The organism is Lentzea cavernae (genome assembly GCF_014653695.1).
Classification (GTDB): Bacteria; Actinomycetota; Actinomycetes; order Mycobacteriales; family Pseudonocardiaceae; genus Lentzea; species Lentzea cavernae.
In genome coordinates, this window is sequence record NZ_BNAR01000027.1 from 1 (window position 1) to 56136 (window position 56136).

Annotated in this window: 59 protein-coding genes (1 of these 59 only partly in view); 32 read left to right on the plus strand and 27 right to left on the minus strand. The window is 69.5% G+C overall.

Annotated elements, in window-relative coordinates; translation table 11 throughout:
- Nucleotides 1–59 precede the first annotated feature (59 nt).
- On the minus strand, nt 60–203 hold the full coding sequence (locus IE307_RS43890) for a hypothetical protein (RefSeq protein ID WP_191305434.1): 144 nt from the start codon (nt 201–203) through the stop codon (nt 60–62).
- Between the two features lie 90 nt (nt 204–293).
- On the opposite strand from IE307_RS43890, the gene IE307_RS43895 reads away from it, so the two are divergent.
- The 5 genes from IE307_RS43895 to IE307_RS43915 all read left to right on the plus strand — a co-directional run bounded on the left by IE307_RS43895 (nt 294) and on the right by IE307_RS43915 (nt 5906).
- A complete protein-coding gene (locus IE307_RS43895; RefSeq protein ID WP_191305435.1) occupies nt 294–1823 on the plus strand; it encodes an ATP-dependent DNA ligase in 1530 nt (509 codons plus the stop codon).
- A 99-nt stretch (nt 1824–1922) separates the two neighbouring features.
- Nucleotides 1923–2717: a GNAT family N-acetyltransferase gene (locus tag IE307_RS43900; protein ID WP_191305436.1), complete on the plus strand. Its 795-nt coding sequence runs from the start codon at nt 1923–1925 to the stop codon at nt 2715–2717.
- 25 nt (nt 2718–2742) lie between these two features.
- Entirely contained in the window at nt 2743–4182 is a 1440-nt protein-coding gene (locus IE307_RS43905; protein ID WP_191305437.1) for a GuaB1 family IMP dehydrogenase-related protein, read from the plus strand.
- A gap of 3 nt (nt 4183–4185) precedes the next feature.
- Complete coding sequence (locus IE307_RS43910) at nt 4186–5139, plus strand: ABC transporter ATP-binding protein (protein ID WP_191305438.1); 954 nt, start codon at nt 4186–4188, stop codon at nt 5137–5139.
- Complete coding sequence (locus tag IE307_RS43915; RefSeq protein ID WP_191305439.1) at nt 5136–5906, plus strand: ABC transporter permease; 771 nt, start codon at nt 5136–5138, stop codon at nt 5904–5906. The genes IE307_RS43910 and IE307_RS43915 overlap by 4 nt, the downstream gene beginning before the upstream one ends.
- Nucleotides 5907–5968: 62 nt before the next feature.
- Here IE307_RS43915 and phoH2 read toward each other — a convergent pair whose 3' ends face one another.
- Both phoH2 and IE307_RS43925 read right to left on the minus strand, forming a co-directional pair.
- Nucleotides 5969–7264, minus strand: a complete 1296-nt coding sequence (gene phoH2, locus IE307_RS43920; RefSeq protein ID WP_373306092.1) for an RNA 5'-3' helicase PhoH2 — start codon at nt 7262–7264, stop codon at nt 5969–5971.
- A 400-nt stretch (nt 7265–7664) separates the two neighbouring features.
- Entirely contained in the window at nt 7665–8915 is a 1251-nt protein-coding gene (locus IE307_RS43925) for a DUF885 domain-containing protein (protein ID WP_191305441.1), read from the minus strand.
- 229 nt (nt 8916–9144) lie between these two features.
- Between IE307_RS43925 and IE307_RS43930 the strand changes: the two genes are divergently transcribed.
- Complete coding sequence (locus tag IE307_RS43930) at nt 9145–9417, plus strand: hypothetical protein (protein WP_191305442.1); 273 nt, start codon at nt 9145–9147, stop codon at nt 9415–9417.
- Between the two features lie 88 nt (nt 9418–9505).
- The gene (locus IE307_RS43935) at nt 9506–9778 is read left to right on the plus strand and encodes a hypothetical protein (protein WP_191305443.1); all 273 of its coding nucleotides are present in this window, start codon (nt 9506–9508) and stop codon (nt 9776–9778) included.
- 59 nt (nt 9779–9837) lie between these two features.
- Here IE307_RS43935 and IE307_RS43940 read toward each other — a convergent pair whose 3' ends face one another.
- Nucleotides 9838–10620, minus strand: coding sequence for an isoprenyl transferase (locus tag IE307_RS43940; protein WP_191305444.1), 783 nt, complete (start codon nt 10618–10620; stop codon nt 9838–9840).
- Nucleotides 10621–10697: 77 nt separating this feature from the next.
- Between IE307_RS43940 and trhA the strand changes: the two genes are divergently transcribed.
- On the plus strand, nt 10698–11369 hold the full coding sequence (trhA, locus tag IE307_RS43945; RefSeq protein ID WP_191305445.1) for a PAQR family membrane homeostasis protein TrhA: 672 nt from the start codon (nt 10698–10700) through the stop codon (nt 11367–11369).
- Nucleotides 11370–11427: 58 nt separating this feature from the next.
- Here the strand turns inward: trhA and IE307_RS43950 are convergent, their stop codons facing one another.
- Nucleotides 11428–12822 carry a class II fumarate hydratase gene (locus IE307_RS43950; RefSeq protein ID WP_191305446.1) on the minus strand — a complete coding sequence of 465 codons (1395 nt, stop codon included), beginning with the start codon at nt 12820–12822 and terminating at the stop codon, nt 11428–11430.
- A gap of 63 nt (nt 12823–12885) precedes the next feature.
- On the opposite strand from IE307_RS43950, the gene IE307_RS43955 reads away from it, so the two are divergent.
- On the plus strand, nt 12886–13854 hold the full coding sequence (locus IE307_RS43955; protein WP_191305447.1) for an NAD(P)/FAD-dependent oxidoreductase: 969 nt from the start codon (nt 12886–12888) through the stop codon (nt 13852–13854).
- A gap of 6 nt (nt 13855–13860) precedes the next feature.
- On the opposite strand, the gene IE307_RS43960 is transcribed toward IE307_RS43955, so the two are convergent.
- The gene (locus IE307_RS43960; RefSeq protein WP_191305448.1) at nt 13861–14316 is read right to left on the minus strand and encodes an Lrp/AsnC family transcriptional regulator; all 456 of its coding nucleotides are present in this window, start codon (nt 14314–14316) and stop codon (nt 13861–13863) included.
- A gap of 111 nt (nt 14317–14427) precedes the next feature.
- On the opposite strand from IE307_RS43960, the gene IE307_RS43965 reads away from it, so the two are divergent.
- Complete coding sequence (locus IE307_RS43965) at nt 14428–15414, plus strand: Glu/Leu/Phe/Val dehydrogenase dimerization domain-containing protein (protein ID WP_191305449.1); 987 nt, start codon at nt 14428–14430, stop codon at nt 15412–15414.
- Between the two features lie 15 nt (nt 15415–15429).
- Nucleotides 15430–16164 (plus strand): hypothetical protein, encoded by a 735-nt coding sequence (locus IE307_RS43970; RefSeq protein ID WP_191305450.1) that lies wholly within the window; start codon nt 15430–15432, stop codon nt 16162–16164.
- A 4-nt stretch (nt 16165–16168) separates the two neighbouring features.
- On the opposite strand, the gene IE307_RS43975 is transcribed toward IE307_RS43970, so the two are convergent.
- From IE307_RS43975 to IE307_RS44015, 9 genes are all read right to left on the minus strand, one after another.
- A complete protein-coding gene (locus IE307_RS43975; protein ID WP_191305451.1) occupies nt 16169–16579 on the minus strand; it encodes a L,D-transpeptidase in 411 nt (136 codons plus the stop codon).
- A 56-nt stretch (nt 16580–16635) separates the two neighbouring features.
- The gene (locus tag IE307_RS43980; protein ID WP_191305452.1) at nt 16636–17043 is read right to left on the minus strand and encodes a L,D-transpeptidase; all 408 of its coding nucleotides are present in this window, start codon (nt 17041–17043) and stop codon (nt 16636–16638) included.
- A 9-nt stretch (nt 17044–17052) separates the two neighbouring features.
- The gene (locus IE307_RS43985; protein ID WP_191305453.1) at nt 17053–17583 is read right to left on the minus strand and encodes a L,D-transpeptidase; all 531 of its coding nucleotides are present in this window, start codon (nt 17581–17583) and stop codon (nt 17053–17055) included.
- Between the two features lie 131 nt (nt 17584–17714).
- Nucleotides 17715–18485 (minus strand): S1 family peptidase, encoded by a 771-nt coding sequence (locus IE307_RS43990; RefSeq protein WP_191305454.1) that lies wholly within the window; start codon nt 18483–18485, stop codon nt 17715–17717.
- Between the two features lie 132 nt (nt 18486–18617).
- Nucleotides 18618–19658, minus strand: a complete 1041-nt coding sequence (gene glpX, locus IE307_RS43995) for a class II fructose-bisphosphatase (protein WP_191305455.1) — start codon at nt 19656–19658, stop codon at nt 18618–18620.
- A 67-nt stretch (nt 19659–19725) separates the two neighbouring features.
- On the minus strand, nt 19726–19941 hold the full coding sequence (locus IE307_RS44000; RefSeq protein WP_090099824.1) for an exodeoxyribonuclease VII small subunit: 216 nt from the start codon (nt 19939–19941) through the stop codon (nt 19726–19728).
- The gene (locus tag IE307_RS44005) at nt 19938–20279 is read right to left on the minus strand and encodes a sugar ABC transporter substrate-binding protein (protein WP_229905625.1); all 342 of its coding nucleotides are present in this window, start codon (nt 20277–20279) and stop codon (nt 19938–19940) included. Before IE307_RS44005 ends, IE307_RS44000 begins: the two co-directional genes overlap by 4 nt.
- Nucleotides 20272–21513, minus strand: a complete 1242-nt coding sequence (gene xseA / locus IE307_RS44010) for an exodeoxyribonuclease VII large subunit (protein ID WP_191305456.1) — start codon at nt 21511–21513, stop codon at nt 20272–20274. Before xseA ends, IE307_RS44005 begins: the two co-directional genes overlap by 8 nt.
- Nucleotides 21510–22004, minus strand: a complete 495-nt coding sequence (locus tag IE307_RS44015) for a lipid droplet-associated protein (RefSeq protein ID WP_191305457.1) — start codon at nt 22002–22004, stop codon at nt 21510–21512. The genes xseA and IE307_RS44015 overlap by 4 nt, the downstream gene beginning before the upstream one ends.
- Before the next feature lie 63 nt (nt 22005–22067).
- On the opposite strand from IE307_RS44015, the gene IE307_RS44020 reads away from it, so the two are divergent.
- Complete coding sequence (locus tag IE307_RS44020) at nt 22068–23012, plus strand: 4-hydroxy-3-methylbut-2-enyl diphosphate reductase (RefSeq protein ID WP_191305458.1); 945 nt, start codon at nt 22068–22070, stop codon at nt 23010–23012.
- Between the two features lie 57 nt (nt 23013–23069).
- On the opposite strand, the gene IE307_RS44025 is transcribed toward IE307_RS44020, so the two are convergent.
- Together IE307_RS44025 and IE307_RS44030 are read right to left on the minus strand one after the other, a co-directional pair.
- The gene (locus IE307_RS44025; RefSeq protein ID WP_229905626.1) at nt 23070–23801 is read right to left on the minus strand and encodes a DUF6542 domain-containing protein; all 732 of its coding nucleotides are present in this window, start codon (nt 23799–23801) and stop codon (nt 23070–23072) included.
- Nucleotides 23802–23890: 89 nt separating this feature from the next.
- On the minus strand, nt 23891–24802 hold the full coding sequence (locus tag IE307_RS44030; RefSeq protein WP_191305460.1) for a DNA recombination protein RmuC: 912 nt from the start codon (nt 24800–24802) through the stop codon (nt 23891–23893).
- A 99-nt stretch (nt 24803–24901) separates the two neighbouring features.
- Here IE307_RS44030 and IE307_RS44035 point away from each other — a divergent pair, with 99 nt between their 5' ends.
- From IE307_RS44035 to IE307_RS44045, 3 genes are read left to right on the plus strand one after another with little or no spacing between them, the layout of a single operon-like run.
- Nucleotides 24902–26041 carry an exonuclease SbcCD subunit D gene (locus IE307_RS44035; RefSeq protein WP_191305461.1) on the plus strand — a complete coding sequence of 380 codons (1140 nt, stop codon included), beginning with the start codon at nt 24902–24904 and terminating at the stop codon, nt 26039–26041.
- On the plus strand, nt 26038–28914 hold the full coding sequence (locus IE307_RS44040; RefSeq protein WP_191305462.1) for an AAA family ATPase: 2877 nt from the start codon (nt 26038–26040) through the stop codon (nt 28912–28914). The genes IE307_RS44035 and IE307_RS44040 overlap by 4 nt, the downstream gene beginning before the upstream one ends.
- Nucleotides 28915–28934: 20 nt before the next feature.
- Nucleotides 28935–29474 (plus strand): hypothetical protein, encoded by a 540-nt coding sequence (locus IE307_RS44045; RefSeq protein ID WP_191305463.1) that lies wholly within the window; start codon nt 28935–28937, stop codon nt 29472–29474.
- On the opposite strand, the gene IE307_RS44050 is transcribed toward IE307_RS44045, so the two are convergent.
- Nucleotides 29471–29968, minus strand: coding sequence for a methylated-DNA--[protein]-cysteine S-methyltransferase (locus IE307_RS44050; protein ID WP_191305464.1), 498 nt, complete (start codon nt 29966–29968; stop codon nt 29471–29473). The genes IE307_RS44045 and IE307_RS44050 overlap by 4 nt on opposite strands.
- Complete coding sequence (locus tag IE307_RS44055) at nt 29965–31251, minus strand: bifunctional transcriptional activator/DNA repair enzyme AdaA (RefSeq protein WP_191305465.1); 1287 nt, start codon at nt 31249–31251, stop codon at nt 29965–29967. The genes IE307_RS44050 and IE307_RS44055 overlap by 4 nt, the downstream gene beginning before the upstream one ends.
- Before the next feature lie 80 nt (nt 31252–31331).
- Here IE307_RS44055 and ychF point away from each other — a divergent pair, with 80 nt between their 5' ends.
- The 5 genes from ychF (at nt 31332) to IE307_RS44075 (ending at nt 35428) form a co-directional block, all read left to right on the plus strand.
- Nucleotides 31332–32411 (plus strand): redox-regulated ATPase YchF, encoded by a 1080-nt coding sequence (gene ychF / locus IE307_RS44060; protein WP_191305466.1) that lies wholly within the window; start codon nt 31332–31334, stop codon nt 32409–32411.
- 81 nt (nt 32412–32492) lie between these two features.
- A complete protein-coding gene (locus IE307_RS44065; RefSeq protein WP_191305467.1) occupies nt 32493–33053 on the plus strand; it encodes a hypothetical protein in 561 nt (186 codons plus the stop codon).
- A gap of 350 nt (nt 33054–33403) precedes the next feature.
- Nucleotides 33404–33628 (plus strand): hypothetical protein, encoded by a 225-nt coding sequence (locus IE307_RS47185; RefSeq protein WP_229905627.1) that lies wholly within the window; start codon nt 33404–33406, stop codon nt 33626–33628.
- A 154-nt stretch (nt 33629–33782) separates the two neighbouring features.
- Nucleotides 33783–33938, plus strand: a complete 156-nt coding sequence (locus IE307_RS44070) for a DUF6131 family protein (RefSeq protein WP_089909616.1) — start codon at nt 33783–33785, stop codon at nt 33936–33938.
- A 275-nt stretch (nt 33939–34213) separates the two neighbouring features.
- The gene (locus IE307_RS44075; protein ID WP_191305468.1) at nt 34214–35428 is read left to right on the plus strand and encodes a mannosyltransferase; all 1215 of its coding nucleotides are present in this window, start codon (nt 34214–34216) and stop codon (nt 35426–35428) included.
- On the opposite strand, the gene IE307_RS44080 is transcribed toward IE307_RS44075, so the two are convergent.
- Nucleotides 35345–36328 carry a glycoside hydrolase family 88 protein gene (locus IE307_RS44080; RefSeq protein ID WP_191305469.1) on the minus strand — a complete coding sequence of 328 codons (984 nt, stop codon included), beginning with the start codon at nt 36326–36328 and terminating at the stop codon, nt 35345–35347. The two genes, IE307_RS44075 and IE307_RS44080, sit on opposite strands and share 84 nt — an antisense overlap.
- A gap of 59 nt (nt 36329–36387) precedes the next feature.
- Complete coding sequence (locus tag IE307_RS44085) at nt 36388–36681, minus strand: 4a-hydroxytetrahydrobiopterin dehydratase (protein ID WP_191305470.1); 294 nt, start codon at nt 36679–36681, stop codon at nt 36388–36390.
- A 139-nt stretch (nt 36682–36820) separates the two neighbouring features.
- Here IE307_RS44085 and IE307_RS44090 point away from each other — a divergent pair, with 139 nt between their 5' ends.
- Genes IE307_RS44090 through IE307_RS44105 form a run of 4 tightly spaced genes read left to right on the plus strand, consistent with a single transcriptional unit; the run spans nt 36821 to nt 41120 of the window.
- Nucleotides 36821–37819, plus strand: a complete 999-nt coding sequence (locus tag IE307_RS44090; RefSeq protein WP_191305471.1) for a thiamine ABC transporter substrate-binding protein — start codon at nt 36821–36823, stop codon at nt 37817–37819.
- Nucleotides 37795–39402 (plus strand): ABC transporter permease, encoded by a 1608-nt coding sequence (locus IE307_RS44095; RefSeq protein WP_373306093.1) that lies wholly within the window; start codon nt 37795–37797, stop codon nt 39400–39402. Before IE307_RS44090 ends, IE307_RS44095 begins: the two co-directional genes overlap by 25 nt.
- Entirely contained in the window at nt 39402–40352 is a 951-nt protein-coding gene (locus IE307_RS44100) for an ABC transporter ATP-binding protein (RefSeq protein ID WP_191305472.1), read from the plus strand. Before IE307_RS44095 ends, IE307_RS44100 begins: the two co-directional genes overlap by 1 nt.
- A 12-nt stretch (nt 40353–40364) precedes the next feature.
- Nucleotides 40365–41120, plus strand: a complete 756-nt coding sequence (locus IE307_RS44105; RefSeq protein ID WP_191305473.1) for an SDR family oxidoreductase — start codon at nt 40365–40367, stop codon at nt 41118–41120.
- On the opposite strand, the gene IE307_RS44110 is transcribed toward IE307_RS44105, so the two are convergent.
- From IE307_RS44110 to IE307_RS44120, 3 genes are read right to left on the minus strand one after another with little or no spacing between them, the layout of a single operon-like run.
- Nucleotides 41117–41923, minus strand: a complete 807-nt coding sequence (locus IE307_RS44110) for an ABC transporter permease (RefSeq protein WP_191305474.1) — start codon at nt 41921–41923, stop codon at nt 41117–41119. The genes IE307_RS44105 and IE307_RS44110 overlap by 4 nt on opposite strands.
- On the minus strand, nt 41920–42924 hold the full coding sequence (locus tag IE307_RS44115; RefSeq protein ID WP_191305475.1) for an ABC transporter ATP-binding protein: 1005 nt from the start codon (nt 42922–42924) through the stop codon (nt 41920–41922). Before IE307_RS44115 ends, IE307_RS44110 begins: the two co-directional genes overlap by 4 nt.
- Nucleotides 42921–43994, minus strand: a complete 1074-nt coding sequence (locus IE307_RS44120) for a LolA family protein (protein WP_191305476.1) — start codon at nt 43992–43994, stop codon at nt 42921–42923. The genes IE307_RS44115 and IE307_RS44120 overlap by 4 nt, the downstream gene beginning before the upstream one ends.
- Before the next feature lie 156 nt (nt 43995–44150).
- Here IE307_RS44120 and IE307_RS44125 point away from each other — a divergent pair, with 156 nt between their 5' ends.
- From IE307_RS44125 to IE307_RS47190, 3 genes are read left to right on the plus strand one after another with little or no spacing between them, the layout of a single operon-like run.
- Nucleotides 44151–44864, plus strand: coding sequence for a response regulator transcription factor (locus IE307_RS44125; protein ID WP_191305477.1), 714 nt, complete (start codon nt 44151–44153; stop codon nt 44862–44864).
- Nucleotides 44861–46120 carry a sensor histidine kinase gene (locus tag IE307_RS44130; protein WP_191305478.1) on the plus strand — a complete coding sequence of 420 codons (1260 nt, stop codon included), beginning with the start codon at nt 44861–44863 and terminating at the stop codon, nt 46118–46120. The genes IE307_RS44125 and IE307_RS44130 overlap by 4 nt, the downstream gene beginning before the upstream one ends.
- Nucleotides 46121–46129: 9 nt before the next feature.
- On the plus strand, nt 46130–46903 hold the full coding sequence (locus IE307_RS47190) for a (deoxy)nucleoside triphosphate pyrophosphohydrolase (RefSeq protein ID WP_229905628.1): 774 nt from the start codon (nt 46130–46132) through the stop codon (nt 46901–46903).
- Here the strand turns inward: IE307_RS47190 and trpS are convergent.
- Complete coding sequence (gene trpS / locus IE307_RS44140) at nt 46896–47819, minus strand: tryptophan--tRNA ligase (RefSeq protein ID WP_191305479.1); 924 nt, start codon at nt 47817–47819, stop codon at nt 46896–46898. The two genes, IE307_RS47190 and trpS, sit on opposite strands and share 8 nt — an antisense overlap.
- Nucleotides 47820–47994: 175 nt before the next feature.
- On the opposite strand from trpS, the gene IE307_RS44145 reads away from it, so the two are divergent.
- Nucleotides 47995–48297: a YciI family protein gene (locus IE307_RS44145; protein WP_191305480.1), complete on the plus strand. Its 303-nt coding sequence runs from the start codon at nt 47995–47997 to the stop codon at nt 48295–48297.
- On the opposite strand, the gene IE307_RS47555 is transcribed toward IE307_RS44145, so the two are convergent.
- Complete coding sequence (locus tag IE307_RS47555; protein ID WP_308436452.1) at nt 48294–49457, minus strand: S41 family peptidase; 1164 nt, start codon at nt 49455–49457, stop codon at nt 48294–48296. The genes IE307_RS44145 and IE307_RS47555 overlap by 4 nt on opposite strands.
- A gap of 236 nt (nt 49458–49693) precedes the next feature.
- Nucleotides 49694–49849, minus strand: coding sequence for a hypothetical protein (locus IE307_RS44155; RefSeq protein ID WP_167974072.1), 156 nt, complete (start codon nt 49847–49849; stop codon nt 49694–49696).
- A 165-nt stretch (nt 49850–50014) separates the two neighbouring features.
- Here IE307_RS44155 and typA point away from each other — a divergent pair, with 165 nt between their 5' ends.
- The 4 genes from typA to IE307_RS44175 all read left to right on the plus strand — a co-directional run.
- Nucleotides 50015–51910 (plus strand): translational GTPase TypA, encoded by a 1896-nt coding sequence (gene typA, locus IE307_RS44160; RefSeq protein ID WP_191305482.1) that lies wholly within the window; start codon nt 50015–50017, stop codon nt 51908–51910.
- A gap of 270 nt (nt 51911–52180) precedes the next feature.
- Entirely contained in the window at nt 52181–53842 is a 1662-nt protein-coding gene (locus IE307_RS44165) for an ABC transporter family substrate-binding protein (protein WP_191305483.1), read from the plus strand.
- A 301-nt stretch (nt 53843–54143) separates the two neighbouring features.
- Complete coding sequence (locus IE307_RS44170) at nt 54144–55922, plus strand: ABC transporter family substrate-binding protein (protein WP_191305484.1); 1779 nt, start codon at nt 54144–54146, stop codon at nt 55920–55922.
- A gap of 93 nt (nt 55923–56015) precedes the next feature.
- Nucleotides 56016–56136 carry the 5' portion of an ABC transporter permease gene (locus IE307_RS44175; protein ID WP_191305485.1) on the plus strand. Its footprint extends 878 nt past the window's final position, so only the first 121 of its 999 coding nucleotides appear in the window; the start codon lies at nt 56016–56018; its stop codon lies beyond the right edge, outside the window.

Consider the following 56136-nt stretch of genomic DNA (forward strand, 5'->3'; position numbering starts at 1 on the left):
CACGGCAAAGAGACCAGATCCAGCAACCCGCGACCCCGCCGAACAGGTTAAAACTCAAGCTAGAGGATGTGCTCGCGGGCGGCGCCCAGGACGGGCTCGCCCAGGATGTGCTCGCGGTCGGTTCCGGCCCCGGCGCCGTTCGCCGCCGTCACCGCGACGGCGGCGAGCAGCAGGGAGGCCGCGACGATCTTGAATGCGTTCATGGTTCGGTAAACCCCCAGGTAGAACGGTTGGCGGGGGCAGCCTAACCCGCTCCTCAAGAAATTGTCAGTGCTCGGGTGCACCATGAACACGTGCTCCTTTCCGAACTGGTCGACACGTCAGCCGCCGTCGCGGCGACCCGGTCGCGCCTGGCCAAGGTCAAGGCGTTGTCCGCGTTGCTGCGCTCGGCGACGGCGGATGTGGTGGTCGCGGTGGTGTCGTTCCTCATAGGCACGCCGCGGCAGGGTCGCATCGGCACCGGCTGGCGCACGGTCCTCGACCTGGCCGTGCCGCCCGCCGCCCACGCCGAGCTGACGATCGCCGAGGTCGACGCCGCGCTCGCCGAGGTGGCCACGACGTCCGGCAAGGGCTCGGCGCAGCGCCGGGTCGCCCTGCTGACGGCGCTGTTCGAGCGCTCGACCGAGGCGGAGCAGGACTTCCTGCGCCGGTTGCTCACCGGTGAGCTCCGCCAGGGTGCCCTGGAGGGCGTCATGCTGGACGCCATCGCCTCCGCCGCGGACGTGCCGGGCGAGACGGTGCGGCGCGCGTTCATGCTCTCCGGCCGCTTACCGGAGACGGCGGTGACCGCGCTCGACGGCGGCGCGGAGGCGCTGGAGGCGTTCCGGCTGGAGGTCGGACGGCCCCTGCGGCCCATGCTGGCCTCACCGGCGGAGTCGCTGGACGAGGCGCTGACCGAGCTCGGCAGCTGCGTGGTGGAGCACAAGCTCGACGGCGCGCGCATCCAGGTGCACCGCTCCGACGACGAGGTCCACGTCTACACGCGCACGTTGCGCGAGATCACCAAGACGGTGCCGGAGCTCGTCGAGCTGGTGCGCGGCCTGCCGTGCACGTCCGTGGTGCTCGACGGCGAGACGCTGGCGCTGACCGACGAGGGCAGGCCCCGCCCGTTCCAGGAGACGATGAGCCGGTTCGGCGCGCAGGACGAACGCGAGCTGCTGCTGCACCCGTACTTCTTCGACTGCCTGCACCTCGACGGCAAGGACCTGCTCGACGAGCCGTTGCGCGACCGCCTCGCCGCGCTGCGGCAGGTGGCGGGCGAGCACGTCATCCCCGGTGTACTGGACCCGTCGCCGGAGGAGGCGGCGGGCGTCGTGACGGCGGCGCTGTCCGCGGGCCACGAGGGCGTGATGGTGAAGTCGCTGGCCTCGCCCTACGCGGCGGGCCGCCGCGGCCGCGCCTGGCAGAAGGTGAAGCCGGTGCACACGCTCGACCTGGTCGTGCTCGGCGTCGAATGGGGCAGCGGCCGCCGCCGCGGCTGGCTGTCGAACCTGCACCTGGGCGCCCGCGACCCCGACGGAGGCCCGCCCGTGATGGTCGGCAAGACCTTCAAGGGCCTCACCGACGAGCTGCTCAAGTGGCAGACCGATGCCCTGCAGGCCATCGCCACTGAACAGAGCGAGTGGGTCGTCGTGGTCCGCCCGGAGCTGGTGATCGAGATCGAGCTCGACGGCGTGCAGGTCTCGCCGCGCTACCCCGGTGGCGTCGCACTGCGGTTCGCCCGCGTCGTGCGCTACCGCCCGGACAAGGACCCGTCCGAAGCGACCACGATCGAGGAGGTGAGGGCACTCCTGCCCACCGCACAACATAATCCCCCGGCCTGACCGCCGGAGGGAGCCGGGCGTGCGCGATCGGGGCACGGACCGTGCTCAGCGGCGAAAATCGCGTGCGGCCGGTCGTGACCCCGCAATAGCGTGAGGCCAGTGACCGACGCCTCCGCGCTGCTCAGCGCCTTCGACGCCCAAGCCCGCCCGGCCGAGTGGACGATCCTCGACCCCGGAGCCGAGGTGCACCAGGACGGCCCGGTGTTCCGGGTGCACTGGCCGCGCCGGCGGGGTTTCGTCGGCGGTCCGCCCGACCTCGGTGTCACCGGCTCCGAGCTGGACGCGCTCATCGCCCGGCAACGCGACTTCTTCGAGGCCCGCGGCCAAGGTGTCGAGTGGAAGACCTGGAGCCACGACACCCCTGCCGACCTGCCCGAACGGCTGGTGGCGGCCGGGTTCGAGTCGGAGGGCCGCGAGACCGTGCTGATCGGCCTGGCCGAGGAGATGGCGGCGCAGGGCGAGGTCGACGGCGTCGTGATCCGGGAGGCCGACGGCGTGGCGGACGTGCACCGGCTCGCTCTCACCGCCACGACGGTGTTCGGCCGCGGCCACGACTGGCTGGTGGACCGCCTGCTCGACAAGAAGGACGACCCGAACGTCGTCGCGGTGCTCGCGGAGGCCGGCAGCACGATCGTGTCGTCCTCGCGCATCGAGATCGTGCCCGGCACCGAGTTCGCGGGCCTGTGGGGCGGCGGCACGCTGCCCGAGTGGCGCGGCAAGGGCATCTACCGCGCTCTCGTGGCGTACCGGGCCCGGCTGGCCGTCGAACGCGGCGTCAAGTACCTCCAGGTCGACGCCACCGAGGACAGCAGGCCGATCCTGGAGCGGCTCGGGTTCGTCGCGGTCACGACGACGACGGGGTACGCCTGGAACCCGAGCCGCATGCCCAGCTGAGACGCTGCGGGTATCGTGGAAGCACGTGCGGTTCATCGAAGGGCATCGACCCTCTTACGACCTGACCTACGACGACGTGTTCCTCGTTCCCGGCCGCAGTGCCGTGGAGTCCCGGTTCGGCGTCGACCTCTCCACTTCGGACGCCACCGGGGCCACGATCCCGATCGTCGTCGCGAACATGACGGCCGTCGCCGGACGCAGGATGGCCGAGACCATCGCGCGGCGCGGCGGGCTCGTCGTCATCCCGCAGGACGTGCCCACCGAGGCCGTCGCGGAGATCATCGCGTGGGTCAAGGAGCGGCATCCCGTGTGGGACACGCCGTTGACGCTCACCACGGGTGACGCGGTGGCGGACGCGTGGAACCTGCTGCACAAGCGGGCGCACGGGGCCGTTGTCGTGGTCGACGACGGTGGGCGGCCCCTCGGGGTCGTCGACGAGGCGGCGCTCACCGGCGTCGACCGGTTCGCGCGGCTCGGGGACGTCATGAACACCGACGTGCTGAAGCTGTCGCTCGACTCGCGGCCCCAGGACGTGTTCGACGAGCTGCACCACAGCGCGCACAAGGTCGCGTTGGGCGTGGACGAGGCGCACCGGCTCAGGGGCGTGCTGACCGAGCTCACGGCGCTGCGGGCCGAGGTCTACAAGCCGGCCACGGACGACGACGGCAAGTTGCGGGTCGCGGCGGCGGTCGGGGTCAACGGGGACGTCAGGGCCAAGGCCGAGGCGCTGGTCAAGGCCGGGGTGGACGTGCTGGTCGTCGACACCGCGCACGGCCACCAGGAGAAGATGCTCGCGGCGCTCAGGGCCGTGAAGGACGCGAACCCCGGTGTGCCGGTGGCGGCGGGCAACGTCGTGACCGCGGAGGGCGTGCGCGACCTGGTCGAGGCCGGCGCGGACATCATCAAGGTCGGTGTCGGGCCCGGCGCGATGTGCACGACGCGCATGCAGACCGGTGTCGGGCGGCCGCAGTTCTCCGCTGTGGCCGAGTGCTCCGCGGAGGCCCGCAAGCTCGGCAAGCACGTGTGGGCCGATGGTGGCGTGCGGCATCCACGCGACGTGGCTCTCGCCCTCGCGGCCGGCGCCAGCAGCGTGATGGTCGGCAGCTGGTTCGCGGGCACCTACGAGTCGCCCGGCGATCTGCAGCGGGACGAACGCGGGAACCTCTACAAAGAATCCTTCGGAATGGCGTCGAAGCGTGCCGTGACGGCGCGGACGCGAGGGGACAACGCGTTCGAGCGGGCCAAGAAGGGCCTGTTCGAAGAAGGCATCTCCACGTCGAAGATGCGGTTGGACCCGGTGCGTCCGAGCGTGGAGGACCTGCTCGATGCGATAGCGTCCGGCGTTCGCTCGGCCTGCACGTATGCCGGTGCGAACTCGCTGGAGGAATTCCACGACAAGGCTGTGCTCGGCATCCAGTCCGCCGCCGGTTTCGCGGAAGGAAGGCCGTTGCCAGGGGGATGGTGAGAAGTGGACGAAGCGGTCTCGGTAAGAGATCTCCGCAAAGTCTATAAAACGGGACAAAAGCCAGCGGTGGACGGATTGAGCTTCGACGTCCGCCGCGGCGAGGTCTTCGGACTGCTCGGGCCGAACGGCGCGGGCAAGACGACCACGGTCGGTGTCCTCACCACGCGCGTCCGCCCCACCTCGGGGCAGGCGCTCGTGGAGGGCGTCGACGTGGTGGCCGACTCCAAGCGCGCACGGCAGCTGCTCGCCGTCGTGCCGCAGCGCAACAACCTCGACCGGTCGCTCAACGCGCGGCAGAACCTGCTGTTCCACGCGGCCTACCACGGCATCGGGCCGAAGGAACGCCAGCGGCTCGCCGACGACATCATCGAGCGGATGGGTCTCAAGGACCACCAGAACGCGCTCGTCGACACGTTGTCCGGCGGGCAGGCGCAGCGGTTGATGATCGCCCGCGCGCTGATGCACCGGCCGAAGGTCCTGTTCCTCGACGAACCGAGCACCGGGCTCGACCCGCAGGCCAGGCTCTTCGTCCACGAGCGCGTCGCCGCACTGCACGCGGACGGCGTCACGGTCGTGCTCACCACGCACGACATGGACGAGGCCACCAAGCTCTGCGACCGCGTCGGCATCGTCGACCACGGCAAGCTGCTCACGCTCGACACCCCGGACGAGCTCACGAAGAACCTGCCCGGCAGCGACACGGTCAGCGTCTCGGTGAGCCCGAACGGCCACGACTCCGCCAAGATCGTCCAGGTGCTGTCCGAAGTGGACGGAGCCCAGCGCGTCGAGGAGGTCGGGAACATGTTCCGCGTCTACACCGACGCCGACACCGCGCTCACGCTGCCGGCCGTGCTCAACGCCCTGCGGGACCTCGACGTCACGGTCAGCGACGTCGCGATCGGCAAGCCCAGCCTGGAGGACGTCTTCATCCACCTGACGGGCAGGGAGCTCCGGTGAGCCAACTCAGGACCTTCCAGGCGATCCTGTGGCGCGACGTCTTCGTCACGGGCCGCGAGCTGCCGAGCTTCCTCGCGCAGGTGATCATCCAGCCGTTCTTCATCCTCTTCATCTTCGCGAAGGTGCTGGGGGACATCGGGTACGTGCAGGGCGACTTCGCGCAGGTGCTGTTACCGGGCATCATCGCGATGAACGGGTTCCTGGGCGCGTTGCAGAACACGACGCTGCCGCTGGTGCTCGACTTCTCGTGGACGCGGGAGATCGAGGACCGGCTGCTCGCGCCGATCTCCATCCCGCTCGTCGCGGTGGAGAAGATCGTGTTCGGCGCGATCCGCGGCTTCTTCGCGGCCGTGCTGATGGTGCCCGTCGGGTTCGTGATGCTCGACATCTCCTGGGCGTGGGAGGGCGTTCCGGGCGCGCTGCTGGTGATCGTGCTCGGATGTCTCGCCGGCGGCAGCGTCGGACTGGTCATCGGCACGTCCGTGCCCGCGCGCCGGGTCAACGTGATGTTCGCGGTGATCCTCACCCCGATCCTGTTCACGGGTTCCGCCCAGTTCCCGTGGCGGTCGCTCAGCGACGACCTGCTGTGGTTCAAGGTGGTCTGCGCGCTCAACCCGCTGACGTACGTGAGCGAGGGCATGCGCGCCGAGCTCGTGCCGGACGTGCCGCACATCCCGTTGCCGATCGTGCTGCTCGTGCTCGTCGTCGCGATCGCGGGCTTCGGCGGCCTCGGTCTGCGGGGCTTCATGAAACGGGCCCTGGACTAGACCCGCCAACGAAGAGCGGCCCCGCGCGACGAAGCGCGGGGCCGCTTTTCCGTGTCACGACACTAGGAGGCGTAGTCCTCCTCCAGCATCTCGGTGACGAGGGCCGCGATCGGCGAACGCTCCGAGCGCGTCAGCGTGATGTGGGCGAAGAGCGGGTGGCCCTTCAGCTTCTCGATCACCGCCGCCACGCCGTCGTGCCGGCCGACCCGCAGGTTGTCGCGCTGCGCCACGTCGTGCGTCAGCACCACCCGCGAGTTGCTGCCCAGACGCGACAGCACGGTCAGCAACACGTTGCGCTCCAACGACTGCGCCTCGTCGACGATCACGAAGGAGTCGTGCAGCGAGCGGCCGCGGATGTGGGTGAGGGGCAGGACCTCGAGCATCCCGCGGTCCATCACCTCTTCCACCACCGCCTGGCTCACCAGCGCGCCGAGGGTGTCGAACACCGCCTGCGCCCACGGCCCCATCTTCTCGTTCTCACTGCCCGGCAGGTAGCCGAGCTCCTGGCCGCCGACCGCGTACAACGGCCGGAAGACCACGACCTTGCGGTGCTGCCTGCGCTCCATCACGGCTTCGAGACCGGCGCACAGCGCCAGTGCCGACTTGCCGGTGCCCGCACGTCCGCCCAGCGAGACGATGCCGACGTCGGAGTCCAGCAACAGGTCCAGGGCGACCCGCTGTTCGGCGGACCTCCCGTGCAGTCCGAACGCCTCCCGATCTCCGCGCACCAGCTTGATCTGCTTGTCCGCGGTCACCCGGCCCAGAGCGCTCGACGTGCCCGACAGCAACCGGATCCCGGTGTGGCAGGGCAGTTCCGCGAGGTGCTCCAGGTCCTCGTACTGGGTGGGGTCGACGACGTTCTCCTTGAACAGGCCGTCCACGAGGGACTGCGGAACGTCCATGTCGGACATTCCCGTCCAGCCTGACAGGGTGACGTCGTGCGCCCGGTACTCCTCCGCCGGCAGGCCGACCGATCCGGCCTTGACCCGCAGCGGCATGTCCTTCGTCACCAGGGTGACGTTGCGCCCCTCAGCAGCGAGGTTGAGGGAGCACGCGAGGATTCGGGCGTCGTTGGAGTCCGTTCGGAAACCTGATGGCAACACCTCCTGGTCGGAGTGGTTGAGCTCGACGTGCAAGGTGCCTCCCAGATCCCCGATGGGGACCGGCGAATCGAGGCGACCATGCCGCAAGCGCAGGTCGTCGAGGAGGCGCAGGGCTTCCCTCGCGAACCAGCCCAGTTCGGGGTGGTGGCGCTTGCCCTCCAGCTCGCTGATCACCACGAGCGGGAGCACGACCTCGTGCTCCGCGAACCTGGTGGGGGCGAGGGGATCGGACAGCAGTACCGACGTGTCCAGCACGTATGTCGTGATGGCCGGTGCGGCGGACTTGCGCCGGGAGGAAGAACTGCGCGATGAGCCTGAGGAACGGCTCGCGGGACGTCGTGCGTTCACGGCAACTCCCTCACGAACGCGGCACCCGCGTCCGCTCCTCGCTGGGCCAGGCACCACCCTGATCGGTCGTCTCGCCTTCCGCCGGTGTGGCGTCAGGCAGGTCGACCACGAGGGCCGGGTGCCGGCCCCCTCGCGACTTTTTCTGCCACGATCAGAGCCTCCCTGCGCGGTCCGCAGTGGTCGCGTCCCGCCGCTTTCGAAGTTACCTGTGGAAGTGCCCCATCTGCACGAAGCCACACAGGTGAATCCGAATTTGTCATCTTCCGGACAACAACCCGAAACGTGACCGCATCCGTGTTCCAGCAGGTCAGATGGTGTTCTCGTGAGCGGTGCGCGCCAGCCACGAGAGGCCGTCCCTCACCTGGGATTCGAGTGATTTCGGGGTGAGGGGCTCGTCGAGAAGTCTCAGATAGCGGGAGTCGAGCGTTTCACCGGGCGCGCGGACGTCGAGCCAGGCCCGCACGAGACGCACTCCCTCGACGTAAGTCGTGGTGTACGCGCGCCACAGCGGATCGGCCAGAAAGCGCACCATCTGCCGTGCGCGGCGGTCGGGGACTAGCAGCCACCTGCGCAGATGCGCAACGACGTCATCCTGATCCGCGCCACGATCGTGTAGCAGCAGAGCGGCGTCCTGCCGCACCGTGAGCAGGCCCGATGCCGCCGCCTCGACCTTTTCGGACAGTTCGCCGTCCATTCGCAACCCCAGGTCGCGGAAGATCCCTTCCGTCCACGGCCCCCAGCCCGGCCCGACGGCGGCGTGCAGGCCCAGGTCCGCCATGCCCTCGGCCATCAGGCACTGCGGCGTGTTGATCAGGAAGATCGACTGCTCCGCGTGGCCGCGCTTGGCGACCAGGCCCGCGTCCTTGCGGCAGTGCTCGGTGTGGTGGCCGGGGTAGGACTCGTGCGCGACGAGGTGCGGCAGGTTCGACATGCGGTGGCCGAGGTCGGCGTTGATCGCGACGCGGGACCGGTAGCCGCCCAGGTAGTAGTTGAAGCCGCTCCACGGCTTGTTGGTGACGACCTGGTACTCGACGATCTCCTGCTCGGGCAGCTCGTACTTCTGGCGCACCCGGTCCCTCAGCGCGCTGGAGATGGCCTGCACGGCGCCCTGGAGCCTGCGCGCGGGCACCTCGTCGGCCGTGCGGAAGGCCGTGAGGCGGTCGGCGAGTGACCCCGGTCCTCCGAGGACCGCGTCGAGCTTGCGGTGGGCCTGCGCGTACGAGTCCTCGTCGCCGGGGCGGACGCGGACCTGGAAGTACTGCTGGACCTCGTCCACGAACGAGACGCGCTCGCCGCCGAGCTTGCGCGCGGTGCACTCCAACGCCCTGAGGTGCGCGTCGAGGAACTGCTTGCGCTGGTCGGCGAGGTCGGTGCCCGGAAGCTCCCTGAGCAGCAACCGGGCCTGGTCGCGCATCGCCCTGGGGTGCAGGCGCGGTTCGTTGTCGACTGCCCGGCTCAGCGCCGGGTCGCCGGTGAACGAGTCGACGAACCCGGACACCAGGCGCCCGAGCCGCAGCCCGAGCACCAGATATCCGCGAACCAGCTCGTCAGCGTCCATGATTCGGAGAGCTTAGGCCGTCTACCACAGGGGCTTGCTCGCGACCGAATCGCGAATGCACGACCACCTGATCGGGGAATGTTGTTGATCTTGCCGTCACACAATGGTGTCACACGGACGGCCGATTGCGCGGAATGCCTATAGCGTTTCCGCACGGATACCCCACCGGTCCGGAGATCCCCGAAGACTCCGGAAATGACGGGGATAACCCGACATGAAGGAGAATCACATGAAGAAGGCTTGTGCCGTGGTTGCCGCCGCTGCCGCGCTGTCGCTCGCGTTCGCCCCGGCCGCCATGGCGGGCGAGGGTCACGGCCACCACGGCCACGGTGGACACCACTGGTCCAACGGCCCGCTGCTGGTCCTCCTGAACGGCAACAACGTCAACGGCACCGTCGGCGCCTGCGGCAACAACGTCGGCGTCCTGGGCGCTGCCGTGCCGATCAACTCCCCGTCGATCACCGGCACCTGCGCGTCCGGCGGCATCGTCGACGAGGGCTGATCTTCCCTCTTCGTTCTGCGTCTGGGGACGTCATTCTTGGCGTCCCCAGATCGTTTTACTCGAATTAAACCTTCATGAGGAGAAAATCGTGCTGAAGCAGACTGGCGCAGCCCTCGCTGTTGCTGCCGCCTTCCTTGTCGTTGGTTCGCCGGCGATGGCCGACCCCGGCTACCACTGGAACAACGCCCCGCTGCTCGTGGCCGGCAACTCCAACAACGTGAACGTGACGGCCGGCGTGTGCGGCAACAACGTCGGCGTCCTCGGCGCGGCGGTTCCGGTGAACTCGCCCTCCATCACCGAGACCTGCGCGGCCGGCGGCATCGTCGACGGTGACGACTGGAACTGGGGCTGGGACGACTGATCTCGCCCGCTGAAGCCTGAAGGGGCGCTCACCTCGCGGTGGGCGCCCCTTCAGGCGTCTCAGCTGCCGTAACGGCGGTGGCGCTTCGCGTACTCGCGCATGGCCCGCAGGAAGTCGGTGCGCCGGAAGCCGGGCCAGTAGGCCTCGCAGAACCAGAACTCCGAGTGCGCCGACTGCCACAGCATGAAGCCGGAGAGCCGCTGCTCACCGGACGTGCGGATGATCAGGTCGGGGTCGGGCTGCCCGGACGTGTAGAGGTGCTCGGCGATGTGGTCGACGTCGAGGACCTCGGCCAGCTCCTCGATCGTGCCGCCCCGCTCCGCGTGCGCCTGCAGCAGCTTGCGCACGGCGTCCGCGATCTCCTGCCGCCCGCCGTACGCGACGGCGACGTTGACCTGGATGCCCGTGCGGTTGCGGGTGCGGGCCGCGGCGTTCGTGAGCCGCTCGGCGTGCTCGCGCGGCAGCATGTCGATCGCGCCGACGTGCCGGATCCGGAACGGCCTGCCGTCCTCGGCCAGCTCGTCGGTGATGTCCGCGATGATGTCGAGCAACGGCGCGAGCTCGTCGTTGTCGCGGTTGAGGTTGTCGGTGCTCAGCATCCAGAGGGTGACGACCTCCACTTTGGCGTCACCGCACCAGTCGAGCAGCTCGAGGATCTTGCGCGCGCCGGCCCTGTGCCCGTGCGCCACGTCGGTGAACCCGGCCTCCCTGGCCCACCGGCGGTTGCCGTCGAGGACCACGCCCACGTGCTTGGGAGCCTGCGGTGTCGCGCTCAGCTCACGACGGAGAATCCACTCGTAGAAGTGGATAGCGACGTCTTTCACACGGGTGCGGAGTGCCACGTCCGAACAGCGTACGCCGTGCAAGGTTCATCACTGAGCCATGGTCGGAAACCTACGGTCGCGTAACCTAAGGACCTGTGACCACTGCGACCATTCCTCCACAGCCCGGGTTGCGGCCGCGCCTTCGTGGTTGGCTGCACCTCTGGTCCTTCGTCGCCTCCGTGGCGACAGGCGCGACACTCATCGCCCTCGCGGCGTCCACGGTGTCCGCGCGAGCCGCCCTGGCGACCTCCGTCTACGGCGCGACCGTCCTGGGGCTCTTCGGGGTCTCGGCGCTCTACCACCGCGTGACGTGGAAGTCCGACCGCGTGCGCACGTGGATGAAGCGCATGGACCACTCGATGATCTTCGTGTTCATCGCGGGGACCTACACGCCGTTCGCCCTGCTGGCGATGGATCCGGGGACCGGGTCGACGGTGCTGTGGGTGGTGTGGATCGGGGCGTTGCTCGGGGTGACCCTGAAGCTCGCCTGGCCGCACTCGCCTCGTTGGCTCGGGGTGCCGATTTACATCGCCCTCGGGTGGGTCGCGGTGTTCGTGCTGCCTGAGCTGTTGCACCACGCCGGGGTCGCCGCTCTGGTGTTGTTGCTGGTGGGTGGGGCGCTTTACACCGTTGGGGCGGTGTTCTACGCGACTCGGTGGCCGAATCCCTGGCCGCAGGTGTTCGGGTATCACGAGTTCTTCCACGCTGCGACCGTGGTGGCGGCGATCTGCCACTACATCGCGATTTGGCTCGCGATGTACTCCTGACGATCAGGCCTGCTTGTCCAGAGGGAGCCCTCCCACGTGGAAGGGCTCCCTCTGGCGTTCAGCGGCCTCCGCGGGCCATGTGCAGCACGTCCAGAGCCGCGTCCAGCTGCTCCTCGCTGAGCTTCGACGGCACGTGCCCGCGCTCCAGCACCACCTCGCGGATCGTCTTGCGCTCCTTCAACGACTGCTTGGCGATCGAAGCTGCCTCCTCGTACCCGATGTACCGGTTCAGCGGCGTGACGATCGACGGCGACGACTCGGCGTACTCCCGCATCTGATCGGCCTGGGCCTCGGTCCCGACGAGCACCTTGTCCGCCAGCAGCCTGGCCACGGCGGCCAGCAGGCGCGAGGACTCCAGGACGTTGCGGGCGATGACCGGCAGCATCACGTTGAGCTGGAAGTTGCCCTGCGAGCCGGCGAACGCGACGGTGGCGTCGTTGCCGATGACCTGGGCCACGACCATCATCGTGGCCTCGGAGATCACCGGGTTGACCTTGCCCGGCATGATCGACGAGCCGGGCTGGAGGTCGGGCAGGGCCAGTTCGCCGAGGCCCGTGCGGGGGCCGGAGCCCAGCCAGCGGAGGTCGTTGGCGATCTTGAACAACGCCACCGCGGAAGCACGGAGCTGACCCGAGATCTCGACGACGCCGTCCTGGGTGGCCTGCGCCTCGAAGTGGTCGCGGGCCTCGACCAGGGGGAGGTCGGTGGCGGAGGCCAGTTCCGCGGCCACCCGAGCGCCGAACTCCGCGGGGGCGTTCAGGCCCGAGCCGACGGCCGTGCCGCCGATGGGCAGTTCCGCCAGGCGCGGGACCGACGCCCGCAGGCGTTCGACCGAGTAGCGGACCTGGGACGCCCAGGCGCCGGCCTCCTGGCCCAGGGTGATCGGGACGGCGTCCATGAGGTGCGTGCGGCCCGACTTGACCAGCTCGGACCACTCGGCGGCGCGTGACTCCAGGACGCCCAAGAGGTGTTCGAAGGACGGGATCACGTCGGTCACGACGGCTTCGGTGGCGGCCACGCGCAGGGTCGTCGGGAAGGTGTCGTTGGACGACTGGGAGGCGTTGACGTGGTCGTTCGGGTGCACGTCGCGGCCCAGGGCGCGCGTTGCCAGGGTGGCGATGACCTCGTTGGCGTTCATGTTCGAGGACGTGCCGGAGCCCGTCTGGAAGACGTCGACCGGGAAGTGGGCGTCCCACTTCCCGGCGGCCACCTCGTCGGCCGCGGTGGCGATGGCGGAGGCCACGTCCTCGGGGAGAACGCCGAGCTGGGCGTTGACCCGCGCCGCCGCTGCCTTGAGCAGGCCCAGTGCTCTGATCTGGGCGCGTTCCAGGCCTCGACCGGAAATCGGGAAGTTCTCGACCGCGCGTTGTGTTTGGGCGCGCCACAATGCGTCGACCGGCACGCGGACCTCGCCCATCGTGTCGTGCTCGACGCGGTACTCCTGTTCAGACATGCCTTCGAGTCTCTATGGTCGATCACAGCACTGCCACCCACCACTGGCAGAAGGGCACCACTCATGGAGCGTGACGTCGACCTCCTCGTCGTGGGAGCTGGTCCCACGGGGTTGTTCGCCGCTTATTACGCAGGCTTCCGGGAGATGAACGTCGCCGTAGTGGACGCCCTGCCCGAACCGGGCGGCCAGGTCACCGCGATGTATCCGGAGAAGATGATTTTCGACGTCGCCGGCTTTCCCGCGGTCAGGGGACGCGACCTCGTCAACGGGCTGGTGGAGCAGGCGGCGCAGTTCAAGCCCACCTACCTGCTCGGCCGCCAGGCGCGCACCTGCGAGTCCACTGAGGACGGTCTGCGGATCGGGCTGGCGGACGGGTCCTCGATCAACGCCAGGGCCGTGCTCATCACGGCGGGCATGGGGGAGTTCAACCCGCGTCCGCTGCCCGCGGGCGACGGGTGGCTGGGTCGCGGCATGGTGCACTTCGTGCCGGTGCTGGCCGAGCACGCCGGGCAGCACGTGGTGATCGTGGGCGGTGGCGACTCGGCGTTCGACTGGGCGCTGGCGCTGCACCCGATCGCCGCGAGCGTCAAGATCGTGCACCGCAGGGCCAACTTCCGTGCGCACGCGGCCACCGTGAGGCAGGTGCGGGAGCTCGGTGTCGAGATCATCACCGACGCCGAGGTGCTCGCGCTGCGGGGCGAGCCGCTGTCCGAAGTGGACGTCAAGGTCAAGGGCGGGGACGCGCGGACGTTGCCCGCGCAGACGGTTGTCGCCGCGCTCGGGTTCACCGCGGACCTCGGGCCGATCGAGTCGTGGGGGCTCGAGCTCGACCACCGCGCGGTCCTCGTCGACACGACGATGAAGACGAAGCTCGACAGGGTCTACGCGGCGGGCGACGTCGCGCACTACCCCGGCAAGGTCAAGCTCATCGCGACCGGGTTCGGGGAGGCCGCGACCGCGGTCAACAACATCGCGGTGGCGCTCAACCCGTCGGCCCACCTGTTCCCGGGGCATTCGAGCGACGGCACCTGACGCGCCTCAGGCGAGCGGCGCCGGGTCGTGCTTCGCCAGGTGCTGGAAGATGATCGACGTGCGGAAGCCGACGATCTCCTTGCGGTGACTGAGCCTGTCGACCAGGAACGCGTGCAGGCGGTCGTTGTCCTGCGCGCTCACGTGGATCACGAAGTCGTCGTTGCCCGCCATCACGAACACCGCCGTCACCTCGGGCAGGCCGTGGGCGTACGCCTTGAAGGCGTCGATCACGGCCCGGCTGAGCGGACGGACCTGCAACGACACCAGCGCCTGCACGCCCCGGTTCAGCGCGGACGGCGCTATGTCGGCGTGGTAGCCCCGGATCACGCCCCGCTCGCGCAGCAGCCGGGTGCGCTCCAGGCACGTCGACGGGGCGATGCCCACCTTGCGGGCGATGTCGCGGTTCGACTGCCGGGCATCGCGCTGCAGTTCGCGCACGATCGCCGAATCAAGTTCATCCATCGCCCGTCCTCACGCCGTCCTGCCGAACAACGTTCGCCAGGGTCGTTCTCCACCCGCAGATCACCCTAACTTCAGATCCCGAGACCGGTTGAAGTTCGGGAGGGAACGCACATGTGGGAGCACGAACGGCTTGTCGTCCGCACGGGGAAGCGGTCGGGGATGACCACGATGGTCGCCGTGCACTCGAGCGCGGCGGGACCGGCGGTCGGCGGGACCAGGATGAAGGAGTACGCCGCTATCACCGACGCCGTCACGGACGTGCTGCGGCTGTCGAAGGCCATGACGCTGAAGTGCGAGGCGGCCGGGATCCCGCACGGGGGAGCCAAGAGCGTGATCGTGGTGGACCGGGAGATCACCCCGGAGCTCAGGCGCGCCGTGCTGCTCGACCACGCCGACCTGATCAACGAGTTCGGCGGCGCCTACCGCGCGGGACCGGACGTCGGCACCGGGCCCGACGACATGGCGGTGCTCAGGGAGCTCACGCCGCACGCCTACTGCCTGCCCGAGGAGCAGGGCGGCACGGGTTCGTCGAGCGGGCCCACGGCACGGGGTGTGCTGGCGGCGCTGAAAGCGGCGTCACGGCACACCTTCGGCACGAGCGACCTGACCGGGAGGAAGGTCGTGATCAGCGGGTTCGGCTCGGTCGGGGAGCTGATCGCGCGAGGGCTCGCGGGAGCGGACGTCACGGTGTCCGATGTGGACGGGAGCAGGCGGACGGCCGAGTTCGGCTGGGTGGACCCGGACCAGGCGTACCGGACCAGGGCCGACGTGCTGGTCCCCGCGGCGGTCGGCGGGGTGCTGAGCCCGGAGACCGTCGAGCACCTCGACGTCAAGCTCGTCGTGGGGCCCGCCAACAACCAGCTCACCGACGACGGCGTGGCCGGGCTGTTGCGGGACCGCGGCATCGTCTGGGTGCCCGACCACGTCGCCAGCGCCGGGGGAGTGATCTACACGCTCGCCAGGGAGGACGACGGGGCGGACCACGAGACCGCGCTGAAGAGGGTCGACGGCATCGAGGCCACGGTCGACAGACTGCTCCGGACGCGTCAGCGCAACGGCGGCTCGGCGCCTGCGGAGGTCAGTAACATGGGGATCTAGACCCTGGGGGGCCTCGTGATCCACGTGTGCTGGGCTGACATGCCGCCGGACCTGCCGTGGTGGGCGGGGCCCGTCTCGCGCACCACGCGCGCGGTGTACTGGCAGCCGCTGTCCGACCTCGTCGAGCGGCGGGTCGACGCCGCGGTCGCCACGTCGGGCTGGGGCTCGGACGTGCTGGTCGAGCTCACGGTGCCGGACCGGCTGAGCACCGGAGTCGGGCTGATGCCGGGGTTCGCCGTGGCACAGCTCGCCCTCCCGGAGGCGCTGAACCGGTCGAGGGACGTCGAACTGGTCGTGGCCGCGCTGGAGGACGGCGTGCACGCGACGGTCGAACGGGTCGCGCGCCGGCTGGGTGTGCCGTACGCACGCACCCGGGCCGAGCCCGCGGGTCTCGAGCACCCGTTGCGGCTGAGCACGCTGGCCGGGCGGTTCGGCGGGACGATCGCGCTGGTGGCGCCGCACGCCGAGCCGGAGCACCTGAACGCGGACGAGGTCGCGTGGGAGGGCCACGAGGGCTGGCGGGTCGTGCGGGCGAACGATGAACCCGCCGGACGGCCTGTGTCCGATGTGGACTTCAGCGCCGTGGACGTGCCCGTGTTGCTGGACGACCTGTCCGCCGACCCGGACATGGCGCTGATCGTCGTGGGCAAGGAACTCGAACGGCTCACCGGATGGCTGCCCGCCGGCCTCGCCGGGCGCGTCCGCGTGATGGGACGTGACGACGGGTGCTGGTGGGCAGCCATCCGCTGAGCGGTCAGGGCAGGACCTGGACCTGCTCGCCGACCATCAGGTTGTCGTAGAACACGACCGACGCGTCCATGGCCATCCGGATGCAGCCGTGCGACTGCACAGCGGTGTCACCCTGGTGGAACGCGATGCCGTCGGTGGTGAAGTACACCGCGTTCGGCATCGGGCCGTTGTAGGGGACGCTCCAGTCGTTCTTGACCTTGCGCAGCACCGAGAACGTGCCGACCGGGGTCTCGTACCCCGGTTTGCCGTGGCTGATGGTCACCGGTCCGTAGCTGGTCTGGCCGTTGAACACGAGCCACGCCTTGTTGGTGCCCTTTTCCAGGCACGCTCCGTTGTAGACGGTGCATCCCGCCTGAGCCTGTGCGGGAACAGCGAAGCCGAGGATCAGGAGCACCGTCGCGATCAGAACTCGCATCTCTCATCACCCCTCTGTAGTGGAGTAGCCACTAAGGGGTGATCTCAATCATGTTTTTATGGAAGTACCTGGACGCGCTCACCGGGGAAGAGGTTGTCGAAGAAGACCTCGGAGTCGTTCCACGTGAGGCGGACGCAGCCGTGCGACTGGGAGTTCAGGTCGCCCTGGTGGAACGCGATGCCGTCGGTGGTGAAGTACACGGCGTTGGGCATCGGGCCGTTGTAGGGGACGCTCCAGTCGTTCTTCACCTTGCGCAGCACGGGGAAGTTGCCCACGGGCGTGCCGAAGCCGGGCTTGCCGTGGCTGATCCGGACCGGGCCGTAGCTCGTGACGCCGTTGTTGACGAGCCAGGCCAGGTTCGTGTGCTTCTGCACGCACGCTCCGTTGTGGACGGAGCAGCTGGACGCCTGCGCGGGAACCGCGAAACCGAGCAGGAACAGGGCCGTGACGGCCAGGACTCTCATGGCTGATGATCATGAGACCACCTGCACGGTCTCGCCAATCGAGAGGTTCTCGAAGTAGTACCGCGCGGCCTGCGGGTCGAGGTGGATGCAGCCGTGCGACGGGTCGGTCAGCGAACCCTCGTGGAACGCGATGCCGCTCTCGGTGAAGTACGTCGACCACGGCATCGGCGCGTTGTACGGCCGGCTCCACTCGTCCTTCACCTTGCGCAGCACCGGGAAGTTGCCCAGCGGCGTCTCGAAGCCGCGGCGTCCGTGCGTTATCTTGGACGGCCCGTGGACGATCTTGTCGCCCCGCACCACCCACGACTGGTTCGTCGAGAGCTGGATGCACGCGCCGTCGGTGATCGTGCACGGCGTCGGCTTGACCACCGGCGGGGGAGGCGGCGGAGGAGGGGTCTCCGACGACGAGGACGGCGGAGGCGGCGCGGATGAAGAGGACGCCGGCGAGGACGAAGACGGTGGCGCCGGGGGAGTCTCGGCCTGCACGGCCCCCTGCGCGCACCCCGCCACCGACACCAACGCGACCGCCAAGAGCAGCATCCGCATCCCGCACCCCCGTGCTCGTCCATCCCTTGCCGAAGTAGACGGCGGGAGGATCACCGAGGTTGCAACGGCGAGGGCCCGCCTCCCACGACGATCGGGAGACGGGCCCTCGGAATGCGGTTACCGGGTTACAGGCCGCCCACGTTCGAGCTGACCCACGAGCGGTAGTACGCGACGTCGACGTAGATCGACGGCGCCTGGGCGCAGTTCGCGCCGCCACCGGAGCGGCTGGTCGCGCCGATGAGCTCCCAGCGACCGCCCACGGACTTCACCTGCGGGCCACCCGAGTCGCCGTAGCAGGCGCCCTTGTTGCCACCGGTGTTGTTGGTGCAGATCTCCGACGCGGCGCTGATGCCGGAGCACCGGTTGTCCGCGACGATCGAGGTGTTGAGCTCCTGCAGGGTGACCGGGGCACCACAGGCGCCGCGGACCGGGCAGGTCTGGCCCCAGCCGATGATGCGGGTGGCCGTGCCGACCGCGCCCGACGAGGTCGGGATGGTGATCGGGGCCTGGCTGACCGAGGTGTTGAGCTGCACCACCGCGAGGTCCGCGGACGGGTGCAGGATGATCCGCGAGGCGCCGGTCGTGGTGCCGCCGCTGGTGCGGTTCGTGGTGCCGATCCGGGTGCGGATCGAGGCCGCGGAAGAGCCCTGGACGCAGTGCTTCGCCGTCACGACCCAGTTGGCCTTGACCAGCGACGCGCCGCAGAAGTGGCTGCCCGAGGTGCTCTGCAGGGACACCATGAACGGGTAGACCTGGGAGGCGTTGGTGCCACCGACGATCATCGGCGAGACCTCGCCGTCGGCGGTGGGAGCCGGAGCCGCGGAAGCCGCGGTGACCGTGGCGAGCAGAGCGCCCGCGGCCACGACGACTGCGGAGAACAACGAACGTGCCCTCATCGTTGAGTTCCTTTCCTGAACCCGGCGCAGGGTTGCCGGGGTCAGGTCGGAAACTAAGGACGAAAGTGACTCCGTCACTAGGGTCACTCGGAGGGTGACCCTCTGTTAACGGTTCACAGATTCACAGCGGCACTACGGCAGCGGCTGCTGCACGTCCTCGGGCAGGTCGAAGTCGACCGAGGCGTATTCGCGCAGCTTGTGCAAGCTGTGGAAGCCGTCGATCATGCGCACGGTGCCGGACTTGGAGCGCATGACGATCGACTGGGTGGTGCAACCGCCCGCCCGGTAGTGCACGCCGCGCAGGAGGTCGCCGTCGGTCACGCCGGTGGCGCAGAAGAAGACGTTGTCGCCCGACACGAGGTCGTTCGTCGTGAGCACGCGGGACAGGTCGTGGCCCGCGCCGATCGCCTTCTCGCGCTCCTCGTCGTCCTTGGGCCACAACCGGCCCTGGATGGCGCCACCGACGCACTTGAGCGCCGCCGCCGCGATGATGCCCTCGGGAGTGCCGCCGATGCCCACGAGCATGTCCACGCCCGACGTGGGGCGCGCGGCCGCGATCGCACCGGCCACGTCGCCGTCGGAGATGAAGTGGATGCGGGCGCCCGCCTGGCGGACCTCCGCCACGATGCTCTCGTGCCGGGGCCGGTCGAGGATGCACACGTTCACGTCGGAGACGTCGCTGTGCTTGGCCTTCGCGACGCGGCGGATGTTCTCCGCGAGCGGCGCGGTGATGTCGATGACGTCGGCCGCCTCCGGGCCCACGGCGAGCTTCTCCATGTAGAACACGGCGGACGGGTCGAACATGGCCCCGCGCTCGGCGACGGCCAGCACCGCCAGCGCGTTCGGCATGCCCTTGGCCATCAGCGTGGTGCCGTCGATCGGGTCGACCGCGACGTCGCAGTCGGGGCCCTCGCCGTTGCCCACTTCCTCGCCGTTGAACAGCATGGGCGCCTCGTCCTTCTCGCCCTCGCCGATCACCACGACGCCTCTCATCGAGACGGTGTGGATGAGCTTGCGCATGGCGTCGACGGCCGCGCCGTCACCGCCGTTCTTGTCGCCCCGTCCCACCCACCGGCCCGCGGCCATCGCCGCCGCCTCGGTGACGCGCACGAGCTCCAATGCCAGGTTCCGGTCGGGGGCTTCGCGACGTCGTTCCGCGGGGGTGTTCACCATTGCGCGCCTCCATGCGATTACTCAGCGTGCCGGATTTTGTGATCGGCAACTGAATCCTTGCACGGGATCACGCGTCCGAAACGTCCTCCTCGACGACAGCGAGAGCTGCATCGATTCGCTCGCGCGCACCGGCGAGATGCTGCTCACAAGTCTTGGCGAGCGCTTCACCGCGTTCCCACAGCGCGAGGGAGTCCTCGAGCGACAGACCACCGGCTTCGAGCTTGCGGACGACCTCCACCAGCTCGTCGCGAGCGGCTTCGTAACCCAGTGTTTCCGAACTCACGCGGATTGGCTCCTCAGACGGCTCAGCACGGTCGCGACGGCCAGGTCGTACCCGACCAGCGCCTCCGCGAACTCCTCGCCGTCACCCTCTCGCACCGCCTCGTCGATGAGCGCCTCGGCCTCCGCGACGCGCCGGTACTGCACCGTGCCGGCGGTGGCCTCGCTCAGGTCGTGCAACGTCAGGATCAGCGTGCGGCGGCCCGTGGTGTCGCAGTCGCCCACCATCGCCGTCCAGCACTCCGCGGCGGCACGGTTCGCCGCCTCCGCCAACGTCTGCAGCCCCGTCGCGCACTCGCCGGCCGCCTCCATGGTCAGGGGCAGGAACACGGCATCACGCATCATCGGTACCTCCCCCTTCCGCAGTGGTGGTCACAGTGGCGTGCACTGCCCCGTCAACGACGCGCACCCGCAGTTGTGTTCCGCTCGGCGCGTCCGTCACAGATCGCAACACGCCGTTGGGACCGTCAGGTGTGACGAGTTGCACAACGGCGTATCCGCGGGCCAGCGTGGCGGCTGGTCCGAGGGTCGTCAAGCGGGCTTTCGTCCCCGAGAGGTGGACGTCCTCCCGATCGAGTCGTTGCGTGACCGCTCGTCGTCCCTGGTCGCGAAGGCGTTTCACCTCTTCTCCGCGGCGCTCCAGCGGGCCGTGCGGGTCCGAAAGCACAGGTCGGGAACGCAACGCGTCGAGCAGTTTGCGCTCCCGGTCGACCCAGCCGTGCAGCGCGCGCCGGCCGCGATCGCGCATCTGGCGGACGCGTTCACTCTCTTCAGCGACATCGGGAACCACCCGTTTGCCAGCGTCGGTCGGCGTCGAACAACGCACGTCAGCGACGTGGTCGAGCAGCGGGGTGTCCGGTTCGTGGCCGATCGCGGACATGACCGGCGTGCGGCACTGGGACACCGCGCGGCACAGCGCCTCGTCGGAGAACGGCAGCAGGTCCTCCACGCTGCCGCCGCCGCGGGCGATGATGATCACGTCGCACTCGGGGTCGCGTTCCAAAGTGGACAGTGCGGTCATCACCTGCGTGACGGCGGTCGGGCCCTGCACGGCGACGTTGATGACGCGGAAGTGCGCGCCGGGCCAACGGTTCCGCGCGTTCGTGAGCACGTCGCGTTCCGCCGCCGACGCGCGCCCGGTGATGAGACCGATCTTGGCCGGCAGGAACGGCGGGCGGCGCTTGCGGCGCGGGTCGAACAGGCCCTCCGCGTGCAGCAGCTTGCGCAGCCTTTCCATGCGCGCCAGCAACTCGCCGACGCCGACGGCGCGGATGTCGTCCGCCCGCAGGCTCAGCGTGCCGCGGTTCGGGTAGAAGCTGATCTTCCCGTGCGCGATCACCCTGCTGCCCTCAGTCAGCTGCAGCTCGCGGACCATCGACGCGTTGCACGTGATCGACATCGACATGTCGACGCTCGGGTCGCGCAAGGTCAGGAAGGCCGTGGAGCTGCGCGCGTTGAGCTGCGTGACCTGGCCCTCGACCCACACGTCGCCGAGCCGGTTGATCCAGTCGAGCAGCTTGCGGGCGACCGTCCGCACCGGCCACGGGTTCTCCGGCGTGGATTTCGCTTCACTCACGATTGCGCTTTGACCGTCGCGATCCGGCGGTTGAGCATGCCGACGAACTCAGGCCGGGACTCGTGCGCCTTCTCGTAGCGCAGCAGTTCCTCGAGCTGCTCGACGTCCAGGTTGCGCAACCGGGCGCGCAGCTGGGCGATCGACAGTTCGTCGTAGGACGGCAGGAACACCGGCACCTCGGCGATCGCGCGTTCCTCTTCCTCCCACGGGTCTTCGGCGGGAGTTTCCTGAGAAGTCGTGACGGGCGTCTCGTCCTCGTCGAAGGTCGCCCACTCCGGCTCCTCCTCCGCGGGGCGCAGTCCAGAGAGGACGTCGTCGCCCTTGATGGCGAGTTCGGTCACATGCTGCTGCACGCGCATGGACAGCTGCATCGCCTCGCTGACCACCGTCAACGGGAGTCCGGCGAGCTGCTGGGGCAGCCTGCGGGCCTGTTCGAGGGCGGTCACGGCGAGGCCTGCGGCGACGCGGACACCCAGTGGCAGTGGCTTCATGCCGTCTAGCGTGCCGCAACAGCGTCTGAAATGCCTAGGACCCGGGCTGGGTACCCTGAGGGCATGCCCAAGCGAGTCCTGTTGGCGAAGCCGCGTGGTTACTGCGCGGGCGTTGATCGTGCCGTGGAGACGGTCGAGCTCGCCCTCGAGAAGTACGGCGCACCTGTCTACGTGCGCAAGGAGATCGTCCACAACAAGTACGTCGTGGAGACGCTGTCCGACCGCGGTGCCATCTTCGTCAACGAGACGGACGAGGTTCCCGAGGGCGCGCTCGTCGTGTTCTCCGCGCACGGCGTGTCGCCCGCCGTCCACGCCGAGGCCGAGCAGCGCTCGTTGCGCACCATCGACGCCACGTGTCCTCTGGTGACGAAGGTCCACAAGGAAGCGGTGCGGTTCGCCAAGGAGGACTACGACATCCTCCTGATCGGCCACGAGGGTCACGAGGAGGTCGAGGGCACCGCCGGTGAGGCGCCGGACCACGTCCAGCTCGTCGACACCGCCGAGGACGCCGCCAAGGTCGAGGTGCGCGACCCGAACAAGGTCATCTGGCTGTCGCAGACGACGCTCTCGGTCGACGAGACCATGGTGCGCGTCCGCCAGCTCAAGGACCGCTTCCCCGATCTGCAGGACCCGCCGTCCGACGACATCTGCTACGCCACGTCGAACCGCCAGACCGCGGTGAAGACGATGGCGCCGTCGTGCGACCTCGTGCTCGTCGTGGGCTCCAAGAACTCCTCGAACTCGGTCCGGCTGGTCGAGGTCGCGCTGCAGCACGGCGCCAAGGCCTCGTACCTGATCGACTACGCCAAGGAGGTCGACCTGGCGTGGCTCGAGGGCGTCGAGACCGTCGGCGTCACCTCGGGCGCGTCGGTGCCGGACCTGCTCGTGATGGAGCTGCTGAAGTTCCTCGAGTCGCACGGCTACGGCGAGGTCGAGGAGATCACCACGGCCAACGAGCGCATCACGTTCTCGCTGCCGCGTGAGCTCCGCAAGGACCTGGTCCGCTAGACCCCGGCAACGTCGAAGGGGCCGTCACCGGTGTGGTGACGGCCCCTTCGGGCGTTTCTAGCGGTCTTCGCGGGGCGGGCGGGGCCTGCGCTGGCCGGCGGGGCGTTCGCCGCGGGCGCCGTCCGGCCGCGGGCGGCGGGCGGGCGCGCCCTCGGGACGCGGACGGCGGGCCGGGGCGCCCTCGGCGCGTTCGGACCGCTCCGGGCGGGGGCGGCGCGGGCGCTCCTCTTCCTCCTCCGGCTCCTCGCGGGGCCTGCGGACGGGCTTGGAGCGTTCCTTGATCTCCGCCTTGGCCTCGCGGACCTCGTCCTTGGACGGCCGGTTCGGGTCCTTCTGCAGCACGATCCGCAGGATGCCGAGCCCGACCGTGAAGGCGGTGGTGACGGCCATGACCGGGAAGCTGTCGATCAACGGCTTGCCCAGGCCGAGCGCCATGGCGGACAGGCCGCCCTTGGCGACGTCGCCGGTCAGCAGCACGAGGACCGGCACCGTCGCGGCGAGGACCAGCGGCGGCTGCACCATCGGCCCGAACAGGCTGCGGCGCTGCACCAGCAGGATCGCGGCCAGCGCCCCGACGAAGAACACGACGTTGAACGTCCAGCCGACGGTCTTGCTGGAGTTGATGTCGATGAACGCGCCGATGAACGCCGGCACCAGCGCGGCGAGGATGGCAGCCCACCACGGGATGCCCTTGAACTCGCCGAAGATGGCCCGGTAGTTCCACGGAACCGCGTCGTAGTCCTCGAGGTCGTCGTCGAAGGCTGCTGAACGCTCGCGCAACTCACTCACGACGCACACGGTAGCCGTTCGGCCATTGGGTGTTCGTCAGTCCGCAGTTTTCTCACCCCGGAGCAACCCGCGGGCACGCTGCGTGCGTTCTAAGCGGACTGTTCGTCCGCCCTTCGGACGACGGGGAGGGGCGTGGGAGTGGCGGAGGCGTCCGTCAAGGGCTCCACGCTCGCCCGGAAGCCCTCCAGGGCCTCCAGCTCCCGGCGCCGCGCGCTCAGGAAGCGCTGGAGGTGGGTCGTGGAGAGGTTGACGGCCTCGATGGCGCTGTCGGCGGCCCGGTTCGCGCGGCCGGCGGAGAGCCGGACCTGCTCGACGTCCTCGGCCAGCGCGCGTTCGGTGACCGCGAACATCGCGCTCGACGCGATCACGGCGAACCCGGTCGGTCCGCAGAGGAACACGCGGCGGTCGAGCAGCCAGCGCAGCAGTTCGGGGTCGGTGTCGAGCGCCGCGACGACCGCGCCGTCGTTGGGGACGAACATGATCGTGCCGTAGATGGCGTCGGCCCAGCGCTGGTAGCCCTTGCCGGCCAGTTCGGCGGCACGCGAACGGATGTTGCGGACGTGCACGCGCAGCGCGTCCTGGCGTTCCTGCGGGTCGTCGGTCTCGACCGCCTCGGCCCAGGTGGCCATGGACATCTTCGAGTCGACCGGGACCGCGCGGCCGCCGCCGACGTTCAGCACCATGTCGGGCCTGACCGCGCCACCGCCCGCCACGTCCGTCTGGAGCGTGTAGTGGAGGTTTTCCCTCAGGCCGAGGGCGCGCGCCGTTTCGACGAGCACCTGTTCGCCGAGCTCACCACGTCCGCTGACGCTGGAGAACGCCACTTCGTAGCGTTGCAGGGCTTGCTGTTGCACGTCGTAGCGCGCGCGTTCGGCGCCGATGGCTTGGAGTGCTTCGTCGGTGCGCCGGACGCTGTCCTGGTACAGGCGGTAGACGAACACCAGCGCCCCGGCGCACACGAGCGCGAGGACGAGCGAGGCGGTGATGATCACTGCGGTCACGGCACCGATGATGCTCCCCCAGAGATGTTGAACTCGATCGGGTGACACGCCGGGAACCCTCCGGGAGTTTTGTCGGACCTCGTCTCTACGGTTGGGGCCATGCGGATCCTGCACACCTCCGACTGGCACGTGGGGCGCACCTTCCACGGCCGCGACCTGCTCGTGGAGCAGGAGTCGGTGCTGAGCGGCCTCGCTGACCTGGTGTCCTCCGAGAAGGTCGACGTCGTGGTCATCTCCGGCGACCTGTACGACCGGGCGGTGCCCTCCGCCGACGCGGTGGCGTTGTGCGCGCGGGTGCTGATGCGGATCAGGGCGGCCGGGGCGCGGATCGTGATCACGCCCGGCAACCACGACTCGGCGGCGCGGATCGGGGTGTTCGGGGAGTTCGCGGCGGCCGGCGGGCTGCACCTGCGCACGCAGATCTCGTTGCTGGACAAGCCCGTCGAGCTGGAGGACGAGCACGGGCCCGTCGCCGTGTACGGCATCCCGTTCCTCGAGCCGGAGCCCGCGCGGCACGTGCTCGGGGTGGCGGAGAAGGGGCACGCGCCCGTCCTCGGCGAGGCGATGCGGCGGATTCGCGCCGACCTGGCATCGCGTGAGGCGCGGTCCGTGGTGCTGGCGCACGCCTTCGTGACGGGCGGGGCGCCGTCGGAGTCCGAGCGCACCATCGCGGTGGGCGGTGTGCAGGACGTGTCGATGCAGGTGTTCTCGGGCATCGACTACGTGGCGCTGGGGCACCTGCACGGGCCGCAGACGCTGGCGGAGAACCTGCGGTACTCGGGGAGCCCGCTCGCGTACTCGTTCTCCGAGGCGCGGCACCGCAAGTCGGTGTGGCTGGTGGAGCTGGACGAAGGCGGACTGGTCGGGGTGGAGCGGCGTGATCTGCCGGTCCCGCGTCAGCTCGCCGTGGTGACGGGGACGCTGGCGGGCGTGCTGGAGGACCCGGCGCACACCCCGCTGGAAGACCACTTCCTGTCGGTCGTGCTGACGGACCACGTGCGGCCGATGGACGCGTTGCGGCAGCTGCAGAAGCGGTTCGAGCACGCGGTGCACGTCGAGTGGCGGCCGGAGAAGGGCCCGCAGCACGACATGACCTACGCGGACAGGGTGCGCGGCCGTTCCGACGAGGAGGTGGCCTGCTGCTTCGTGTCCGACGCGCGCGGCTCCGAGCCCTCCTCGGCGGAGATGGCGTTGCTGCGCGAGGCGTTCGCATCGGTGGCGAGGGAGCAGGAGCAATGAGACTGCACCGCCTGGAGCTCACGGCGTTCGGGCCCTACCCGAAGCCCGAGGCCGTCGACTTCGACGAGCTGGGCGCGGACGGGTTGTTCCTGCTGCACGGCGACACGGGCGCGGGCAAGACGACGCTGCTCGACGCGGTGGCGTTCGCGCTGTTCGGCCGGGTGCCGGGCGCGCGCGGCGACGTGAAGAAGCTGCGGTGCGAGTACGCCGATCCCGAGGTGCCGACGGAGGTGTCGCTGGAGCTCACCGTGCAGTCGCGGCGGTTCCGGATCGTGCGCTCACCGGAGTTCGACCGCCCGAAGAAGCGCGGCGGCGGTTTCACCACCCAGCCCGCGAAGTGCTCGCTCACCTGGCTCGAGGGCTGGGACGGCGAGGGCATCACCCGCATCGACGACGTGGCGCGCGCGGTGGAGGACATGCTGGGCATGTCCTACGAGCAGTTCTTCCAGGTCGTGCTGCTGCCGCAGGGCGAGTTCGCGAAGTTCCTGCGCTCCGACACGGCCGAGCGCGAGGTGCTGCTGGAGAAGCTCTTCGGCACCGAGCGGTTCCTCGACGTGGAGAAGTGGTTCCGCGACAAGCGCGTCGCCGCCTGGCGCGTGCTGGAGGAACGCCGCCAGGGCGCGTCCAGGCTGACGCAGCGCGTGGCGGAGGCAGCGGGCGAGGAGCCGTCCGACGAGCCCGGCTGGCTGGAGTCCGTGCTGGAGCGCCTGTCCTCCGCCGTGGCCAGGGCGGGCGCGTTGTCGGAGGAGACGGCCGGAGTGGCCGACGGCGCGGACGCGATGCTCGCGCAGGCCCGCGTGCACGCCGACCAGATCCGTCGCGTGCGCGAGGCCCGCGAGCTGCTGGCCAGGGTGGAGGCCGCGGACTCGGCGTCGTGGTTCGCCGAACGCGACGCCGCCCGCCGCGCTGCCCCCGTCGTGCCGGCGTTCGGTGAGATCGCGAAGCTGCGGCAGTCCTACGAGTTCGCGCTCCGCGACGAGTCCCGTGCCCTGGAATCGTTGGAGCGCTTGGGATACACGGGGTCGTCGTTGCGCGAGGACGCCGAGCGCTACCGCGAGGAGGCCGGCGGGCTCGGTGAGCTGGCCGCCGAAGCGGAGCGCCAGCAGGCCGACGTGCGCAGGCTGTCGGTGCTGAAGAACAACTCCCACCAGGTCGAACGCCGTCTCCTGGCCCTGAACACCGAGCTGGAGGTGCTGCCGGAACGCCTGGCGCAGTGCCGTCTGCAGCTCGACGCGGCGGTGGAGGCGTCGGGGCGGCTGGAGTCCCTGAAGTCCCGCGCGGACGCGGCCCTCGCGCTGCCGGGCGCCGCGGAAGCGTTGGAGTGCACCAAGAAGGAGCTCCACGAGGCGATCGACGTCCACCAGAAGGCCAAGGACGTCCTCCAACAGGTCCGCCACCAGCGCTTGGAGAACATGGCCATCGAACTGGCCAGTGCCCTCAAGCGCGGCAAGCCCTGTGCCGTCTGCGGTTCGCCGTCGCACCCGGCTCCCGCGCAGCCGATGCTCGGCGGCGTGGACGCGACCGCCGAGGAGGACGCGGCCCACGAGGAACAGGCGGCGCTGGACCGCCGCAACGAGGCCGAGCGCGCCGCCCACGCCGCCGAACTGCGCATCCAGGCCTGCTGGGAGGCCCTGGGCTCCGAGGAACCGTCCGTCGCCGTGGCCGAGCACCGCGCGGCCCAGGGCCTGGCGGCCACCCGTTCGCAGCGGCAGACCGAGTTCGTCGGCCTCGAGGCCAAGACCCGCGACCTGGGCGCCGAGAAGGCCCGCGTGGAGCAGGACCTGGTGGGCCTGCGCACCGAGCACACGTCGCTGGTGGCGGTGGTCGAGGAGCGCGGCGCCCGCCTGGACAAGGCGCGCGGCGAGCACGACGACGTCCTGACGCGCCGCGACCACCTGCTGCGCCTGTCGAAGGCGTTGGTGGAACTGGCCGAACGCCGCTCCAAGCGCGACGACGCCCTCGCCCGCGTGGAGGAGCAGCAGGGCCTCGTGGCGGCCCTGGCCGCGGAAGCGGGCTTCACCGACGTCGACTCGGCCCTGGGCGCCGCTCGTCCCGCGCAGAAGCTGGAGGCCCTCGACGAGCGCATCGCCGCCTGGGAGCGGGCGCGGGCGTCGGCGCTCGCGACCCTCGAGGAGCTGGACGGGGTCGACCCGGCCGCCGAGGTGGACCTGGGCCAGGTGACGGCGACCGCGTCGTCCGCCCGTGCCGCCGCCTCGTCCGCCGCGACGGGCCACGCGCGCGCCCAGGAGGCGTTGCAGCGGGTCGGTGAGCTGGCCGCCCGGTTGCGCGCCGAGTGGAAGTCGCTGGAGCCGCTGGAGACCACCTACGCCGAGCTGGACGCGCTGACCGACGTGATCAACGGGCGCGGGCAGAACTCGAAGAAGATGACGCTGCGGTCGTACGTGCTGGCGGCCCGGCTGGAGGAGGTCGCCGTCGCCGCCTCCGCCCGGCTGCACCGGATGAGCCAGGGCCGGTACAGCTTCGTGCACTCCGACTCGGCCGGCGCCCGTGGCACGCGCGGCGGGCTGAGTCTCGACGTGCTCGACGACTACTCGGGGCGGTCCCGGCCGGCCAAGACGTTGTCGGGCGGGGAGTCGTTCCTCGCGTCGTTGTCGCTGGCGCTCGGGCTGGCGGACGTGGTCGCCAACGAGACCGGTGGCGCGCTGCTCGACACCCTGTTCGTCGACGAGGGGTTCGGGACGCTGGACTCGGACACGCTCGACATCGTCATGAACACGTTGGACGAGCTGCGGGCCGGTGGCCGCGTGGTGGGGCTGGTGTCGCACGTGGAGGAGCTGCGGCAGCGGATTCCGACGCGGTTGAGGGTGCGCAAGGCCCGCACCGGTTCCACGTTGGAAATGTCGCTGGGCTGATCAGCGTCTAACCTCGGCGCGTGCTGTCCCACGTGGAAATCACCGCCCGCGTCGAGCTCTCCCAGGCCGCCCACTTCGGGTGGTCGAACAAGGTGGAGTTCTCGCACGACTGCTTCGTGTGCCGCCGAACCGGCCGGACCGTCACCCTGCACCACGGCGCGTCGCACGGCCTGTGCCATTCCTCCCGGCAGCCGCTGGAGTGGCAGGACGAGCAGGCCGGGACGGGCAGCCACCCGGCGCCGATCCGCATCACCGGCTTCGACGTCGCCGGCGGTGCGACGGGCAAGACGCTGCGATGCAGGGTGTCCTTCTGGTGGTCGCCGTTCACCGACCTCCAGCGCCCGCAGGCGCAGGTCGGCGAACTGGGCGCCGGTCCGTGGGCCCGGCTGCACTACCGCGTCGGCTGCCACGCCTGCCGCGACGCCGGTGAGGCCGACTGGTTCAACGGGGAGCAGTCCCTGCAGACCAACACCGTCCTGCCGGTCGTCAGGCCGTGCACGCGGTGCGGCACGGACCTGGTGACCATGCCGGGAGCGCCCGAGATCACGCTCGTCGGTTAGCCCTCGTGGGCCAGCAGCCAGCGCTTGAGGTCCAGGCCCCAGCGGAAGCCGCCCATGGTCCCGCCGAGCCGGATCACCCGGTGGCAGGGGACGAAGAGGGCCGCGGAGTTGCGGGCGCAGGCCGAGGCCGCCGCCCTGATCGCCGCCGGGCGCCCGGAGAGTTCCGCGTACTCGGAATAGGTGACGGGTTCGCCAGCCTTGACCGTGCGCAGGACGTCCCAGGCGTGCTGGAGGAACGGTCCGGACTTCTGGCGGACCGGGATCGTGTCGATCGCCGTCAGGTCGCCCTCGTGGTAGGCGATGGCGGCCTTGGTGACGTCGCCGAGGTCCGGGCGTGCGGTGATCTCCGACGGCATGAGGGAGACGTGGATCTGGGGCGTCAGCAGGGCCAGGTCGGCGGTCCACCCGCTGGCCAGGACGGCTCCGTCCGGCGCGACGATCGCGGTGAACGGCCCCGCCGGTGTGTCCACGGTGGACGTGTGCGCGACGCTCATGATGTTGCTGCCTTCCTCATCAGGTGTGCTCCGGCGTAGGAGCGCCACGGCCGCCACTCGGGGCCGTGGGAAGTCAGATGTCTTGCGCTGTGGGGAAGCACCAGCACGTCCGGCGCGCCCAGCACCCGCATGGCCACCTCGTCGGCGACCGCGGTGCCGGCCAGGGAGGTCAGTTCCTCGGTCAGGTCCTCGATCGAGCGGCCCACGTCCACGACGAGCCCGCCGCTCGCCAGCGCCTCGGTGAGCGGGTGGTTGCCGGCCGAGTAGAGGTGCGTCAGCGCGCCGTCGGGGACCCGCAGCGGGACGCCGGTGAACGGGGCCACCAGCCGCAGCAGGGTCTCGGCGCCGTCGACGCTGCCCGCCACCCGGACGCCGGGGGTCTCGCGGACCAGCGGGCCGATGACCGGGTCGGCGCCCAGGAACTCGTCGACGGCCGCCGGGTCGGCGTCGAGGTCGAGGAGGCGGCGGACGCGGGACACGGCCGCGCCCAGATCCCTCATGTCGGCGAGGCGCAGCGAGCACAGGACGTGGTCGGCGGGGAAGGTCAGGCGGACCGTCGCCTCGCCGTTCGGGAGCGAGAGGGTGCGTGCGTAGGAGTCGGCGGTCACCTCCTCCACACCGGGCAGCGCGTGCGCGCGGAAGTGGAGGAGCAGCCCCTCGGCGTCGAACGGCGCCCGGTACGGCAGGCGCAGCACGATGCGGCCCGGCGTGCCGACCGGTGCCTTGCCCCGGCCGCGCATGTCGGACGGGGTCGAGGCGAACACCATGCGGATCGTGTCGTTGAACTGGCGCACCGACGCGAAGCCCGCGGCGAACGCGATGTCCGCGAACGGCAGTTCGGTCGTCTCGATCAACAGCCGGGCGGCGTGGGCGCGGTGGGCGCGGGCCAGGGCCAGCGGACCCGCGCCGAGTTCGGCGGTCAGCACGCGGGTGAGGTGGCGTTCCGAGTAGCCGAGCCTCCCGGCCAGGCCCGTCACGCCGTCGCGTTCCACGATGCCGTCGCTGATCAGGCGCATGGCCCTGCCCGCCAGGTCCGCGCGGAGGTTCCACTCGGGGGACCCCGGCACGGCGTCGGGCAGACAGCGGCGGCAGGCGCGGAAGCCCGCGGACTGGGCCGCCGCGGCCGTCAGGAAGAACTGGCTGTTGCGGCGCTTCGGGGTCACCGCGGGGCACGAGGGCCGGCAGTAGATGCCGGTCGTGCGGACCGCGTGGATGAAGCACCCGTCGAAACGGGCGTCACGTGCGGAGCACACCCGGTACGCGTGTTCTTCGTCAATGACCATGGCACCGATCCTGCCAGCGGGAACGGCCAATGGCTCGCGGGAATCGGACACGACCGTCGGCTGCCGTAGACTCGCTCCCCGTGAGTTTGACCCTCGGTATCGTCGGCCTGCCCAACGTTGGCAAGTCCACCCTCTTCAACGCGCTCACGCGCAACGACGTGCTCGCCGCGAACTACCCGTTCGCGACCATCGAGCCGAACGTGGGCGTGGTGCCGCTGCCGGACGCGCGCCTCACCAAGCTCGCTGAGATCTTCAGCTCCGAGCGCGAGGTGCCCGCCGTGGTGTCGTTCGTCGACATCGCGGGCATCGTCAAGGGCGCGTCGGAGGGCGAAGGCCTCGGCAACAAGTTCCTCGCGAACATCCGCGAGGCGAACGCCATCTGCCAGGTCATCCGCGTCTTCGACGACCCGGACGTCGTGCACGTCGACGGCCGCGTCGACCCGTCGAGCGACATCGAGACGATCAACACCGAGCTGATCCTCGCCGACCTCCAGACCCTCGAGAAGGCCATCCCGAGGATCGAGAAGGAGGCGCGGATGCAGAAGGACCGCCGCGTCGTCCTCGAGAACGCCAACAAGGCCAAGGAGATCCTCGACTCCGGCCGCACCCTGTTCTCGGCACAGTCCGAAGTGGACGGCGAACTGCTGCGCGAGCTCTCCCTGCTCACCACCAAGCCGTTCCTCTACGTCTTCAACGCCGACGAGGGCGTCCTGACCGACGAGGCCCGCCTGAAGGAACTGCGCGAGCTGGTCGCCCCGGCCGACGCCGTGTTCCTCGACGCCAAGGTCGAGTCGGAGCTCCTCGAGCTCGACGAGTCGGAAGCCCTCGAGCTGCTCGAGTCGATCGGCCAGGCGGAACCGGGCCTGCACTCCCTGGCCCGCGCGGGCTTCCACACCCTCGGCCTGCAGACGTACCTCACGGCGGGCCCGAAGGAGGCGCGCGCCTGGACGATCCCGCAGGGCGCCACCGCCCCGCAGGCCGCCGGCGTGATCCACACGGACTTCGAGAAGGGCTTCATCAAGGCCGAGGTCGTGTCGTTCGACGACCTGGTGGCCTCGGGCTCGAAGGCCGACGCGAAGGCGGCGGGCAAGGTCCGCATGGAGGGCAAGGACTACGTCATGTCGGACGGCGACGTGGTGGAGTTCCGCTTCAACGTCTGACGTCTGCTTTTCAACGGGCTCCGAGCTGACCGGCTCGGGGCCCGTTGTCGTTCGCCGCGGTCCACGTACGAGTGGTGTTCGGTGTTCGGTGTTGACCGAACGCCGAACAGGTACAAAACAGAAGCGCGGTATCTGCTGAGCGGGCGCGCCCTGCCGTGGACGCCCTCGTCACCGCCTTCGCGCTGCCTGACGGGCCGGTGTTCGTCATCCAGGTCAAGTCCGCCGCATTGGACACTGAGGCTCACTGAGCCAGGTCTGTTCATCGACGCGGACGTTCCCGCGCTGACGCGGAGCGGTGCCGAGCGGCAGGGAATCATCGGTCAGGTCGGCGTGGAACTGTCAGCTCTGTTGCTGATCGACCCCGCCAGGAGGCTCGGAGTTCGCGCGGCGGCCGAAGCGCTGTCCCGTGCGCCGAGTTCGATCTCCGACGCCTTCGCGGCGCTGAGAGCCGCAGGACTCGTTGATGCGGAGAACGAACCCGCTGTTCCCGACTTGTTCTGGGAGTTGGCCGAGCACTGGAAGCCGACGAGCCGTGATGTGGCAAGCATTCCTAGCCCGAACGCACGTGACAGTGCCGCACTCCGATTGGGCATGGAGGAGGTCGAGTCGACCGTTGGCTGGGCGTTGACCACAGCACGTTGAGGCGGGCCGTCCAGCTGCTGGGCCGGCATCAACGGCGTCTTCGCGCGCCGCTCGTATCCGCGTCGCCCAGATGTCGATGGTGTGTGCCTGGTGATTCGACGCCACGGGCTGGGCAGACGAGCACTGGCCACGGGCGAACTCGCTCTTCGTCGCACTCGATCTTGTTCAGACCCAGGGCGGGGCCGGGAATCTTGACGGGTGGACTCCGGAGGCCTTGGAACCGTGTGTGGTGAGCCGACTGATCGTCTGCACGTCCAGTCCCATGCGTGGGCGGCGGCTACCGCCACGACTCTCGTGCTCAGTGCGGACGAGATCCTGCCCTGCGAAGGAGGGGACAGACCTCCTGGATCGTGCGCATCACGCTCGATCGGAACTGCGGACCGACCTCGCGAGATCAACTCGAAGCCGCCGACCCTCAGTTGCGTGCAGATGCTCTTCAGCGCAGCCGGCAGTGGTCCGATCGGTATGAGGCGCGAACGTTGAAGAAGATCAGAGCTGTGCCGGACGCACAGGACGTGGAGATCGAGGACGTGAAGCTGGTCGGTGAACTGCTCGCCGGAGCGCTCGAGAGCTGACGAGTGTCGTGGTGTCGCCGCCCCGTGACGGAGAGTGGCCAGAAGAGCCGAGAATCCCCGAACCCGTTTGTATCACTGACAAATGTATGAAGCGAGGTTTGTACCGACCGCTGTCGGGTACCTCTAGTTCAGGATTCCCCACCTGGAGGTTGGAATGATCGTCCTCGGTCTGATTCTGCTGGTCGTCGGTTGGCTGATGGGTATCAGCATCCTGACGACGCTGGGCGTGGTGCTCCTGGTGATCGGCGCGATCCTCGCCGTCCTCGGCGCGGTCGGCAAGCCGATCGGTGGCCGGGCGCACTACTTCTAAACACGCATCAAGCTCCGTTCCGGTCTCGGAAGCGGTGAAGGGGGAGCCTCCACAGTGGAGGCTCCCCCTTCTGCTTGTCCAGCAAGCTTCACACGTTGTTCTTCGTGCGTGCGGCAGCGGCGAACACTCCGAACGCGACCCCCAGCATGGCCAGAGCGGCGACAGCGGCAACTACAAGATCAACTGACATGATCAGAAAAACTCCCTCTTGCGATCTCTCCCGTTCCTATGACGCCGGGGTACCCCAGAACGTTGCCTCGGGTAACGTTTTCGGGGTGAAACTCCGTGCTGTGGAAGCGCGAGTGCTCTCCGTAGCGCCGTGGCTGTTCGGGTTGTCGGTGCTCGGGCACCTGTTCATGGTCGCCTTCCAGACGAAGATGACCATGATCGACCTGCTGGTGTACCGCAACGGGTCGCCGCGCCTGTTCCAAGGTGATCTCTACGAGTGGCGGCTCGACCAGTACGCGGACGTGTTCCCGCTGCCGTTCACCTACCCGCCGTTCGCGGCCGCGATCTTCACGCCGATGAGCTGGGTGCCGTGGGAGGCCTCGCGCTGGATCTGGCAGCTGCTCTGCCTGGGCTGCCTCTACTACATCGTGCACGTGACGTTGAAGCTGCTGAAGTTGCAGGACCCGCGTCGCGTGATGATGTGGACGGCGCTGACGCTGTGGATCGAGCCGGTTCGCACGACGCTGAACTACGGTCAGATCAACCTGGTGCTGGTCGCGATCCTCATCGGCACGCTCGCGAGTGCGCGGAACTGGGTCGGTGGCGTCGGAGTGGGGTTCGCCGCGGGCATCAAGCTGACGCCCGCGATCTCGGGGCTGTACTTCCTGATCCAGCGGCGGTGGATGGCCGCTGTGTGGTCGTTCGTCGCTTTTGTCGTCGTCTACGGCATCGGCTGGGCGATTTCGCCGTCGCAGTCGGACAAGTTCTGGTTCCAGCTGCTCGGGGACGCGAGTCGCGTGGGGCCGGTGGGCAGTGCCATCAACCAGTCGCTGCGCGGTGCGCTGAGCCGCACGGTCGGTTACGACGTCAAGACCGGGGCGATCTACATCGTCGCCGTGCTCGTCGCCGCCGCGTTGACGTGGTTCGCGGTCAGCAGGACCAAGGACGTGCTGGCGTTGATCGTCAGCGTCCAGATGCTCGGCCTGCTGGTCTCGCCGATCTCGTGGAGCCACCACTGGGTGTGGATGGTGCCCGCCCTCCTGTGGCTGGTCTACGAGGGCGGACACCTGCTCTGCAAGATCACCGCCGGCCTGTGGGTGGTGCTGACCGGCGGCTACCTGATCTCGTTCCTGCTGCTGGCCCAGCCGAACATCTGGGACTTCCCGCGGCCGTGGATCTTCGTGCTGCTCGGCTGGGGTTATCCGGCCGCGGGCATGCTCACGCTGGTCGCGATCGGGCTAGCAACCCGGCGTGAGCGCAACGAGTTGCTGTCCGGCGATGAGGAAGCTGCCGACGGCGAACCCAGCCGAGTCGCCGGCTGACGCGGGCTTCCAGGAGTCGCGGGCCGCGGTCCAGCCGAGCAGTCCGTCGGCGTCGAGCGCGGTCAGCAACGCCTGCCAGCCCTTCTGGGCGTGCGGCAGGTAGGCCTCACGATCGAGCGCGCCCGCGTTGATGCCCGCGGCGATCGCATAGGTGATCATCGCGGTGGCGGCCGAGTCCTTGCCCGTGGCGCCCCAGAAGCCGTCGGGGCGTTGCAGGAGCTTCAACGTCTGCACGCTCTTGCGCAGCGTCTTGGCGTACTCGGCGCGGTACGGGTGGTCGGCCGGGAGCGCGAGCACCGCCTTGGCCAAGCCCTGCACGGCCCAGCCGTTCGTCTGCACGTTCAGGCTCCACAGGCCCGTGAACTCGTTGAACGTCCGGGCCTTGAGGCTGCGGTACGACTTGAACGAGTAGTCGAGCATCGCCTGGTCGTTGTCGGCCAGCGCGACGCGTGTGAACGACGGCAGCGCCATGTTCAGCGCGTCCGGCGAGCGCCAGTAGCCGGTCTTCCCGTCCTTCACCTGGGCACGCAGGTTGTCCCGCAACGGTTGCAGCACCTCGGGCTCCGGGTGGAAGTGCGCCACGTCGAGGTACGGCTCACCGGTGGCCTGGGCGTCCGGGGCAAACGGGTTCGCCGGGTCGACCGGCAGCAGGAACTTGTTGGCCTGCACCCAGGGCCACGTCTTGTGGTTGCTGATGCCGGTGGTCCGCACCTGGGCGAGGTTGCCGACGTGGAAGTTCGCGTTGGACCAGTTGTTCGCCGCGAGGTCGGCGCCCCTGGTGACCCAGGTCTGACTGGCCTTGATCATCGTGTCCGTCACGGCACACGGCACGGCCTGAGCCGCGGTCGGAATCCCGGCAAGCGTCCCGGTCAGAACCAGGCAGAAAAGTGATGTGCGCAACCGCATGAGGGTGTTCCCTCTCCTGTCCGCGGGCGGCGGCAGCGCACATCTTGACCGAGTCAGGCCAGTGCGTCCAGGACTCCGTCGATCTCTTCGGCCAAGGACACGTCCAGGGCGGTGATTCCTCCCTTGTAGTGCGTGCTCAGGCGGAATGTCAGCGTCTTGTACCGGATGTCGATGTCCGGGTGGTGGTTGTCGTTCTCGGCGATCTCCGCGATCCGGTTCACGACCATGATCGCCTCGGAGAAGCTCGGCAGCTCCACGGTCTTCACCAGCGCCGCGTCTTGGGGGCACCAGCCGGGGAGTTTGGGGAGCAGGTCGTCCAACTGATCGTCGCTCAACAGCTCGGCCATGTCCTGATCGTCCCACCACGTCACGTAGGCTGCGCGTTTACCACGGGAGTCCGGTGAAGCGCCGGGCTGAGAGGAGGGCTCGCAAGCCCTCGACCGTCCACCTGATCCGGGTCATACCGGCGTAGGGAGAGGTTTCGCTGTGAGAAGGATTTGTGCTGTTTTCGCTGCTCTGGCGCTGACGGGCTGCTCGGCCGCCACGTCGACCGCGCCGCAGTCGCACGAGGTCACTCTGGTGACCCACGACTCGTTCGCGGTGAAGCAGGAGGTGCTGGACGAGTTCCAGAAGTCCTCCGGCATCACCGTGAAGCAGCTCGCGAGCGGTGACGCGGGCGAGCTGACGAACAAGCTGGTGCTCACCAAGGCGAACCCGATCGGCGACGTCGCGTTCGGCGTCGACTCGACGTTCGCCTCGCGCGCCCTGAGCGAGGGCGTGTTCGCCGAGTACGCCTCGCCGGAGGCGTCGAAGGGCGCCCAGCGCTACAAGGCCGACGACTCGAACCGGCTCCAGGCCGTCGACGTCGGTGACGTGTGCCTCAACATCGACCCGGCCAAGCTCGGTGGCACCGAACCGAAGTCGTACGAGGACCTGGTCGACCCGAAGTTCAAGGACCAGCTGGTCGTCGAGAACCCGGCCACGTCCTCGCCCGGTCTCGCGTTCCTGCTCGGCACGATCGCGAAGTACGGCGAGAACGGCTGGCAGGAGTACTGGACCAAGCTCAAGGCCAACGGCGTCAAGGTCGTGAGCGGCTGGGAAGAGGCCTACAACCAGGAGTTCTCGGCCACCAAGGGGACGCGGCCGATCGTGGTGTCGTACGCGTCGTCGCCGTCGGCCGAGGGCGGCAAGACCAAGGCGGTGCTGGACACCTGCTACCGCCAGGTCGAGTACGCGGGCGTGCTGTCCGGGGCGAAGAACCCCGAGGACGCCAAGAAGGTGCTGGACTTCCTGCTGGGCGAGAAGTTCCAGGCCCAGGTCGCCGAGCAGATGTACGTCTACCCGTCGCGCGAGGGCGTCGCGCTGCCCGAGTCGTGGGCCAAGGACGCTCCGTTGCCGCCGAACCCGCAGACCCTGCCCGCGGACAAGGTGAAGGACAACCGCGAAGCGTGGGTCGAGCAGTGGCGCAAGCTCGTGCAGGGCTGAGTTCCCGCACGGGGTGGTCGGCGGCGGCGCTGCTGCCGCTGGCCTTCCTGGCCCTGTTCTTCGCGTGGCCCGTGCTGGCGATCGTCAACCTGGGTCTGCGCGAGGGCGGGGTGCTCGCCGCGATCGCCGAGGGCGACACCTGGGAGCTCGTCGGGTTCACGCTCGGGCAGGCGCTGGCGTCGACGGTCGTGGCGGTCGTCGCCGGGATGCCGCTGGCGTTCGTGCTGGCGCGGTGCCGGATTCGCGGGCTCGGGCTGGTCCGCGCGGCGGTGATGGTGCCGTTCGTGCTGCCGACCGTGGTGGTGGGCCTGGCCTTCCGGACGTTCTGGCCGGACGGCGGGGTGCTGCCGATCGTGCTGGCCAACGCGTTCTTCAACGTCGCGGTGGTCGCGCGGACCGTGGGTGGGCTGTGGGCGCACACGGATCGCCGCGCTGAAGACGCCGCGAGGGCGCTCGGGGCTTCGCGTCCGAGGGCGTTCGTGTCGGTCGTGCTGCCCGCGCTGGCGCCGGCGATCGGGTCGGCGGCCGCTGTCGTGTTCCTCTTCTGCGCCACGAGTTTCGGTGTCGTGTTGGTGCTCGGCGGGTCCCGCTACCGGACCTTGGAGACCGAGATCTACCTGCGGACGGTCGAGCTGTTCGACCTGTCCGGGGCGGCCGCGTTGTCGTTGCTGCAGTTCGCCGCCGTGCTCGCGGTCCTGGTGCTGGGCGCGCTCGCCCGGCGGCGCCGGGAGACCGCGCTGGCGTTGCGGGGCAGGGAAGAGCTGGCACGGCGGCCGTCCGGCGGTGAGTGGTACGTGGTGGCCGCCGCGTTCGCCGTCGTGGTGGCGTTGCTGACGCCGGTGGTCGGCCTGGTGACGCGCTCACTGTCCACTCGGGACGGCTGGAGCCTCGCCGGGTACGTGGCGCTCAACACCCGTGGCGATCGTGGAACGCTGGCCGTGACCGGGATCGACGCGGCCGTCAACTCGCTGAGGACGGCCTTCGACGCGACTCTCGTGGCGTTGGTGGTCGGGGTGTTCTCGGCTGTGGTGCTGGTCGGGTTGCGCCGGTCGGGGGCCCGGTTCGCCGAGGTGCTCGACACCGCGTTGATGCTGCCCCTGGGCGTGTCCGCGGTCACGGTCGGCTTCGGCTACCTGATCACGATGGACGCGCTGCCGGGCGACTTCCGGACCTCGCCGCTGCTGGTGCCACTGGCCCAGGCGCTGGTGGTGACACCGTTGATCGTGCGGATGGTGCTGCCCGTGCTGAGGGCCGTCGACGAACGGCTGCGGCAGGCGGCGGCCACGTTGGGCGCCTCGCCCGCGCGCGTGTGGCGCGAGGTCGACCTGCCCCTGGCCGGACGGTCCCTGGCGGCCGCGGCCGGGTTCGGGTACGTGGTGGCGCTGGGGGAGTTCGGGGCGACGAGCTTCCTGGCCCGCCCGGACGCGCCGACGCTGCCGGTGGTGATCGCGCGGCTGATGTCGCGGCCGGGGGAGTTGAACAGCCAGATGGCCTACGCGGCGTGCGCGCTGCTGATGGTCGTGACGGTCGGGTGCGTGCTGCTGATCGAGCGGTTGCGCGTGCCGAGCAGCGGGGAGTTCTGATGGCACTGGAACTGGACTCGATCACCGTCCGCTATGGACGGACGGCGGCGGTGTCGGACGTGTCGCTGTCCGTGGCGGACGGCGAGGTCGTGGCGTTGCTCGGACCGTCGGGCTGCGGCAAGTCGACGTTGCTGCGCACGGTCGCCGGGCTGGAGAAGCCCTCTTCCGGCTTCGTGCGCTGGGATTCCGCCGACCTGGCCGGTGTGCCGGTGCACCGGCGCGAGTTCGGGCTGGTCTTCCAGGACGGGCAGCTGTTCCCGCACCGCACGGTCGCCGGGAACGTGGCCTTCGGCCTGCGGATGAAGAAGGTCGAGCGCGAGACGCGGGACAAGCGCGTGCTGTCGCTGCTCGAACTCGTCGGGCTCGAGGGGTATGCCGACCGCCGGGTCACGCAGCTGTCCGGCGGCGAGCAGCAACGGGTGGCGCTGGCACGCGCCCTGGCGCCGTCACCCCGGTTGGTGCTGCTGGACGAACCGTTGTCGGCACTGGACAGGGCGTTGCGCGAACAGCTCGCGGTCGACTTGGCGCGGTTGCTGCGCGAAGCCGCGACCACGGCTCTCGTCGTCACGCACGACCACGACGAGGCGTTCACGCTGGCCGACCGGGTGGCGATCATGTCGCGCGGCCGGATCGTCCAGGTCGGGCCGCCGGCCGAGGTGTGGTCCTGCCCGGTCGACGTGGAGACCGCGAAGTTCCTGGGCTGCAACAAGTTCGTGCCCGGCTCGTTCGTGGGGCTGGACGTCGAGCGCGTGGGGCTGCGGTCCACGGCGCTGCGGGTCGACCCCGACGGGCTGTTCGAGGGCACCGTGCTGGAACGGGTCCACCGGCGTGACCACGTGCGGCTGCTCGTGGAGATCGCCGGCGAGGAGTACGAGGCCGTGGGACCGGTGTCCGTGGGCGACCGGGTGCGGCTCGCAATTGACTTGGACGGCGTGGCGCGCGTCGGGTAGTCATGGAGCCCTATGGGACTTCTTGAGGGACGCGTCGCTCTGATCACGGGCGTCAGCAGGCGGCAGGGAATCGGCTACGCGATCGCTTCTCGGCTGCGCGGGCTGGGCGCCGATCTGTTCGTGCAGCACCACGTCGCGCACGACGCCTCACAGCCGTGGGGTGCCGATGCCGTTGACGAGGTGCTGGCGGACGTCGGAGCTCGGGGTCTCGGCGTGGACCTCGCCGAGCCCGACGCGCCGGAACGGTTGATGGCCGCGGCCGTCGAGGCGTTCGGACGGGTCGACGTGCTGGTGTGCAACCACGCGCGGTCGGGCGGTGACGGCTCGCTGGACGAGGTCGACGCGGCGATGCTCGACGAGCACTACGCGGTGAACACGAGGTCGTCGATTCTGCTCGCGCAAGCGTTTGCCCGCCAGTGGACCAGGACTGACGGCGGCCGGGTCGTGTTCCTGACGTCCGGGCAGAACCTCGGGCCGATGCCCGGCGAGATCGCCTACGCGGCGTCGAAGGGGGCGCTGGCGGCCATCGTCGCGACGCTGTCGCACGAGCTGGCGGACCGGGGCATCACCGTCAACGCGGTGAACCCCGGCCCGACCGACACGGGGTGGGCTGGACCGGAGCTCACGGACTTCGTGAACGAGCGGATGCCGCACAAGCGCTGGGGTCAGCCGGACGACGCCGCCCGGCTGATCTCCTGGCTGTGCACCGACGACGCTGCCTGGATCACCGGTCAGGTGATCAACAGCGAAGGCGGCTTCCGGCGCTAGTTGTCCTTCGTGATGAGCCGCATCGCCGCCAGGCCCGTGCCGATCAGCAGGTAGCAGCCCGCGAGCAGCGTGCTGTCCCAGATCTGGGTGAGCGGGATCGGGTCGCGCATCACGTCGATCAGGCCCGGGAAACCGGTCGTGATCAGGAACGGGTGCAGCCAGTCGAGCGACGGGAACTGCGACAGCACCTGGAACACGATGATCGTCGTCATCGTCGCCGCCTGCACCACCAGCGGGTGTTCGGTGGTCGCCGAGACGGCGAGGGCGACCGCGCCGATCGCCACCATCTGGAACGTCACCAGTACGACGAACAACGCGATGCGCAGCAGGCCCTCGCCGGTGCCCAAAGTGGTGCCGGACAACGTCATCATGCCGTCGGTGCCGAGGAAGGCGGTGCCGGCGATGATGCCGACCACGGCCATCAGCGTGACGGCGAACAACGACATCGCGGTGAGGCCGAAGAGCTTCACGAACAACAGCCGCACACGGGACACCGGCGCGACCAGCAGGCCGCGCAACGTGCCGTGCTGGGCCTCGCCCGCGAGCCCGTCCGCCGCCCAGATCGACGCCACCAGCGGCAGCAGCAGGTTGAGCGACAGGAACAACGTGAAGATCGGCACGACCATGCCGTTGCCCTGGATGATCGCGGCGAGCCCGGGCCCGCCGCCGCCCTCGTCGTCACCGGCGGTCCAGATGCCGAAGCTGATGATGATCGGCACGAGCACCAGGCCGAACAACCCGATGAGGGTCCGCGGCCTGCGCAGCATCCAGCGCACCTCGGAACCGAACTGACGCGTGATCATCGCCGTCCCCCGTCCAGCGTGTCCACGGCCGACATCCCTCGTTCGGCCTCCTCGGCCTCGGTGAGCCGCGCGAACAGCTCCTCGAGGCCGGTCTTCCAGCGCGTCGCCTCGAAGACGCGGGCGCCGCCCTGCACGAGCGTCTCGATCACCTGCGGCGCGCTCGTCCCCGCGAGCTCGACGCGCAGGCCGTCACCGAGCGGCCGTGCGGAGATCTTGGCCTGCCGCAACGCGCTCAGCGCCTTCTCGACATCCGGCGTGATCACCTGCAGGGCGGATCCCCCCGCCTGCAGGAGTTCGGTCAGCTCCCCTTGCGCCACAACGGTTCCCCGGTGCAGCACGGCGACGTGCGTGCACGTCGCCTCCACCTCGCTGAGCAGGTGGCTCGACACCATCACGGTGCTGCCGGCCTCGTGCAGCTCCGCGATGATCTTGCGGATCTCCCGCGTGCCGGCCGGGTCGAGGCCGTTGGTCGGCTCGTCGAGCACGACGAGCTTGCGCGGCACGAGCAACGCCGCGGCCAGGCCGAGGCGTTGCTTCATGCCGAGCGAGTACCCCCGGTACCTGCGGTGGGCCGCCTGGGCGAGCCCGACGCGTTCGATGGCGTCCTCGACCGCCTGCTTGATCTGCCTGCGGGGCAGCAGAGGCTCGAACGCGGCACACCTGACGAGGTTCTCCCGTCCACTGAGGAACGGGTGGAACCCCGGACCCTCGACCAGCGCGCCCACGTGGGGCAGCGCCTGCTCGGCTCCCTCCGGCAGCGGCCGTCCGAGCAGTTCGATCTCCCCCTGCGTGGGGCGGACCAGCCCGAGCAGCATCCGGATCGTGGTCGTCTTGCCGGACCCGTTGGGGCCCAGCATGCCGAGCACGGCTCCTTCCGGCAGCTCGAGGTCGACGCGGTCGACGGCGACCGTGCTGCCGTACTCCTTGCGCAGTCCCTTGGTCCGCGCGGCGACAGCACCCTTCACGGGGGCTGTCACCGGCGCGCTGGTCGAGGTGGTCACTTCACCTGTCCGATCGTGTCGAACAGGACCTGCTCGGGCACGGCACCCGCGACCACGCGGCCGTCGTCCGCGATCAGGATCGTGGCGACCTTCGTGGTGAAGACCTGACCGCTGCCCCAGTTGCCGCTCACCTTCTTGGTGAACTTGTCGACGAGGCCCTGCGCCTCGGCCGGAACCTGGGTCATGGCCTGGGCGGGAATCTTCGCGCCGACGACCGTGTCCCAGCCCGTGCCGAAGATCTGCGGGTCCTCGCCCTGCAACGCCTGCTCGATGCCGAGCTCGGGCTTGCGGTCGCGGCCCTTCTCCTCCTTGGCCTCCGGCGTGGTGACCTTGGCGTTGGCCGGCGGCGTGAACTCGAACAGCTTCGCGTCCTGCGGGCCGACGTTGATCTCGCTGAAGCCGACGGTGCCGGCCGGCTCGCTCGTGCCGTTGGTGAGAACGGCGACGCGCAGCGGCATCTTGAGCTCGGAGTCGACGGCGATCCGCACCTCGCGGATCAGCGTCTTCTCGCTGGCCTTGGGGGTCAGCACGAGCTCGTAGGCGGCACGGTTCGCGACGCGCGCGGTGCCGTCCACAGAGATGTCGCTGAACTCCTTGGTCAGGCCGACGACCTGCTTGGCCGCCTCGGCCGGGTCGACCGACTTGGCCTTCTCGTCGGCGGGCTTCGGCTCGTCGGCCTCGTGCTCGGCCTTCGTGACCTCGTTGTCCGCGGAGTTCCACGACCACGTGGTCTTGCCGTCGTTGACGATGGTCTGCTCGGACTGGCCGTTCGGCAGGGCGGCGCGGAACTTGCCGTTGCCGTCCGTCCAGATCCGCGCGCTGTGCTTGCCGTCGGCGAGCTGCGGGATCTCCGCGATCGACGGCAGGCCGAGCTTGTTGTCGACCTCCACGGTTCCGCCGAAGGCACCGGGCTTGCTCGTCAGCACCTGCTGGACGAGCGTCTCCGGGGAGACGTCCGGAAGTGAAGGCGGCTGGCCTGCTCCCGCTGGCATGGCGAGCAGGCTCAGGCCTGCCGCACCGGTGATCACACCGGCCGCCGCAGCGGCCAGGGTCACCTTTCGCTTGTTCATCAGTGGTCCCCTCCTCCAAGGGCTTGTGACTCACAGCTTGGTGGTGGGTTGCTGAGATGGTGCTGAGACTACTCCCACCTGCGGTTTTCGGCGCGGAGCGGAAGGCTTTCTGAGAGTCGGCTGAGATCTTGCGGGCAGCTGAGAGCCTTGGGCGGCATGCTGTGCGGTGTGAAGCCTCGAGTGCTGGTCGTGGACGACGAAGCCGGTGTGCGCCGGGCGTTGGAACGTGGCCTGTCGGCCGAGGGCATGGAGGTCGTCACGGCCTCCGACGGGCCCACGGCGTTGCGGGTCGCGTTGACCGGGGCCTTCGACGTGGTGCTGCTCGACATCATGCTGCCCGGGCTGTCGGGGTACCGCGTGCTGCAGCGCATGCGGGCCGACGGGGTGCGCACGCCCGTGCTGATGGTCTCGGCCAAGGACGGCGAGGTCGACCAGGCGGACGGGCTGGACCTCGGCGCCGACGGCTACCTCGTCAAGCCGTTCAGCTTCGTGGTGCTGGTCGCGCAGGTCAGGGCGTTGCTGCGGCGCGGGGGAGGGGCTCGCCGCAAGCTCACGCTCGGGCACCTGGTGATCGACCGCGGGCTGCGCGAGGTCAGCTGGGGCGGGCAGGACGTGTCGCTGTCGCCGCGCGAGTACGCGGTGCTCGACGTGCTGGCGTCCCGCGCCGGGTCCGTGGTGACCAAGGACGAGCTGCTGCGCACCGTCTGGGGAGACGAGCAGGCCGCCACGCGCAACGCCGTCGAGGTCTACGTCGGGTACCTGCGGCGCAAGCTGGAGGCCGTCGGCGCTGGGGAGGTCGTGCGGACGATCCGCGGGCACGGTTACATCGCCTCCACGCCGGACCTGGACAACGCCCTGGGGAACAGGTGAACCCTCGCCGCTGGTGGCTGAGGCGCACGCTGCGCTTCCGCATCACCGTGGTGGCGACGGGGGTGGCGTTGCTGTGCCTGCTGGCCTTCACCGGGCTGGCGCCGGCGTTGATCGGGCTGATCCAGATCACGGCCGTGGACCAGGAACTCGCGAAGTCGGATCCCCGCCTGCTGGACGTGGCGGGGTCGCCGGTCGACGGCGGGCCGCCGCTTCCGCTGACGGCGCAGGACATCCGGGCGTTGAGGTCCGGCGAACCGGTGCTGCGGATGGACGGGGAGTCCGCGCTCCGGTTCCGGGGCCGGGTGGTGTTCGCCGGGGACGGGACGCCCCGGCTCGAGGTCTACGCGAGCACGTTGCTTGGGTACGGCAAGGCCAACACGCTGGGCACGCGCTGGCTGGCCGTCGCGGCCGTGCTGGTGGCCGTGCTGGTGGGGATCGCGACCTGGCTCGCAGTGCGGTCGTCGCTGCGGCCCGTCGAACGGATGCGCGTGGCGGCGGCGGAGTTGCCGCACGGCCAACGGTTGCCGGTGCCGCTCGCACGCGACGAGCTGCAGGCGCTCGCCGAGGCGTTGAACGCGCTGCTGACCCGGCGGGACGAGGCCTCGGACCGGCTGCGGCGGTTCACCGGGGACGCGGCGCACGAGCTGCGGTCGCCGGTCGCGTCGGTGCGGGCTCAGGCCGAGGTCGCGGTGGCGCACCCGGACCCAGACTTCTCGATCGAGGTGCTGGAGTCGGTGGTCGAGGAGTCGATCCGGCTCAGCGCGCTGGTGGAGTCGTTGCTGATCCTGGCGCGGGCGGACACCGGGGCGCCGCCGCGCGCCGAGGCGGTCGACCTCGTGCTGGAGGCGGAGGCGGCGATGTCGCGGCTGGACACGGAGCTGCTGGTGCGGCTGACCGCGCCGCCGTCGGCCTGCCTGGTGTCGGCCGCGCGGTCCGAGGTCGAGCTGGTGCTGGACAACCTGCTGCGCAACGCCGCCCGGTACGCGTACTCGACGATCACCCTGACGCTCGTGCCGGTCGGGCGGGACGTGCGCCTGATCGTGGACGACGACGGGCACGGCATCCCCCTCGAGCACCGGACCAAGGTGTTCGACCGGTTCTACCGGGTGGAGGAGGACCGCGGGCGCCGCTCCGGCGGGTTCGGGCTGGGACTCGCGCTCGTGTCGCACCTCGTGCAGCGCCGGGGAGGGTCGGTGCGGGCCGCCGAGTCGCCCGCCGGTGGTGCGCGTTTGGAGATCCGCTGGCCGTCCTGGTAGCAAGCTCCGGTGCCAGAGTTGCGAGCGTCGGCGCTGGTCGACGCGCCTGTTGCGGTTGTCGCGGGTGCCCTGTTGGACACGTCGCTGATCACGGGGTCCGGTGTCCGGGTCCCGGGTTCCCTGCTGTGCCTGGGGGATGAGCTCACCGGACCGTTCGGGGTCCGGCTGACGGTGACCCGGGCCGATCTGTCCGGTGTGTCGGCCGCCGGTGGTTTTCTGGAGCTGCACACGGATCTGGTGGTCACGGGCGCCGGGACGATGGTGGTCGACCGGGTGGCGTGGACCTCCGTCCGCGGTGTCGTCGGGCGGTTCGCGGACATGACGGTCGGGCGCGGGACGGCGTTGCGGGTGCTGGAGAAGCGCTCGGCGCTGCTGGCCCGCCGGTGCGCGGAGCTGCGGGCGGCGCGGGTGGTGGTCGGGGCGGCGATCGTCCGGGATGGACGGTTGCTGGCGCAGCAGCGGTCGTTCCCGGAAAGCCACGCGGGGCAGTGGGAACTGCCCGGCGGGCGGGTCGAGCCGGGCGAGAAGCCCGAGGACGCGCTGGTGCGCGAGTGCGTGGAGGAGCTGGGCGTTCCCGTCGTGGTGGGTGCGCGGGTCGGCCCCGACGTGCCGTTGAAACGCGATCTGGTGCTGCGGATCTTCTCCGCCGAACTCGCCGGCGGTGAGCCGGAAGCGTTGGAGCACAACGCTGTCCGGTGGCTCACCGCCGACGAGCTGCCCGGCCTTCCCTGGCTGCCGGCGGACCGGGTGCTGGTGCCGGCCCTTCAGCAGCTCCTCACCTGAGCCCGGCCAGGCGCAGGGCCCCGTTCAGCCGGTGCTGGGCGCGCTCCCGCGCCCGTTCCGCACCCTCCTGACGGATCCTGTCGAGTTCCGCGGGGTCGGCGAGGAGCTCCAGCGTGCGCTCGCGCACGGGACGGAGCTCCTCGATCACCGCCTCGGCCACGACCTCCTTCAGGTCGGCGAACCTGCTCGTGTAGTCCTCAGGCTCCTTGCCGGTGCAGGAGACGAGGACCTCCGTCAGGTTCGCGATGCCCTCAGCCGACGACACGGCCCTGCGGACCTTGCGCCGCACCAGTTCCGGCTCGTCGAGCACGAAGACGACCCCCACCGAGTTCTGGGCGGACTTGTCCATCTTGCGCGCCGGGTCCGACAGGTCCTTGATGCGCGCCCCCACCTTCGGCACCACCGCGGTCGGCACGATGAACGCGTCGCCGTAGGCGTGGTTGAAGCGGCGGGCGAGCGCACGGGCCAGTTCGACGTGCTGCAGCTGGTCCTCACCGACCGGCACCTCCGCGGTGCCCTGCAACAGGATGTCCGCCGCCATCAGCACCGGGTAGGTGAGCAGGCTCAGCCGCACCGACTCGCGGCCGAGCGACTTCTCCTTGAACTGGATCATGCGCGCCGCCTCGCCGTACGTGCAGGTGCACTCCAGCACCCAGTTGAGCGCTCCCAGTTCGCGGATGAGATCGCTCTGCACGCACACGCTGGCGGGGTCGATGCCGGACGCGACGAGCACCGCGAGCTGCTCGCGCGTCATGGCTCGCAACCGTTGCGGGTTGTGCGACGACGTCATCGCGTGCAAATCGCTGATGAAGTACACGTCCTCGTCGGTGCCCTCTGTCGCCCACGTGCGCAGCGCACCGAGGTAGTTGCCCAAGTGCACCTGGCCGGAGGGCGTGATGGCGGAAAGCCGGATCATGGTCGGTCCTCTCGTGGGGACCGCCCGTCCGGAACGCAACAAAAAAGCCGCCCGTCGGGGCGGCCTGCGTTCGCGTCAGTGGTGTCTGCGCGCTGCTACTCCGGCCGCCTGAAAGCGGCCTGCCAGAAGGCGTTGAGGATGCGCACGAACCCGAGTATAGGGCTACCGTCAACGCATGTTCATCGTGCTGCTCAAGTACGCCGCGCCACTGGAACAGATCGACTACGCCCTCCCCGACCACCGCGAGTGGGTCGAGAAGCAGTACGAGCGGGGCCTCTTCCTCGCTTCGGGGCGTCAGGTGCCGAGGACGGGCGGCGTGATCATCACGCGCCCCATGCCCCGGGGCAAGCTCGAAGCACTGCTCGCCACCGACCCGTGGGCGGTGCAGAAGCTGGTGAAGTACGAGATCTGCGAGTTCGAGGCCACGCGCACGGCCCCCGAACTCTCGAAGCTGAACGAGGCAGTGCTCCAGCCCTAGCCCCGTCCGGCCAGCCACTCGATCGCCGCTGTGAGCGCGTCGCCGCCGACGACCGCCTGCGGGACGACCGGGGCGTTGCCGTACGTCCGTCCGGTCCGGTCGGCCATGAGCGCGGTCGTGATGGCGAGCCGCGAGCCGTCGGGGAGAGGGAAGGTCTGGTTCGCCGTCGCGTAGCCGGCGGTGGGCTCGCCGAAGGTGCGGACGTTCTCCGCGCCCAGGAACGAGATCAGCACCGCCTCGCCCGAACTCGCCGTGCGGCTGTCGACGAGCACCGCCACCGGTTCGGTCCTGGCGGCCGGAACACGGCGCCACCGGAACGCGGTCCTTCCGCCGTTGTAGACGTGGCCGCGTCTGACGCCCCAGCCCGTCGAGCCGTTCGGGCCGACGAACCTGCCCCTCTCGCCTTCGCCGAGCAGGGGTGCGACGACGGTGAGCATCGGATGCATGTCGCCGCCGCGGTTGCCGCGCAGGTCGACCACCCAGCCGGTCGGTTGGCTCGCGATCATGTGTCTCATCGCTTTGAGGCCGGCGGTGACGTAGGCCGGGCCGTGGCTCGAGTGGGTCTCGGGCAGTACCAACCATCCGGTTGGCCCAGGCAACCGGATGGTTGCTTCTGGCGACCGACCGGTTGTCTCAGGCGACTGCCCGGTTGTTTCGGGCAACTGACTGGTTGTTTTGGCCGACCGACCGGTTGTTCCAGATAACCAGCCGGTTGACCGGACCAACCGGCCGGTTGCTTCGGCTAACCGACCGGTTGCCTTGGACAACCGACCGGTTGTGTCAGGCAACCAACCGGTTGCGCCAGCCAACCGACTGGTTGCCTTGGATAACCGACCGACTGTGCCAAGCAACCAACCGGTTGCGCCAGCCAACCGACTGGTTGCTTCAGGCGACGGACCAGTTGGTTTGATCAACCGACTGGTTGCTTGCGGCGACGGATCGGTTGGTTCGATTGAGTGACCGGTTGCTTGCGGCGAAGAACCGGTTGGTCTGGCTGGGCGACCAGTTGCTTCGGCCGACCGGCTGGTTGCTTCAGGCGACGGTCCGGTTGGTTCTACCAACCGACTGGTTGCTTCAGGCGACTGGCCGGCTGCTTCAGCCAACCACTCAGTTGACCCAGACAACCGACCAGTTGGTCCGATCAACCGACCAGTCGGCATGGCGGAACGCGGCGGCGAGGCCACCCGCTGAGCCGTGATCAGGTGAGTGTGCGGATTGCCGAGAGTGGCGATCACGTGACGGATCGCGTCATAGGCCCCCTCAGGACCGCGCACGCCAGCAACATCGAGGTGAGCTTCAGCACGTAACGCGTCCCAGTCAACCCCGGCGCTCTCGATCGAATGACGCTCGAGAAGCTCGAGCGCCGCATCGACGCAAGCCCGAACCGGGACGGGTCTCAAGCGGCCTTCTTCAGGGCCTTCTTGGCTGCCTTCTCCGCCTTCTTGGCGGCCTTCTTGCGGGCCTTGTCACGCTCCTTGAGCAGGAACGGAACGGGGCAGCGCTTGCACTGGGGCTTCGATCGGCAGCACTTCTTCTTGAGCTTTTTACCCACTGGTTGAACTCCACTCCGACACGTATCGCTAGAGTAGGTGAGGCTCACTTCACTGGCACTCTTGTGTGGTAATGGCGACGCAGCCGGTAGGATGAGCAACGGCCCTGCGCATCGAAGTGTCCGGCGCGAGCCCCTCCAACGCCTTCGAAGCTCTAGGAGTTCTGCGTGCCCACGGCCACCGCGTCTGCCCTTCAGACGCGAACTGACCTGCGAAATGTCGCGATCGTCGCGCACGTCGACCACGGCAAGACCACCCTGGTCGACGCGATGCTGCGCCAGTCCGGCGCCTTCTCCGCGCGTGCCGAGCTCGTCGACCGGGTCATGGACTCGGGCGAGCTCGAGCGCGAGAAGGGCATCACGATCCTCGCCAAGAACACGGCTGTGCGCAGGCACACGCCGGACGGCGACGTGATCATCAACGTTGTCGACACCCCCGGCCACGCCGACTTCGGTGGCGAGGTCGAGCGCGCGCTGTCGATGGTCGACGGTGTCGTCCTGCTGGTCGACGCCTCTGAGGGCCCGCTGCCCCAGACGCGCTTCGTGCTGCGCAAGACGCTCGCCGCCGGCCTGCCGGTGATCCTGCTGGTCAACAAGGTCGACCGCCCCGACGCCCGGATCTCCGAGGTCGTCGAGGAAGCCCACGACCTGCTGCTCGACCTCGCGACCGAGGTGGGCGCCGACGAGTCCGTGCTGGACCTGCCGGTCGTCTACGCCTCCGCGCGCGCCGGTCGTGCGTCGCTGTCCCAGCCCGAGGACGGCGGCCTGCCGGACGAGGAGAACCTGGACACGCTGTTCCAGGTGCTGCTCGACCACATCCCCGCCCCGCACGTCGACGTCGACGGGCCGCTGCAGGCGCTCGTCACGAACCTCGACGCCTCGACCTTCCTCGGTCGCATCGCGCTGTGCCGCATCCACCAGGGCACCATGCGCAAGGGTGAGACCGTGGCGTGGTGCCGCGAGGACGGCGAGCCCGTCAAGGTCCGCATCACCGAGCTCCTCATCACCGAGGCGCTGGACCGCGTGCCGGCCGAGTTCGCACGGGCGGGCGACCTGGTCGCCATCGCCGGCATCGCGGACATCACCATCGGCGACACGCTGGCCGACGCCGAGACCCCCGAGGCGCTGCCCCGGATCACGGTCGACCAGCCGGCCATCTCGATGACCGTCGGTGTGAACACCTCGCCCCTGGCCGGGCGCAACGGCGGCACCAAGCTGACCGCCCGCGTGCTCAAGGCGCGTCTCGACGCCGAGCTCGTCGGCAACGTGTCGGTGAAGGTCCTGCCGACCGAGCGCCCCGACACCTGGGAGGTGCAGGGCCGCGGTGAGCTGGCGCTGGCCATCCTGGTCGAGCAGATGCGCCGCGAGGGCTTCGAGCTGACCGTGGGCAAGCCCCAGGTGGTCACGCACACGGTCGACGGCAAGGTCCACGAGCCGTTCGAGCGCCTGTCCGTCGACTGCCCCGAGGAGCACCTCGGCGCCGTCACGCAGCTGCTGGCGAACCGCAAGGGCCGCATGGAGAACATGTCGGGCCACGGCACCGGCCGCATCAAGCTCGACTACGTGGTCCCGTCGCGCGGCCTCATCGGCTTCCGCACGGAGTTCCTCACCGAGACCCGCGGCACCGGCATCGCGAACGCCGTCTCCGAGGGCTACGCGCCCTGGGCGGGCGAGATCCGCACCCGCCACAACGGTTCCCTGGTCGCCGACCGCACCGGTTCGATCACCGCCTACGCGATGATCCAGCTGGCCGACCGCGGCACGTTCTTCGTGGAGCCGGGCGCCGACGCGTACGAGGGCATGGTCGTGGGCGAGAACCCGCGCGCCGAGGACCTCGACGTCAACATCACCCGCGAGAAGAAGCTCACGAACATGCGCTCTTCCACGGCCGACGTGATGGAGACCCTGGCCCGCCCCCGCAAGCTCTCGCTCGAGGAGGCGCTGGAGTTCTGCGCGTCCGACGAGTGCGTGGAGGTGGCCCCGGAGGTCATCCGCGTCCGCAAGGTGACGCTGGACGCCAACCTGCGCGGCCGCGAGCGCTCGCGTCTCAAGGCGCGCGGCTGACGCCGATCTGAACGCCTGACGAGGGCGGCCCGGCCGATGGCCTGGCCGCCCTCCGTCGTCTCCTGGGCACACGGGTGCTCTGGTACCCGCCGCCCGTGTTTCGACGCCTGCGAATCGGTGACCCCGGCACCGAACCACCCGACCGGGTGAGCCGTACTACCCACCGGGCGAGCAACCACGGAGCGCCGCCACACGTCACCCGTAGTGGCGCGGGTGACAAAACCTGGGTTGCCCGAACGCCACCACCACACTTCTGGCAATGTGAGGACCATGAGGCGACTCGGGGGAGTGCTTGTCGCTGCCGTCCTGTGCGGCACGGCGGCGGCGTGCACGAACGCGCCTCCTCCGCCCCTCGTGCCGAAGTCCGAGGCTCCCGTCATCACCACCACGGGGCCCAAGGTCACCGAGATCGTGGTGGGCGTGGACGACGTGGCGGGCGGCTACAACCCGCACGCCCTCGCGGCCCAGAGCCCCATCACGACGGCGCTGAGCTCCCTGCTGCTGCCGAGCGTGTTCCGGCCGGGCAACGACGGCGCGCCGCAGCTCGACCGCACCCTCGTGGTGAGCGCGAAGGTCACCAAGGCGGAGCCGTTCACGGTCACCTACACGATCCGCAAGGACGCCAGCTGGTCGGACAGCGCGCCCATCGCCGCCGAGGACTTCTACTACCTGTGGCAGCGTATGCGCGCCGAACCGGGGGTAGTGGATCCGGCGGGTTACAGGCTCATCAACAACATCAGCGCGCGCGAGGGCGGCAAGGTCGTCGAGGTCGCGTTCGGCAAGCCGTTCCCCGGCTGGCGGTCGCTCTTCTCGAACCTGTTGCCCGCGCACCTGCTCAAGGACGCGCCCGGCACGTGGTCGAACGTGCTCGCCACCGGCTTCCCCGCCACCGCGGGACCCTTCCAGATGCGCAGCCTCGACGAGCCGCGCGGCGAGGTCGTGCTCGAGCGCAGCGACCGGTACTGGGAGACGCCGACGACGCTCGACCGGGTCGTCATCCGCAGGGCCACGCACAGCGCGATGGCCGAGTCACTGTCCAAAGGCGACAACCAGGCCGCGCTCCTGCGGGCGGACGCCTCCGACGTGAACCTGCTCGGGACGATCAAGGACGTCACCACGAAACCCGTGCCGCGCAACGAGGTCGTGCAGGTGCTGCTGCGGCCCGCGAGCGAGCAGCTCAAGGACCTCAAGACGCGCAAGGCGATCGTGGCCGCGCTCGACCGCGAGGCGCTCATCGCGTTCGGGACGCAGAGCGGGCCGAGCGCCCCGTTCCGGGCCGACTCGTACGTGGTGCCGCCGAGCCGCGCCGGGTACACCAAGACCATCACCGCGAACACGCTCGACGTGGCGGCGAGCGAGCAGCTGCTGACCGAGGCCGGGTACGCGAAGGCCGGCGCGGAGTGGCAGAAGGCCGGCAAGGCGCTCAAGCTCAGGATCGCCGCGCCGGAGAAGACCGAGCCCTACGTCGGCATCGCGAACCGCGTCAAGGCCCAGCTGGCCGAGCGCGGGATCGACTCCGAGGTCGTCACCCCGAACGCCGAGGAGCTCTTCAGCAAGCAGCTGACCGAGTCCGACGTCGACATCGCCGTCGTCCCGCGGGTCGACGCGGGCGACTCGGCGGCGGCGCTCGCGAGCGAGTTCGGCTGTGCCGGCGACGCTCCGGACGGGGCGACGCCCAGCCCGCAGAACCCCGCCGGTTTCTGCGACCCGGCGATCCAGGCCGACGTCGAGGCCGCGCTCAACGGCAAGGCGCTGCTGTCGGACGTGCTGGCCCGCGTCGAGCCGTTGATCGGGGCCCAGGCCGTGTCGGTGCCCCTGTTCCAGGTGGTCGATCTGCTCGGTGTGCTTCCGACGGTTTCAGGAGTCGGAACCGGGGCACCCCTGGCGGGCGTGCTCAGCGGTGCACCCGAATGGCGGCGTCTCGACAAGTAGCCGGCGGGTGGGAAATCCGTTGCGCGAGCCCTTTTCGCGTTGCTACGTTCGGCCGTTCTCGTTGACAGAATTCCAGCCGCCCGGTCAACGAACGCTGGCGCCCGGTAATCGGGCCATTGCGGCCTGCAACAACTCGTTTCCATTGGGTCACGATCGCCCTCCCAGGTAGTGACCGCCGCCTCAGCGGCTTCTTACGGTGCTGCCCACGATGTGCCGGTTCGGGGCGCGTATGGCACATCAACGTTATGGGCGTGCAGGCCGACCTGGCCGCGGCCGCCCAGTGCTAGGAGGGCACGTGTCGATGAGGAGAACCAAAGCACTTCCGGCGATCGCGCTGGTCGCCAGCGCGTCTCTCGTGCTGGGTGCGTGCGGTGGCGGCGGCGGGAGCAGCGACGCCGACGGTGGCGACGCCACCGTCGCGGAGATGGCGACCGCACGCGGTGAGTCCGCGGACGGCTACACCGCGCCGGATACGAAGCAGAGCGGCCAGGTCGTCGTGTCGACGGACAAGCCGTTCACCTCGTACAACAACGCGACCGAGGACGCGAACCAGTCCTACAACACGTTCGCGCTGGTCCTCGTGCAGCCTGGTGCGCACATCACGAACGGCAACAACAAGGTCGTCCTGAACAAGGACGTCATGGACTCCGTCGAGGTCACCTCGAAGTCCCCCCAGGTCGTGACCTGGAAGCTCAAGAAGGGCGTCACCTGGTCCGACGGTGAGGCCTGGGACTGCGACGACTTCTACATGGCGTGGCTCACGCAGTCGAACGCCGCGAAGAAGGCCGACGGCACCAAGATCTTCAAGGCCGCCGGAACCACGGGCTACGACCTGATGACCGGTGAGTGCAAGGACGACCAGACGTTCGTCGGCACCTACAAGGAGCCGTACCCGGACTACGAGAGCCTGTTCAACTCGGACGTCCTGCCGGCCCACGTCCTCGAGAAGCAGACGGGCGTCGCCGACGTCACGAAGCTGACCCCCACCAGCGCCGAGGCCGACCTCACCAAGGTCGCCGACTTCTGGAACGAGAAGTGGAACGGGTTCACCAAGGACCTGATGCCCTCCGCGGGTCCGTACAAGCTGACCGCCTTCGAGCCGAACCAGTCGGTGACGCTCGAGCGCAACGAGAAGTGGGGCGGCAAGCCCGGTGGCCCGGAGAAGATCGTCCTGAAGGCGATTCCGGACCCCGTCGCGCAGGCGCAGGCGCTGGAGAACGGTGAGGTCTCCGTCAACTCCTTCGCCCAGCCGGACGCGAACGCGGCCACCAAGCTCAAGGGCCTGAGCGCCCAGGGCGTCACGTTCGGCGCGGGCCCCGGCCTGTCGTTCGAGCACCTCGACATCCAGATGAAGCACCCGGTGCTGTCGAAGGAGGAGGTCCGCAAGGCCTTCTTCATGTGCGTCAAGCGCCAGGACATCATCGACAAGCTGATCTCCGAGGTCCAGACGGACGCGAAGCCGCTCGGCAGCCTCATCTTCTTCCCGAAGGACGAGGGCTACAAGGACGTCTACGCGGACAAGGCCAAGGGTGACGCGACCGAGTCCAAGAAGATCCTGACCGACGCGGGCTGGACGCAGGGTGCCGACGGCGTGTTCGCGAAGGACGGCGTCCGCGCCTCCTTCCGGATCAGCCACACCGACATCCCGCGCCGCAAGCAGACCGTCGAGCTGATCCAGGGCCAGTGCAAGGACGCCGGCATCGAGATCAAGGACGACACCGACCCGAACTTCCTGGACGAGCGCGTCTCCGCCGGTGACTACGACGTCGCCCTGTTCGCGTGGTCCTCGCTGCCCTTCAAGAGCGGCAAGAAGTCCATCTACGAGACCGGTGGCGGCCAGAACTGGCAGAACCTGTCCGTGCCGAAGGCCGACGCGGCCCTGAAGCAGGCCGTCTCGCAGACGTCCATCGCCGACTCCCTGAAGTACTTCCAGGAGGCCGACGAGGCGCTGGCCGGTGCCTACGGTTCCTTCCCGCTGTTCCAGATGCCGAACATGTGGGCGTTCAAGGGACTCGACCGCGTGTACTTCCAGAGCTACTACGGCGCGCTGTGGAACGCCAACGAGTGGCAGACCAAGTAATCGCCATAGCTGAAGTGCGCAACGCCTGACCGGGCGGGGCCGGACCACGAGTCCGGCCCCGCCCGAGCCGGGTTGCCCCCTAGGAGCCCGCCCGTGATCCGCTACATCATCCGGCGCCTGCTGATCTCCATACCCATCCTGCTGATCGGCAGCTTCGCCTGTTACGTCCTCGTCGCCACCGCCGGAAACCCCCTGGCGGAGATGCGATTCCGGC

Coding starts and splice junctions, on each gene's coding strand:
- IE307_RS43890 (WP_191305434.1), bottom strand. CDS start 203: ATGAACGCATTCAAGATCGTCGCGGCCTCCCTGCTGCTCGCCGCCGTC.
- IE307_RS43925 (WP_191305441.1), bottom strand. CDS start 8,915: ATGGACGCTGACGAGCTGGTTCGCGGATATCTGGTGCTCGGGCTGCGG.
- IE307_RS43930 (WP_191305442.1), top strand. CDS start 9,145: ATGAAGAAGGCTTGTGCCGTGGTTGCCGCCGCTGCCGCGCTGTCGCTC.
- IE307_RS43950 (WP_191305446.1), bottom strand. CDS start 12,822: ATGTCTGAACAGGAGTACCGCGTCGAGCACGACACGATGGGCGAGGTC.
- IE307_RS43955 (WP_191305447.1), top strand. CDS start 12,886: ATGGAGCGTGACGTCGACCTCCTCGTCGTGGGAGCTGGTCCCACGGGG.
- IE307_RS43960 (WP_191305448.1), bottom strand. CDS start 14,316: ATGGATGAACTTGATTCGGCGATCGTGCGCGAACTGCAGCGCGATGCC.
- IE307_RS43965 (WP_191305449.1), top strand. CDS start 14,428: ATGTGGGAGCACGAACGGCTTGTCGTCCGCACGGGGAAGCGGTCGGGG.
- IE307_RS43975 (WP_191305451.1), bottom strand. CDS start 16,579: ATGCGAGTTCTGATCGCGACGGTGCTCCTGATCCTCGGCTTCGCTGTT.
- IE307_RS43980 (WP_191305452.1), bottom strand. CDS start 17,043: ATGAGAGTCCTGGCCGTCACGGCCCTGTTCCTGCTCGGTTTCGCGGTT.
- IE307_RS43985 (WP_191305453.1), bottom strand. CDS start 17,583: ATGCTGCTCTTGGCGGTCGCGTTGGTGTCGGTGGCGGGGTGCGCGCAG.
- IE307_RS43990 (WP_191305454.1), bottom strand. CDS start 18,485: ATGAGGGCACGTTCGTTGTTCTCCGCAGTCGTCGTGGCCGCGGGCGCT.
- glpX (WP_191305455.1), bottom strand. CDS start 19,658: ATGGTGAACACCCCCGCGGAACGACGTCGCGAAGCCCCCGACCGGAAC.
- IE307_RS44005 (WP_229905625.1), bottom strand. CDS start 20,279: ATGCGTGATGCCGTGTTCCTGCCCCTGACCATGGAGGCGGCCGGCGAG.
- IE307_RS44015 (WP_191305457.1), bottom strand. CDS start 22,004: ATGAAGCCACTGCCACTGGGTGTCCGCGTCGCCGCAGGCCTCGCCGTG.
- IE307_RS44020 (WP_191305458.1), top strand. CDS start 22,068: ATGCCCAAGCGAGTCCTGTTGGCGAAGCCGCGTGGTTACTGCGCGGGC.
- IE307_RS44035 (WP_191305461.1), top strand. CDS start 24,902: ATGCGGATCCTGCACACCTCCGACTGGCACGTGGGGCGCACCTTCCAC.
- IE307_RS44040 (WP_191305462.1), top strand. CDS start 26,038: ATGAGACTGCACCGCCTGGAGCTCACGGCGTTCGGGCCCTACCCGAAG.
- IE307_RS44050 (WP_191305464.1), bottom strand. CDS start 29,968: ATGAGCGTCGCGCACACGTCCACCGTGGACACACCGGCGGGGCCGTTC.
- IE307_RS44055 (WP_191305465.1), bottom strand. CDS start 31,251: ATGGTCATTGACGAAGAACACGCGTACCGGGTGTGCTCCGCACGTGAC.
- IE307_RS44070 (WP_089909616.1), top strand. CDS start 33,783: ATGATCGTCCTCGGTCTGATTCTGCTGGTCGTCGGTTGGCTGATGGGT.
- IE307_RS44085 (WP_191305470.1), bottom strand. CDS start 36,681: ATGGCCGAGCTGTTGAGCGACGATCAGTTGGACGACCTGCTCCCCAAA.
- IE307_RS44100 (WP_191305472.1), top strand. CDS start 39,402: ATGGCACTGGAACTGGACTCGATCACCGTCCGCTATGGACGGACGGCG.
- IE307_RS44105 (WP_191305473.1), top strand. CDS start 40,365: ATGGGACTTCTTGAGGGACGCGTCGCTCTGATCACGGGCGTCAGCAGG.
- IE307_RS44110 (WP_191305474.1), bottom strand. CDS start 41,923: ATGATCACGCGTCAGTTCGGTTCCGAGGTGCGCTGGATGCTGCGCAGG.
- IE307_RS44120 (WP_191305476.1), bottom strand. CDS start 43,994: ATGAACAAGCGAAAGGTGACCCTGGCCGCTGCGGCGGCCGGTGTGATC.
- IE307_RS44125 (WP_191305477.1), top strand. CDS start 44,151: ATGCTGTGCGGTGTGAAGCCTCGAGTGCTGGTCGTGGACGACGAAGCC.
- trpS (WP_191305479.1), bottom strand. CDS start 47,819: ATGATCCGGCTTTCCGCCATCACGCCCTCCGGCCAGGTGCACTTGGGC.
- IE307_RS44145 (WP_191305480.1), top strand. CDS start 47,995: ATGTTCATCGTGCTGCTCAAGTACGCCGCGCCACTGGAACAGATCGAC.
- IE307_RS47555 (WP_308436452.1), bottom strand. CDS start 49,457: ATGCCGACTGGTCGGTTGATCGGACCAACTGGTCGGTTGTCTGGGTCA.
- IE307_RS44165 (WP_191305483.1), top strand. CDS start 52,181: ATGAGGCGACTCGGGGGAGTGCTTGTCGCTGCCGTCCTGTGCGGCACG.
- IE307_RS44170 (WP_191305484.1), top strand. CDS start 54,144: ATGAGGAGAACCAAAGCACTTCCGGCGATCGCGCTGGTCGCCAGCGCG.